Below are 55,037 nucleotides of genomic sequence, written 5' to 3'. Positions count from 1 at the left end.
CGCGGGACTCCTCGCGGTTCTCTTCGCCGTCGTCCTCCCCGCTCTCGGCGTCGGCGGGTTTCTCCTTGCGAAGGAGAAGGTCCCGAGTCTCCTCCGTCAGAAACTCGGGCCGACGGAGCCGCGACGGTTCGACGAAGCGCCCCCGTCCGCCGTCGAACGACGGCCCGCGGCGGGCGAGTGAGGGGCCTCGCGGGGCGGCGCTTCGTCCCGCCGAACCGTCCCCGCGGAGAGCGGGATTCGGAACGTTTTAGCGGCGCGGTTCCCCACGAGTACACGCGCGAGGGTGGCCGAGTCTGGAAAAGGCGGCGGACTCAAGATCCGCTCTCGTAGGAGTCCGTGGGTTCAAATCCCTCCCCTCGCATTCTACGTCTCCGAGCGACAGCGAGGAGCGTGTATCTGACGGAGGATTTGAATCAGGGAGCGAACGAAGTGAGTGACCGTGGTTCAAATCCCTCCCCTCGCACTTTTGCCGACGAGTAAAACGAGGAGTGCAAACTACGGACGGAGATTCTCCGCACCCGACCGAAGGAGACAGCGGTCGCTCAGCGAGTTCGAAAACGGGGACCAGAAGACGCCCGCACGACGGGGAATCCGGCGGCGAGCGTCGCAACTCCCGCGAGAGAGGCGGAGCCAATTCGCGGGAGCGTCTACGTAAACGAGGGCCGACGGTGATACACGTTACGGCCGAAGAAAGTACGCCGGGCGCGACGAAACTGCGGCGAGTCGGAGAGAGAAAGGTCGTTACCGATCCGATGCGTCCGCACCGTCGCCGCCGTCGGTGAGGGGGCGTCCGCCGCTCGTGAGGACGGAGTCGGCCACTACCTCCACCTGCTCCGGGGACGGACGGGAGTCCTCGGAGCACTCCTCGCACACCTGCTCGATGACGTTCATCACGTCGTGGAGGTCGCCGCGCTCCGTCACGTCGGCGAACGCCTCTTCGTACGCGCTCGCCCAGTGAGTGAGTTCGTAGTCGTACGTACCGGTGGTCGGTGCAACCGCGTACTCGAGTTGTCGGACTGCATCGGCGGGGCGCATACCCAAATGCAAGGTCGGGAACCACAAAAAGGTACTCGGACTCGTAATTGAGTTAATTGTCGGGCAGAGTATGGGAGAGACCACCAGGGACGGGCGGGTACGACCCCGGAGCGGCGAGCTCGAAAGCGAGACGGAGCGTCTCCGAGCGCGGTTGTCGGTCAGGTTGGGTCGGTGTCCCGCCCGCCGTCGGGACCGGCGTTCTCGTCGCCGTTCTCTCCTTCGCCTTCGTCGGTTCCTCCTTCGGCGTCGCGTTCGCTCCCGTCGGCCTCGTTTCCGTCTTCGCCTTCGCCGCCGTCGCCGCCGTCTTCGGTTCCGCCGTCGGCCCCCGGCCCGGCGTCGTCCTCGTCGACGAGTCGTCGCATCGCCTGTAGGTACTCGGCGGCGACCAGCGGTTCGTTCTCGACGGTCTTTCGGACCTGCGCGCATCCGTGCCGGAGTCGCTCCTTCCCGGCGCCGGGCGGCACTTCCTCGTCCGTGACCGCCTCGACGGTTTCGAGGCGCGTCCGAACCGACTCCCCCTCACGGGTGCGCGCGTCCTCCGCGGCCTCCTCGAACAGTCGAGCGAGCGTCGCGCGAACGTCTGGCGGCAACTCCTCGGACACGTCCGGGAGAGACGCGACAGCGAGGGTAAAATCTGCTGGGTTCGGTCGGCGGAGCGAGTGTGCGATTCGCAAACCAAAAGTCGCGGCTCCTCCACGCATTACTATGGAACTCGACGAGACGGATCGGGCGATCCTCCGCATCCTCCAGGCGGACGCGCGAACCCCGTTCAGCGAAATCGCGCGTCAAATCGACATGTCCAGCGCCACCGTCCACGACCGAGTCGGTCGGATGGAAGAAGCGGGCGTCATCGAGGGGTACCACGCGAAAGTAAACGCCCGAGAGGTGGATTTCGGCACCTCCGCGCTCGTCGGTCTCCGCGTCCAACAGGGCCGCGAGGAGGACGCGCTCGAACGCCTCCGCGAGATCAAGGGCGTCCAAGAGGTTCACCTCACGACGGGCGAATGGGACGTGATGCTCCGCGTGTTCGCCGAGGACACCGACGGCCTGCGGGAACTCATGTTCGACGAAATCGCCGAGATGGATGGATTCTCGCGCTCGCAGACGATGGTTATCCTCGGAACCGACTTCGAGGACCGCTCGCTCCCCATCTGAGGGGCGTCCCCGCGGAATCCGAGCGCTGGCCGGTCCGCCGACGCGTCAGAGACCGGAATCCTCAACACCACCGACGCCGGGAATTGGGGTATGGCAACGGTTGCAGAACGGGTCGGCGCCGACCCCGAACGTCTGTGGGGCGGTTCGGTGGCGGTCATCCTCGCGGTTCTCGTCGGCGGATGGCTCGCCTTCCCCGAACTCGTCTACGACCGCTTCATCTGGCACTACTTCTGGGGACCGGTGCAGGCCGACGCCAACTCGGCGGTCTGTGCGGTGCGGACGAACGGCGTCACGCAGTACCTCGACAGCGCGCAGGCGTGCGCCGCCGCGCCCGAACCCGTGGCCTACCCCGGCTACACGCTCGTCTCGGAAGTCGGGTACATGGTCACCCTGCTGGTCGCCCTCTCGGGTCTCGTCTTCCTCCTCCGCCGCCTCGACATCGGGACGGAGCGGCGCTTCTTCTACGCTCTCCTGCCGTTCATGTTCTTCGGCGGCGCCCTGCGCGTCGTCGAGGACGCCAACGACACGCCCGGCGCGACGGACGCACTCATCAGTTACCCGTGGAACACGCTCGTCATCAGCCCGATAATCTACTTCACCGTCTTCGGCATCACGCTCGCCGCCGTCGTCGCGAGCGTCACGGCGGACAGGGCCGGACTCGTAGACGGGTACGAGAAGCCGCTGTTCGGCCTCGGAACGGGCGCGCTCGTACTCACGCTCGGCTACCTCGTCTCGCTGGTCGTCACCGGCGCGCCGGGCGTGGAGTTCTACCCGCAGGTGCTGGTCGCGACGCTCGTCGGGGCGACGCTCTCGGCGGGCGCGACGTGGTGGCTCATCGAACGCTTCGCGCCGGAGATAAACGCCGGAACGGGCCTCATCGGCCTCGTCATCATCTGGGGCCACGCCGTAGACGGCGTCGCCAACGTCATCGGTCTCGACTGGATGCCGGCGCTGAACGCCGGGCGGAACCTCGTGCCGAAACACCCCGTCAACCAGTTCGTCGTGGACTTCACGTCGAGCGTCCTGCCCGCGAGCGTCCTCGCGGTGACGGGCGACACGTGGCCGTTCCTCCTCATCAAACTCGCGGCGGCGACGTTCGTCGTCTGGGTGTTCGAGGAGGGCATCTTCGAGGAGAGCCCCCGCTACTCGATGCTGCTCCTCGTCGCCGTCCTCGCCGTCGGACTCGGCCCGGGGACGCGCGACATGCTCCGCGCGACGTTCGGCGTCTGAAAGGGGCGAGACTTTTTCTCGGAAGGGGCGGCCACTCGCCGCATCCGCCGCGGAATTACCGCACGGCGACCCGCGAGCGTCCGACACGCCGCCGTGCGGGCGGGCATCGTGTCGGCTGTTCGCCTACGGATACGGGTGGTACGGGCCGTCGAGTCGGGACTCGAAGCCCATCTCCTCGGGCACCGACGCCGCCCTGTCGCCGAAGAAGGGGTCGCCCTGAAACAGCGGTTGGGCCTCCGGAACCGCGACGCGGACCGCCTCGAACCCGAGTCGCTCCACGTCCTCCGTCGTCGTCCGCGCGGCGTAGGCGTCTAACCCCGCGTCGGCGACGCGTTCGACCACGGCGTCGAGTTCCGCCTCGCCAGTCGGCACCTCGTCGGGGCCGACGCTCGACGCCGGAACCGCCGGGCCGGCGTCCACGAACTCGCGGGCGGCGTCGGGGAAGTCCGCGTACGCGCCGATAGCGCCGCCTTCCGAACTCGCCTGCTCCGGTCCCAACGCACGGAGTTCCATCCAGTTCTGCAACGCCTCCGCGAGTGCGGACCGCGCGGCGTCTGCGGGGTCCAGCGACGCGCCCGACCCGACGGCGAAGTTCGGCCACTCGCCGTCGCGGTGGACCGCCGCGGCGACGACCGGAACGTCCACGTCCTGCGTGACCAAAAGCGGCGTCGCGGTCAGATCCTCCGCGCGCGCCCGCTTCTCCAGTTCGGCGTAGCCCTCGTCGTCCACGTCGAGGGCGAGGGGGTCGAACGTCGAGTACCACGACAGCATCGCGGCGTCGCGTTCGACCACCTCGTAGAAGCCCGACAGAAGCGCCTCCGCGCCCGAGTTCCCGAGGCCCAACCCGGTCGTGATGGAGGGTTTGTGTCGCTCGTTCGGCGGCGGGTAGTGGACGAACTCGGCGGGGAGAGACACCTCCGCGCCCGTGTCGAGGCGTTCGCCCGCGACCCACGGAATCGGCTCCTCGGGGTCGGGCGCGCGGTACGAGTCGGGACGCACGAACCGCGACGGGGAGACGGGGTTCGCGCGCGTTCGCTCCGGCGCGACGGTGAACTCCGACGACCGGTAGACGCCCGCGCAGTAGCGTTCGAGGCCCTCGCCGAGGGCTTTCATGAACGCGGCGTCCCAGTCGGGGTCCACGCCCGCCGCGAACTCGGCGGCGCGAGCGTCGCTGAACCCCCGCGTCTCCGTCGTCTGCGCGAGGTAGTAGGGGACCGGGAACGACTCGCGTTCGCCCACCTGTGCGACGACGCCGGTTCGGTCGTCGAGTGTGCGTTCCGCCCGCGCCAGCGAGTCGTCCACGCTCGCCTCGCGGTACTCCCGTCGCACCCGCCGGTCGCGGGTCGCGGGGTCCGGCACCGGCAGAATCGGTCGCTCGGCGACGACGCCCGTTCCGGCGACTTCCGCGACCGTACCGACCACCGCCCCCTCGCCCGCGAGGAGGGCGACGGCCCGCCGACCGGCGAGTGCGCCCGCGAGTCGGACGGCGCTTCTGTCCCCCGACGGCGACCCCTCGTCGTCCGTCGTCGCGGCGACGCGGGCGCAGAGGTCGGAGAACCGCGCGCCGTCGGTTCCGAACGCGGAGACGGTGGCGTCCACGGCGGCGACGGGACGGCCGCCGACGCCGCCGATTTCGACGACCACGAGTCGGCCGCCGCGTTCGTCCACCGCGTGCGGGGCGTTCGCCCCCGCGGGCGCGACGACGACGCTCAGGTTCGCGTCTCCCGCCTCGTCCGGCGAGACGTCGGCGACGGCGGCGTCCACGTCCTCGAACGCCGCGCGAACCGCCTCGGCGGCCGGGCCACTCCCGACGAGAGCGATGTCGTTGGATATCACGGGCCGATAGACGCACGAATCGGGGAAAAAGCGCGGGGATGTACGGCGGGACGCGGTGGTGGGAGGCGGAGTGAGACGCCGGAATGGGGAGAACGCAGGAACCGAGAGCGAAGTGAGATTGGACGCCCGGCGACGCCTACGAGAGGAGATCCTGGGCGACGCCGGCGAGTTGCGTCGAGTCGGCGTCGACCAGTCGGTCGTCGCCGAGTTTGAGGCGGAGTCGGGGGCGGCCGACGTCGATGGGTACCTTCTCGGTGTCGATGAGGCCCGTGTCTTCGAGTTTCGTCTTCGTCCGGGAGAACGTCGCCTTGCTGGCGATGCCGACGTCCTCGCCCCACTTCGAGATGTCGTAGAGGAGGACGTCGTTCCGCGCGGCGACGAGGAGGCTGATGGTCACCTCGTCGAGTCCGTCGCCGTCGCCGCGGGCAGTCCGAAGCGACGAGAGGACGGCGTCGAAGTCGTCGCGCGCCTCCGGCCCGATGTCGGCCTCCAGGGTCGAGCGAACCTTCGATATCGGCGGCGTTCGGAGTTTGAACGTCGGGGACTCCTCCCACTGAGTGCGGTACGTCTCGCGCGCCTGCGAGACGAACTCCTCGTCTTCGGTGACGAGTCCGGCAACCCGGTCGCCCGCGGTGACGAGTGCGACGACCGAATCGCCGGTCACGAGGAGGGCGTTCTCCGCCCCCTCGGTCGTCGTCCGCATCGACAGCGTCTCCGACTCGACGAGGTCGGCCGCGTTGCTCGCGACGATGAAGTCGTCCATCACGTCTTTCAGAAGCGATTCGTCGGCCACCATCCGGACGGTCGGAGTGTCTCCGCCGAGTTCGGACGCGACGTTGACGAGAGTCTCGACCACGTCCGCCGTCGGGTCGACGACGAGAACCTCCTCGCCGCCCGCCGAGAGGGCGGAGCGGAGAATCTCCTCGACCCCCTCTGCGAGCATATTAGAACGGATAGCCATACCCACAATATGAGCGCGAGATTATTTAATATTAACGCAGAAAGGAGGTCGTAATCACCTTCCTACGGTGTTGTAACAAGCCCAACAAGAGGAAATTCTGTTTTCAATCCGGGAAGTATACTGTTCGGATACCCAATTAATAAACTCGGTGTGTGAACGTATTCAGTTGTTCGGCGCGTCGTAATTTGAATCTGTCGTCTGCCGGGATGGTGTCCTGCGACCCTCCTCCCGGGCGTCCGTTGCACCGACGTGTACAGAAGAAGGGGCAGTCGTCGCCAAAGTGAACACACTTATTGGCCGAACGCGTCCCGTCTCATACATGGATTACAGTCACGTCCGCGACGCCGACCCCGCCGTCGCAGATGCGCTGTCGGGCGAAGATGAACGGCAACGGAACACGCTGGCGATGATAGCGAGCGAGAACCACGTCAGTCGCGCGGTCCTCGAAGCCCAAGGGAGCACCCTCACGAACAAGTACGCCGAGGGGTACCCCGGCTCTCGGTACTACGCGGGTTGCGAGTACGCCGACGAGGTGGAGGAACTCGCCGTCGAACGCGCGAAGGAACTGTGGGGCGCGGAGTACGTCAACGTCCAACCGCACTCGGGGACGCAGGCGAACATGGGCGTCTACCTCGCCATGCTCGACGCCGGCGACAAGATTCTCTCCTTGGAACTGAGCCACGGCGGCCACCTCAGCCACGGCCACCCCGCGAACTTCACGGGCCAACTATACGAGGTAGAGCAGTATCAGGTGGACCCCGAGACGGGGTACATCGACTACGACGACTTGGAGGCGAAAGCCGAGGAGTTCGACCCCGACATCATCGTCTCCGGGTACTCCGCGTACCCGCGCACGGTGGAGTGGGAGCGCATTCAGGAGGTGGCCGACGACGCCGACGCCTACCACCTCGCGGACATCGCTCACATCACGGGTTTGGTCGCCGCGGGCGTCCACCCCTCGCCCGTCGGCGTCGCCGACTTCGTGACCGGTTCGACGCACAAGACCATCCGCGCGGGCCGCGGCGGCATCATCATGTCCTCCGAGGAGTACGCCGACGACATCGACAAGGCCGTCTTCCCCGGCGGGCAGGGCGGCCCCCTCATGCACAACATCGCGGGCAAGGCCGTCGGCTTCCAGGAGGCCCTGCAACCGGAGTTCGACGAGTACGCCGAGCAGACCGTCGCCAACGCGAGGGCCCTCGCGGAGACGTTCAAAGAGGAGGGCCTCGAAGCCGTCTCCGGCGGCACCGACAACCACCTCGTCCTCGTGGACCTGCGCCCCTCGAACCCCGACACTACCGGCAAGGACGTCGAGGCGGCGTTGGAGGACGCCGGCATCGTCCTCAACGCCAACACCGTCCCCGGCGAGACGCGTTCGGCGTTCAACCCCAGCGGTATCCGCGCCGGCACGGCGGCGCTTACGACCCGCGGGTTCGACGAGGAGGCCACCCGCGAGGTGGGTGAACTCATCGCCCGCGTCGTGGACAACTACGACGACGAGGCCGTCGTCGCCGAGGTGTCCGACCAGGTGCAGGAACTCTGCGACGAGTTCCCCCTGTACGAAGAGGAGTAACCGGGTCGTCCGCGCCCGGCGCGCCGGACGCGACTCCGCGCCGCCTCTGCTCTCGTCTCCGCCGTCGCTCTCGCGCGTTCTCTCTCGTTCGCAGGCGCTGACGTGTCGCCCCTGCTTTTTGCTTCGCCGGCGCCAAGCGGACGCATGGTGACTCGGAGACGCCTCCTCGCTCTGCTCGGCGCGGCGAGCGTTCCGTTCGCCGGGTGTTCCGACCGCGAACGTCGAACGCCGGGAACCGAGAACCCGCCGGGCGGGTTCGGCACGCCCCGCGGCGACACCGCCACCGGGGTGAGCGTCTCCGAGACCGAGACGGAGACGCCGACGGAGACGGAGACGCCCGCCGAGACGGCGACGAACGGGACGGCGACGAACGAGACGGCGACGAACGAGACGGCGACGAACGAGACGGACGGGACGACCACCGCGACTGCGACGCCGGAGGGGTTGGACCTCCGGGAGGCGAACGTCGTTGCCGTCGACTGGCGGGTGATGAACGGCGTCCACCGGTTCGATGTGACGCTCTACCACGACGACGACGGCGAGGAGGGGTACGCGGACTGGTGGCAGGTAGAGACGACAGACGGGACGGTCCTCGCCAGACGCGACCTACTGCACTCCCACGGGACGCGCGAGTTCACGCGGTCGGAGAGCGTCAGGTTGCCGGACGGCGTGACGTGCGTCGTCGTCCGGGGTCACGACCAGACGCACGGGTTCGGCGGGCAGGCGATGGTCGTGAATCTGGAGACGGGGGAGACGACGCCCGTCCGGCAGGGGCCCAACCTGAACCCCGGCGTCGCCGACGGCATCTGCTGAGCGACTATCCACGAACGTGTCTATCTTCTCCGATTCCGACCTGCAGATATGCACGAATCCGCGAGTTTGAAGTGCGAGGGGGACGCCGGTGTAGGTATGACCGACATCATCGACGGCAACGCGGTGGCCGAGGACGTGCGCGCGGGCCTGACCGACGCCATCGACGCCCTCGACGAGGCGGGCGTGACGCCCGGTCTGGCGACGGTGCTGATGAGCGAGGACCCGGCGAGTCAGACGTACGTCTCGATGAAACAGCGAGACTGCGAGGAGGTGGGCATCGACGCCTTCGACTACGAACTCGACCCAGACGCCCCCGCCGAGGAACTGTACGAACTCATCGACGACCTGAACGAGGACGACTCGGTCCACGGCGTCCTCGTCCAGATGCCCCTCCCCGACCACGTGGACGAACGCGAGGTGCTCCGCCGCATCGACCCCGCGAAGGACGTCGACGGCTTCCACCCCGAGAACGTGGGCCGCCTCGTCGCCGGCAACCCCCGATTCAAGCCCTGCACGCCCCACGGCGTCCAGAAACTCCTCGACGCCACCGAGGTGGACACCGAGGGCAAGGACGTGGTCGTCGTCGGCCGGTCGAACATCGTCGGCAAGCCGATGGCGAACCTCCTGATACAGAAGGCCGAGGGCGGCAACGCCACGGTGACGGTCTGTCACTCCCGGACCGACGACGTGGCGGCGAAGACGAAGCAGGCGGACGTGGTCATCGCGGCCTGCGGCGTCCCCGAACTCGTCACCGGCGAGATGCTCTCTGAGGGCGTCGTCGTCGTCGACGTGGGCATCAACCGCGTCGACGCGGACAACGAGAAGGGGTACGAACTCGTCGGCGACGTGGAGTACGACTCCGCCGAGGAGAAAGCGAGCGCCATCACTCCCGTCCCCGGCGGCGTCGGCCCGATGACGCGCGCGATGCTGCTTTGGAACACGGTCAAGTCCGCCGGCGACGCCGCGGACGTCGACGTGAACCTCCCCTGACCGGCGGACGGACGAGTTCGCCGGACTACCGGTGCATCGAGACGACCAACCGCCCTTCTTCGCGCCGGACGCAGAGCGTCCCGCCGTCGATATCGAAGCTGTGCGCGTCGCGTTCCGAAAGCAGGAGGCGGTCGAACGGGTCGCCGCAGGCCGGACAGGCGACGCCGTCTCTGTTCTCGTACAGCGTCGTCTCGCCGGTGTCTCGGAGCAGTTTCATCCGGTGACGAACCGCGTGCTGGTCGAATCGGTCGGCCATCGGTCCAGACGCGTCCCGACGGGGCAAAGAGGTTAGGAAAGCCGAGCGAGTCTGTCGCGGGCGGTGGCCAGCGCCGTTTCGTCTCCGTCTCGGGCGTACGCGGCGAGCTCCCGCGCGACGCGGACGAGCGTCTCGGACTCTCGGAGCGACACGTCGCCTTCGAGGGCTTCGACCCGCGTCACGTGGTCGCCGAGCGTTTCGAGCGTCCGCCGCGCGTCGGAGTCCGGGTTGTCGTCGAGCCAAAGGGAGAAGTCGCGGCGGAACGCGGAGACGGCCTGCGCGTAGGCCAGTCCGCGCGCGGCGGTCATCGAGGGCGGTACCTCCTCGGGAGACGGGCGTTCGCCGCGGTCTGCGCCCCGCAGGAGCGAGATGACGTACAGGTGTTCGTCCTCGCTCACGTCGCGCAGTCGGGCGTACGCGTCGCCGGCGTGGAGGAGTTCGTTCGCCGCGAGGTGGGCGTCGTCTACGTCGCGGAGCTCGCCGCCGTTGATGAACCCCCGTTCGCGAACGTACGCGCGGAGGTCGGACTTCAGGTCGTCGAGTACGTCTTCGGGAAGCGCGTGGCGGCCCGTCGAAGCGTCCTCGTCGAACTCCCCGACGGCGTTCCTGTGCGGCGAGAGGTCGAGTTCCGCCGCGGCGTCCGTGTGGCGCTCCCGGTCGCCGACGCCGACGCTCCGGAGGCTTCCGCAGTTCGGACACGTGATGCTCCCCGTGTCGTAGTACGACCACTCCCGTTCGCAGTCCTTACAACGTCTGCGGCCCCGGATGCGCATACGTATCGGTGGGGCTCCCCGGATGAAAAGCCCGACGCCACGGCCCGCCGACGCGCGCCACCTTCTTGGCTCGGAGACGCCTACGAACGGGTATGCGCTCCGAGGAGGACATCCGCGACCAGTACGAGTTTCTGGCAGAACAGTTGGAGTCCGAGGAGATGCGCCACCAAGGCGTTCGGGAGCTCTTCACCCACTACAAGCGCGCCCTCGGGTGGGTGTTGGAAGAAGAGCACATGTGAGTCGAACCCGACGGACCAACAGTTCGGCCCCGCTGAGACTGTGATTCTGTGACAAACATTGACATCGGTCGGTATCTTTAAGCCCGACCGGCCGATAGTTGATATCGACGCTTCGCTTTGGAGGGCCGAAGCGTCAGCGGGGACCAATTCAGGGCGGCAAGCAACACGCGGATTTTCCGCGTGTCTTGCTTCCTTTTCGACGATACGAACCTGCGAGCGTTCGCTCTGTTCTGTACCAACGTGACCCGAAAAGCGCCGTAGCGGCGACGCGAATCGCGGCGGCGGCGTGAATCGTAGCGACGGCGTTACTCGATGCTGAGTTCGCCGCGTCCCGCGCTGCTTGCGTCGGCGTCCTCGTCCCACTCCAGTTCGAACTCGATGCTGAGTTCGCCGGTGGACGCTCCGCTCGACGTCTCGCGTTCCGCTTTCACCTCGAACGTCAGGTTTCCGGGGACCTGCACGTCCAGCGATTCCTCGCCCGCGCGCAACGAGACGCTCCCGTCGTCGTCGAGGCGGTCGGCCACCGACCGCAGGTAGGCGGCGATTTCGGCGCGACTGTGCGACGATTCCGTCTCGAAGAGTACTTCTTCCGGCATACCGACACAGACGTACCGGAAGGGCATAAGTCGTACACCGACCGCCGGCCGCGAGCGCGGTTCGGCGAGTGTGGTTAGTGAGACGACATTTCCTCGCGCGCGTGGCTCGTTCGCGCGGGCCACAGACAGCAGTTGTCACGCCGATGACGACATCTATCTCGAACGATGCGGCGGTACCTCGTCGGATTGGGGACGTCTAGTTCGATATGTTTATTTCAACCACACAGTAACACATCATCTGAATTTACCGATGTACGACCTGACAGGGTTTCAGCGTGACCTGCTGTACGTGATTGCGGGACTGGACGAACCACACGGCCTCGCCATCAAGGAAGAGCTAGAGGAGTACTACGAGAAGGAGATCCACCACGGGCGTCTCTACCCCAACCTCGATACCCTCGTCGAGAAGGGACTCGTCGACAAGGGTCAGCGTGACCGCCGGACCAACTACTACACGCTCACCCGCCGCGGCCGCCGCGAGATAAAGGCCCGGAAGGACTGGGAAGCGGACTACATCGACATCAAGTACGACGGAATCAGCGCCTGAGCGGCCGGTTCGCGGTGAGACCGCCCCGCCCCCGTTCGAACGGTTCGTCCGAACGATAGCGCCCTCTGAGCGACGTCTACGCTGAGACGGCGTCCGCCGCCGGTCACGACGGCGTCGGGCCGTCGTCGTCCGTCGGGTCGATTCGTTCCGCGCTCTCGCCCGCCTCCGGTTCGACGCTCGACCGCGCGGACGCGCGCGTCTCCGCGCCCGCGCCGAGTCCGGGTTCGGGTCCACGCTCCGTTTCTGCGCCCCCGTCCGTCGTCGCCCCGTCGGTACCGACGGGTTCGTCGGCCGTCGGTTCGGCGTCCGCCGTCACCGCCGGTTCGGTGGGGTCTATCGCCGCGGGGTCCACCGCGTACGGTTGGACGGGCGTTCCGCTGAGAAGCTCTGGGAGCACGTACTTCGCGAAGTTCACGAGGAGGACGAGAGCCATCGGCAGGAGGAAGATGCCGTACCACCCGAACAGCAGGGGACCGAGCGTGTAGGCGATCATCACCGCACCGACGTGGAGCGACCGCCCGGAGACGTACGGTCGCAGAACGAGGTCGGGGATGGTATCGACGACGACGAACGAGACGGCGACGAAGGCGAAGACGAACCACAGCGTCCCCGGGTCCGAGAGGTAGGTGGTGACGCCGAGGTACGCCGCGACGGGGACGTAGACGAGCTTCATGCCGACGACGGGGACGAGGCTGGCCGCGCCCGCGAGCAAGCCGACGAGGGCGGCCGCGGGAATCGCGATTCCCGGCGGGGCGGCCATGTTCAACCCGACGTAGGCGATGACGCCGATCGTCCCGGTGAGGACGGCGTTGAGGATGTTCCCGAAGAAGATGTTGTGGAAGTCGCGGTCCACGGCCTTCGCGTACGCCTCGAAGACGCCGCGGTCGTCCGCGAAGCGGACGCAGGTCCACTTCGCGAGGCGGTGGTCGTCGCGGAGGAGGTAGAACGCCAGCGCGATCATGACGAACAGGTGCACCGCGCCGACGCCGAGGAAGGCGACGGTTCCGGCGGCGGAGTTCAGCGAGTCGAAGACCGAGCGGAGCTGCTCCGGGGAGAGGTCCGTCAGTTCGAGCGAGAGGAGGGCGTACGGGTCGGCGAATCGGTAGAACTGGTCGGCGGTGATGGGGTAGTTCGAGAGGTCGAACACGCCGCTGTCGGTGAGTTTCAGCGCCTCGCCCGCCGCGATCGCGAGCGCGTAGGAGACCAAGGAGAGGACGGGCAACGCGAGTGCGAACAGGGCGATGGCGGCGGCGAGACTCGCCGGGCGGACGCGCTGCCTGAGGCGGCGGTAGATGGGCCGCGTGGCGTAGTAGATGAACACGCCGAACACCACGGTTCCGACGAACGAGTAGAGGACGTAGAGGAAGGCGACGGCGAGGAGACTCCCGAGGGACCACCACGCCAAGCGGGAACGTTCCATCTCCAGGAGTGTCATATCCGTGTACGGACTCCCGCGGTGCAAAAGTCTATCGCGCAACTGACCAGTCACCGAACTAGCCAGCGGGTTCAAGTGCCGATTGGTTCAACGAAACCGCATGTCTCTCCTCGCTCTCTTCGGGTCGGTTCCGCTCGGCGACGCCCTCCAACTGGAGGGCGTCGGCGCGGCACCGCTGACGAATCCGGTGGTTCGCCTCGTTCTCGCGGCCCTGCTCGGGTTGTTTCTCGGACTGGAACGGGAGTGGTCCGAGAAGACGGCGGGGATTCGGACGTTCTCGCTGACGAGTCTCGTCGCCGCCGTCTTCACCCTCGTCGCGGTGGAGTACCCCTTCGGTATCGTCCTCCTCGGCGTCGGGGGCGTCCTCGTCATCGTGCAGGGTATCCTCCTCGCCGTGCAGGGACTCAGACGCGAGGGCGAGGACGCCCTCTCTCTGACGACGGCCGTCTCGCTCATGGCGGCGTACGGCGTCGGCGCTCTCGTCGCCTCCGGCGAGGTGCTCGCGGGGGTGACCGTCGCCGTCGTCTCGTCGATGCTGCTCGTGTTGAAGCGGGAACTCCACAGCCTCGCCGGACGTCTCGACCGGCAGGAACTCCGCTCGACGACGGAGTTCGCCATCCTCGCGTTCGTCGCGTACCCGTTGCTCCCCGCGGGGCCTGTGACGGTGCTCGGCGTCGATTTCGAACCCCGCGTCGCGTGGTTGATGGTCGTCACCGTCGCCGGCATCGGCATCGTCAACTACGCCGTCGTCCAGCAGTACGGGGGCCGCGGCGTCGCCGTCACCGGCTTCTTCGGCGGGCTCGCCTCCTCGTCGGCCGTCGTCGGGACGATGCTCGACCACGTCAAACAGCAACCCGACGCCCGGATGTACGGCGTCGCCGCCGTCCTCCTCGCGGACGCCGCGATGGCGCTTCGCAACCTCGCCATCGCGCTGGCCTTCACGTTCCCCGACCAGACGCTCGTCGGCGTCCTCGTCCCCCTCGGCGCACTCGTGGTCGGGAGCGTCGCCGCCGCGTGGTACGTCACGGACTGGCGACAGCAGGTCGATATCCCGCTGGAGAGCCCCTTCTCGCTCAGGAACGCCCTCGCGTTCGGTCTGGTGTTCCTGTTCATCCTCGTCGGCGGGACGGCCGCACAGAGCGAGTTCGGGACGTACGGTCTGTACGTCAGCGCCCTCCTCTCGGGGTTCGTCTCCTCGGCGGGCGCGACGACGACGGCGGTGCTACTCTACCGGGGCGGAACCATCGGCACCGCGCCAGCGGTGGTGTCCATCCTCCTGGCAACGGCGGCCAGCGTCGGCGTGAAGGTGTTTCTCGCCGCGACCGGTCCCAGAGCGTTCGCGCGGAGCGTCACCGGGTGGTCCGTCGGCCTCCTCGCGGGGGCGGGGGCACTCACCGGAGTCGTCGTCTGGGCGGGTGCGATATAGCGAAGAACGCCCGACAGTTCGGGGAACGAACCGTTTAACCCGGAAGTCACCGTACGCCGGGTCATGGACCGAGACACGGCCGTCCCGCGGGTCGATTCCCTCCCCGGCGAACGCGCGCGCGAGTGGGTCGATTACCACCACGAGACGGCGGCGCAGAGCACCTACGTCTACGATTTCGTCTGGGACGTCACCGCCGAGGCGGAAGGTCCCTTCTGCACCGACGCCGACGGCAACGTCCTCCTCGATTTCACCAGTCACGTCGCCGCCGCCCCCCTCGGATACAATAACCCGAAGATAATGGACCGGATGCGGGAGTTCGACCTCGTGGACCCGCTGAAAATCGCGGGGCAGGACTTCTACGTCTCCGGCGGCCAGGAACCGGGGTCGGAGGAACTTCCGGGCCCGGCCGGCCTGATGCAGCGACTCGTCGACATCACGGACCACTACGGCATGGACACCGTCTTCCTGTCGAACTCCGGCGCGGAGGCGGTGGAGAACGCCATCAAGATATCCTACGACCACTCCGACGGCGCGAAGTACGGCATCACGTTCGAGGGGGCGTTCCACGGCCGCACCCTCGGCGCGCTTTCGCTCAACCGGTCGAAGCCGGTGTACCGCCGGAAGTTCCCCGAAATCTCGGGCATCATCGATCTCCCCTTCTGCGACGAGCGAACCTGCTCGGCGGAGAGGTGTTCCTGCGGGTTCTTCGCCGACGGCACCTCCCGACTCCGGAAGAAACTGAACCCCGAGACGGGTCACGTGGACCCCGAGGACGTGGCATACATCATCTTGGAGCCGATTCAGGGCGAGGGCGGGTACAGAATCCCCTCGGAGGCGTTCATGGATGAACTCGCCGCCGTCGTCGAGGAGTACGACATCACCCTCGTCGCCGACGAGATCCAGTCAGGCATCGGCCGCACCGGCGAGATGTGGGCCTCCGACCACTTCGCCATCGAGCCGGACGTCATCACCTCCGCGAAGGCGCTTCGCGTCGGCGCGACCGTCTCCCGCGAGGAGGTGTTCCCCGAACAGAAGGCCCGCCTCTCCTCGACGTGGGGCGCGGGCGACATCATCTCCTCGCTACAGGGTGCGCTCACCATCGACGCCATCCACGAGTACGACCTGATGGAGAACGCCGTCGTCCGGGGCCGTCAGTTCAGAGAGACGGTCGAAGACGCCGCCCTCGAACCGGTCGAGGACGTGCGCGGGAAGGGCCTCATGCTCGGCGTCGAGTTCGACACCAAGGAGCGACGAAACGCCGTCCAGGAGGCGTGCCTGCAGAAGGGGCTTCTCATCCTCGCGTGCGGCTACAAGGTGCTCCGAATCCTCCCGCCCCTCGACGTGACCGAACGGGAGGTAGAACTCGGCGCGGACCTCCTCGTCGCGGCCATCGAGGAGTGCGCCTGAGCGTCCGACGTTTTTTCCTCGCCCTTCGCCCGTACACTTATGGACCTCAGCCGCGTGTGACTGTTGTGACCAGGGGTACTTGTGACAGTGATGGTTCGAGCGGGGAGGAGGCGACGCTGACGCTCGCGGCCGTTCTGGAGACGCTCGGTCACCGGTACAGGCGCGACCTGCTTCGCCTCTTTCGAGAACGGTCGGCGCGGACAGTCGACTCCGACGACGCCGTCGGGTACCTGTTGGAACGGGAGCGACGACGGTCCGGCGAGACGCCGAGTCGCGACCACCTCGAGATAACGCTCCTCCACGTTCACCTGCCGAAACTGGAGGAGGCCCGCCTCGTCACGTTAGACAGGGAGGCGGGGAAGTTCCGCTACCACCCGAGCGAGCGAATCGAGAACTGGCTCCGGTTCATCGAGGCGGAGCACGGATTCGAGGGGTGAGGGGAGGCCTCATTCCAGTACCGCCCCCGCGACGTCGCCGAGTTCGCGCATCCCTCCCTCGCCGACGAGGAAGGAGACGGACGCCTCGACGCGGGGCCGCCACGCCGGCCTGTCGCCGTCCCGGAACGCGGACTCGAGGCCGATGTCGCCCGCGCGGATTCGATTCGCCGACTCCTCCGCGAGGACGCTCTCGAACGGCGAGTTTCGGGTCCGCCGCACCCGCCGGAACGTCCGCATCGCGGCGCGCTTCGCCGTCAGGGCCCGTCCGGCGTCGTAGTCAGAGTCGTCCGGCGAGACGCCGAGTTCGCCGACCGCGTACTCGTGGGCGCGGCGGTCCAAAAGCGCCCGCGCGAGGCGGACGAGGCGTTCGACGGCGTGCTTCGCGCGGTACCCGTCGGCGTCGAACCGGAAGTCCTCGTCGAAACACGTCCTCGTCAGTCGCCACCGGACCACCCCGTACGGCGTCGCCTGTCCCACGTCGTCGGTCTCTAACCGTTCGCGCATCTCTCGGTGCGTCGGGAACTGCTCGACGTCGCTCCGAAGCGATTTCAGGGCGGCGTCGAGTTCGTCGGCGTACGACCGCGCGCCCTCGCCGAGAGTCTCGCGGTAGCGTTCGCGGTAGTGGCGGGCGTCTCGGAGGTACTGCTCGGCCTGCAACTGGGACCCCCACGTGGAGACGAGTCCGTGCTCGGAGTACTCCGAGACGTCGGCTTCCCCGCCCGTGTACGTCCCGCTCCAGTACGAGTTCGACTTCGCGAAGGAGAGGCTTCGCTCGACGGCGTACAGGCCCGCCAAGTCGCGTCCGGGGTCGGAGACGCGGTAGTCGCTCACGGAGTCGCGTACCTCCTCGGCGTCGCTCCGGAGGGTCCGCCCGCGTTCGACCAACGCCTCGGGGTCCGCCTCGCCGAGTGCGACGCGGGCGTAACCGATGGCCTCGCCGGCGAACTGGAGCCCGTACGTCGCGTTGAACAGGCGCGTCCAGTTGTCGGACTCCGTCCGTGCGCTCTCTACCCACCCGCCGGAGGGGCTGTGGTTGAGGTAGTGCCGGAGGTCGTCGGACACCTCCGAGAGGGTCACGCGCGAACGCGACTGCTTCGCGCGTTCGACGGCGGATTCGAGGGCGGCGACGGCCTCGTCGGCGTGTTCGTCGGTGACGGTCTGCCGCCAGAGGTGATTCGGCGGTTCGGCGGCGTGGACGACGAGGCGGTCGGTCAGAGCGTCCGGAAGCCACTCAGGGGCGACGGCGCCGGCGCCGAGGAGGGCGGCACCCGCAGTCGCGCCCGCGCCCGCGAGCAGTCGGCGGCGGGTGAGAGTCGGGTCGGGGACCATAGCACCGACTCTCCCCCGCGGTGACAAGTAGGTTTTCGTCCCCGTTCAGGTCCAGCGGTCGAGTCCCGTCTGGACCGCCGCCTCCTCGATTCGCTCGAAGCCGCGTTCGACCTCCGATTCGGCGACCTGCCACTCCTCGACGACGTACTCGCGCGCGGCCGCCACGTCCGGGTCGATGTCGGTGTCGAACTCGTACTCGTCGGTGACCGGCGGGTCAACGAACAGACTCCGCACCCTGTCCGCGTTCTCGATGTACGCCTCGCGGGCTTCGAGGACGCCCCAGAGGTCGCCGTGCTCTTTGACCGCCTTCAGCGCCGTCTTCGGCCCGACGCCCGAGAGGCCCTCGTTGAAGTCCGTCCCGCAGAGGATGGCCACGTCTACCAGTTGCTCTTGGGTCACGTCGAGGTTCGACAGCGTCGCGTCGAGGTCCATCAGTTCCGGGTCGCCCTTCGAGGTGATCTGCCGGAGGGTGTACGGCGCGCCGAACAGCAGGGTGTCGTAGTCCTCGCTGCCGACGTAGTCCGCGTCGCCCCGTTTCGCCATGTACGACGCCTGCGCTTCCCCCTCGGCGGGCGCTTCGACCATCGGCACGTCGAGGCGTTCGAGGAGGCCGCGGGTCGTCTCGTGAATCGTCGACGTGAGGCGTTGAGTGCGCGCTTCGAGTCGCGCCGCCGCCACGACGTCGCCGCGTTCCTCCGCCGCCTCCCGCAGTTCCTTCGCCTTCTCGCGTTGCTCGCGGCGCGACTCCACCTCGTCGTCTTTCAACTCGGTGACGCCGCCGTCGAAGACGAAGACGGGGACGATGTCGTGGTCCAGAAACTTCGGGAGGCCCTGCACGACGCCGATGAGGTTCGCCACCTCGACGCCGTCGTCGGTCGTGTACGCCTCCTCGCGCGTGAACTTGACCGTCGTCGTGAGGTAGCGGTACAGCCAGTTGTGCGCGTCCACGGCGACGACGCTCCCCGACACGTCGTCGAACGACACGTCCGAGAGCGACGCCAGACTCCGGAGGTCTGCGTTTCCCATTGCCCCCCGTTGGTGCCCGGTTCGCTTTAATATCCCGCGTCGGCGTCGTCGCCGAGGGTACCTCGGCGGCCCGACGGACACCGTCCGTCGGCGCCGCCGGCCGACCGCCCGTCGAGCGGTTCCGGCGGGTCGGCGTCGCGCCGATCGGCGAGGAACGCCACCTCGGCGTCGCTCAGGTCGCGCCGTCGGAACTCGTCGAGTCCGCGCCGGTAGCGCTCACCGCTTCGGTCGGCGGGCGCGTCCGCGGGGCGTTCGAGGACGAGTTCGGCGATGCCCGTCGTCTCGCCCGTCCACGCGAACCCCGCCTCGTGGAGGGCCTCGTAGGCGAACGGGTTGTTCACGGCGATGCGGAGGCGGTCGTACCCCCGTCCCGCGGCGCGGGCGACGACGAACGCGCAGAGTTTCGGGCCGAGATTCTCGCCCTTCCGGTCGTCGCGGACGGTGACGTACCGGAGCCACAGCACCCCCTCGTCTGTGCGGTCCTCGCTGAACGCGACGGCGGCGAGGACGGCCGCGTCCGCCTCGTACTCCTCGCTCGGGACGGGAGCCGTCGGGTCTCCGCGGTCGGAGACGACGGCCTTCCCCGTGTTCGACATCACGAACTTCCCGGCGTAGGCGAACCGACGGTAGTCGAGGCGGAGCGTCGGTCCGTCCGGGGGCCACCCGAGGAGGGCGAACTCCATGCTCGGACGGTACGGGCGGCGGCCGAAAGAGGGCGTCGGTCCCCCGAACGGGGGCGGCCGACGACCGACGGACGAAAGCGGGAGAGACATTAGGGTCCGGGAGCATCCCTCGGGTATGGCAACTTCGGTCGCGTCGTTCATCGACCGCCGTATCGACCCCGGGGCGCTTCCACTCGCGGTGGGCGACGTGGTAGCGCTGTCGGCGATTCTCACCGTCGGCGTCGTCAACCACAACGGTGTGGACTACCTCACCGCGTTCCCCGTCGCGTGGCTCCTGACGCTCGTCCCGTTCCTCATCGGGTGGGCCGTCGCGGGACCGCTCATCGGCGCGTACTCCGCGGGCGCCGCCGAGTCGGCGAAGGCCGCGATTCCGCTGGCGGTGCGCGGGTGGGTGCTCGCCGCCGTCATCGGCCTCGGACTCCGGTGGACGCCGCTCTTCGCGGGCGGCGTCGTCCTCGTGTTCGCACTCGTCACCCTCGTCACCGGCGCCGTCGCTCTCGGCGTCTGGCGGTGGGTGTACTTCAAAATCGCCGGCTGACCCCTCGAATCGACTCTTTTTCGGCCTCGTCGGAAGTCCGCAGCGTTCGTCCGCCTACCGACGGCGGCGCGCGCGAAGGAACGTCCACGCCTCGGTGACCGAGAACACGAGGAAGAACGCCGACATCATCCCCCGCGAGTAGACGGGGCGGTCCCGCGGGTCGAGGCGGTCGAACACGCCGTGGAACCAGAACACGTTGGCGACCGCCGTGTCGTGGACGACCGGTTTGTACCACGGTCTGATGCTCGGGAGGACGTGGTGCAGGTCGGGGAGCATCGCCCAGACGGCGCTGAGGAACACGAGGCCCCAGCGAACCGGTCGCCGGACGCCGGTGCGAGCGAGGAGAATCTCGGTCACCGACCCCGCGAACCCCGCGTGGACGCCGATGAGAGACATGGTAGGGGAACGTGGGGTTCGGAGGCAATAGCGGTGGCGGCGGGGGTCAGTCCGCCGTCGCGCCCGCCTCGGCCCGACTTCCGCGCTGACGGACCAGGTAGAGGCCGAGTCCCGCGCCGACGGTGGCGAACCCTGCGAGCGTCAGAAACAGCACCGCGGGCGTGCTGTACGTCAGAATCGTCCCCGCGACTGCGCCGCCGAGAGCGCCGACGCCGAACACGCCGAGGTACGTGAAGCCGTAGGAGAGACCGCGCGTCCCGGCGGGCGTGTACTCCGCGACGGTGGCTTGGTAGAACGGCTGGATGACGAAGAGGAAGCAGCCGAGCACTGCGCCGAGGGCCAACAGCGGAACCAGCCCGGCGTTCGCCACGGGGAGGAAGACGACGGCGAGGGCGGCGAGGACGCCGAAGGAGCCGACGATGCCCCACTCGACGGGGATGCGGTCGGTGAGTTTGCCGCCGACGTACTGGCCGACGACGCCGACGATGAGGAGCCCGGAGTAGAAGTACCGCTCCGGTTGGAGCGTCCGGCCGGACCCGGCTTCGACGCCGAGGGCCTCCGCGACGCCCGCCGGCAGGAACGCGGCCAGCGGAATCGGCCGGAACGTCGGGATGCCCTCCAACAGGTTCGGCAGGAACGTGAGGATACCGCGGTAGTACAGCCCCGAGCACATCACGACGAGGAAGACGACGACGAACCCGCCGGCGAACATGCGCTTCGATTCGCCGAGGAACTCCGCCAGCGAATCGACGCCGCTGTCGGCCTTCGAGTCGCCCGCGTCGCCTCCGTCCGCGGCGACGGCGGCCGTCTCGTCGAACTGCGCGCGCGTGGCGTACGCGCCGGCGACGAGGGCGGGGATGGCGAGTACGCCCGCGACGAGTTGCCACTCGAAGAAGAGAAGCAGTATCGCAGTCAGGAGCGGTCCGAGTCCGATGCCGACGTTGCCCGCGATGCCGTGGTAGGCGAAGCCCGTGCCGCGTTCTTCGACGCCCTTCGAGATGAGCGCCAGCCCGGCGGGGTGGTAGACGCTCGCGGCGGCACCCCAAAGGAGGAGCGCGAGGGTGATGACCACCACGCTGGGGGCGAGTCCCAGAAGCAGGAACGACGCCGACATCCCGAACAGGCAGAGGCCGATGAGTCGCCGGGAGCCGACCCTATCGACGAGGACGCCGCCGGGAAGCGCGCCGACGCCGAACAGGCCGTACCCGGCGGTGACGACCAGTCCGAGCGTCGCGGCGGTCACCTCCAACTGGGTCACCCCGAGGTTCACCACGTCGAACTCCGTCAGCCAGATGGAGACGAAGATGGGGATGGACAGTTCGTACGTGTGCACCATCCCGTGCGCGAGCATCACGAGAGCCACGATGGCGCGGTCGTTCCGGTTCACGTGCGTTGTACGCACGAGCGTCCAATTCAACCCACCGGTGGGGGCAGTCGGCGCGGGTGAGTCCGACGGAGAGAGCGAACGCGCGGACACCGGCGCGAACCGAGTGCGGGTCCGGCGCGAGTCGGGCGCGGGCCGCGCCGCGAAATCGAGGCGAGGCGCGGCGCGGAGAACCGGTCCGCCGATAGTATCGAAGTTCGTAGACGTTCCCGAGATGCGCGAAAGTCTCGAAATCGTGCGTTTAACCGGCTCGACTCGACAGTCCGCACCTCATAAGTTATAGGAATCCTTTGGAGCACGGATGCAGGGGATATCCATCCCCCACGGGAAAGAATTATATGACCCCCACTCGTATATATTCATGTATTATGACAGGGTATTACGACTACGTCCTCGGTCTCATTCCGCTCGCACTGTTCGGTCTCACTGGAACGCTGTACGTTGCAGGACTCGGCGTGACGCAAGCCGCCCCCATCGCCGCAGGCGTCGCGGCGAGCATCGTCGGCCACGCGTTGTTCGTGAACGGCCCCGTCTCCGAGACTCCCGTTCGCACCGTCGAATCGACCGCCACCGAACCGCGTTCGCGCGCCAGTTCCGGCGCGCCGGTCGACGCGGACTGAACGTCCGAACCCTGTCTCCGCGCGCCACGCGCGTCTCACTTCTCGACCCACTTCGACTCTCGACTCGACCGGTCCGGGCCGCCTTACGGGACGGCCGCGACCGAACTTCCCGCACGGTTTTCACGCTGGCCGACCACTTTCCGCACATGACGGAGACGCTGTTTCTGACGAGCGACGACGTTTCTGGCCTCGCGACGCCCGCGGAGTTCGTAGACGCGGTCCGCGACGCGTACCGTCAACGAGGCGAGGGCGCGCCGGCGGAACCCCGGACGAAACTGACGAACGCCGACCCGCCGGGCTTTCTGACGACGTACGCCGCCGTCCTTCCCGAGACGGGTGCCATGGGCGGGTACACCTACTCGGCGGGGTTCGGCGCGAAGGACGCGTGGTTTATGACGCCGCTTTTCGACGCCGAGTCGGGCGAACCGCTGGCGCTCATCGACGGGGCGAGCATGAACCCCTTCAAGACGGGCGCGGCGGGTGCCGTCGGCGTGGACGCACTCGCCCGCAAGGACGCCTCCTCGATAGCTCTCGTCGGTAGCGGGTCGCAGGCCCGCGGTCAACTCCGCGCCGCGGTCACCGTCAGGGACGTGGACACCGTCTGGGTGTACTCGCCGACGAAGGAGAGCAGAGAGGAGTTCGCCGGGGAGATGGACCGGACGCTCGACGCCAGCGTCGCCGCCGTCGCCTCCTCGGCCGCGGCCGTCGAGGGGGCCGATATCGTCATCACCGCGACGAACGCCTCGGAACCGGTGTTCGACGGCGACAACCTCGAACCCGGCGCGCACGTCACCGCGATGGGACAGTACAACCCGAAGAAGCGCGAACTCGACGCGAAGACCATCGAGAGGGCGACGTACGTCCCCGATTTGCGAGAACGCGTCGCGCAGGACGCGGGGTCGTTCCTGCACGCGATGGAGGAGGGCGTCGTGGACGAGGACCACGTCCACGCCGAACTGGGCGAAGTCGTCGCGGGGGTCGAACCGGGCCGCACCGACGACGACGAGATAACCGTCTTCGATAGCGGCGGCACCGGCATCGAGACGGTGGCCGGGGCGTACCTGCTCTACGAGAAGGCCGTCGAGGAGGGCCTCGGGACGACCATCGACTTCTCGCCCGCCAGCGAATCGCTCACCGGCGAGTAGCCGGCGCGACGCGGACAGCACTCTCCGATTTTGCTCTGTTGGAATCCTTGGGTGATGAGAGATTTCGGGAGCCGCGCTGAATAGCGGGCGCGTCGGTAGCAACTACTCAGATCCGTACTGTCGATACACCTTGAGAAGAAGTACCGCGCAAAGTAGGCTACCGAGGAGAAGGAGAAACCAGAGCCTCGAAAACGGTTCCCGCAGGTCGGCGGCTCTAAAGAGTATCCCCGTCAGGAACGCAAGGACGATCAGTTTCGTTCTTTCAGAGACCATCTCTTCGAGTAGAAGGCGCGAATCTTCCGTCGATCAACTCTCGTCGTCGGGGGCGACCCAGACGTAGAAAACCGCCGTCGAAACTCCCAGAGCGACCGCCTCGACGACCATCGATTCACGGAGCAACGCACCGACGAGGAGCATCGTGACGGCGGACAACGTTCCCGCGAGAACGCCGTATCTGGGGCGTGAGAGACTCCGCACCCACTCGTCGAGGCGACGGTACGGTCGACTCATCTCAGTTATCTCACCTCTCTCGGGAGCGTGCGTAAATAGTTCCTAAACGCCATCTGAAGGATCGAAAGCGGGTCCGCGGTCATCCGTGTAACGAGGCGTGACCGTCAGTATATGCCTTCTGCATCGGTAGATACCGCTTCCGTACCGGGGACGGCTTCCGCGCGTCGGGGCGGCTACGAGTTCCGGCGACGCCGCCGAGGACTACTGAAGCCGGTATCTGAGAAGCGCCGCGATACCCCCGAGGTTGCTGAGTTGGCGGCCGGGGTCGAACTCGCCGGAGAAGACGGTGACTTCGCCGCCTTGCCGTTCGACGCTCTGGATGACGTCGTTGACGTCCGCGTCCCAGTCGCCCTCGCCCTGCCGTTCCTCGCGGAGGCGTTCGTCCACGACGAGAAGCGTCTCGACGGCCCCGAACTCGGCGGCCTCCGCCACTTGGTCGATGCCGTAGGCGACTTTCTCGCCCTTGGAGATGCCCTCCATCAGGTCGTCTATCAGGTCCGCCTCCCTGGAGATGCGCGTCTGCGTCTGCACCTCGTCCACCGCGCCGCGTTTCAGCACCTCGTGGACGCCCCTGTCGCCGACGCCCGCGGTGTCCACGACGGTCATCTTCTCGGCCACGTCGGCGTGGTTCTCTTTGATGTAATCGCGGGCGTCCTGTTTCGTGAATCCGGGGCCGGCGAGGATGACGGCGTCCACGTCCATCCGGCCGAGGGCCTGCCCGAGTTCGGCGAACAGTTCCGACCGGGGGCGGGCGTACTCGCCTTTGCCCGTCGGCGCGGTGAAGGAGAATCGCTCCTCGGTGCCGTACTGCGCGACGGTGTGGATGTGCGCCTCGCCCTCCTCGACGGTGGCGATGGCTACGTCGGGGTTCTCCGCCGCCTCCTCGGCCTCCTCGATGCGGTCGAGTTGGTCCGGCTTGAAGTGCTTCTCGATGGTTATCTCGTCGTGTTCCTCGACGTTCAGCGTGTGGTGGTGGCCGAGTTGGTCCTCGCGGGAACAGGAGACGATGGTACCGCCGACCCGGAGACGGTTGGCGAACCGCGCGAACTCCACGTCCTCGACTTCGATGGTGAGAAAGAGGTGTTCGCGTTCCCCGCCGGTGTCGCGGAGGTTCTCCTCGTTCCGTTGGATGCGCCGGGTGGTGTCGCCGGAGACCGAATCGCCCGATTCGAGGACGTGCGAGAGGTGCCAGAGGTCGTCCACGTTCTCGGGGACGAGCGTGATGCGTTCGCGGCCCTCCTCGCCGCGTCCGCGACTCGAGATTCGCATACGTTCGGGTGCGACGCCCGCGGGTAAGTTTCCTGCTATCCGAGAGAGAAGAGCGTCGAGTCGCGCCCGCCGCTCAGAAGTTCGTCTCCGCGACGGCGCGACGTTTCTTGCTCAGTCCCTTCGCGAACCCGCGGCCGAACAGGTAGTAGGTGACCGCCTGCGTGTAGAACAGGACGAAGATGCCGACGACGACGAGGGAGAGAGCGCTCCCGACGAGGCCGCCGACGACGCCGACGACGAGGGCCAGAACCCACCCGACGAAGTACTCACTCGTCGTCGCGGCGGTCCAGATGGTGGAGAAGTCGAACGCCGCGCCGAGGGAGTCCTCGACGGCGAAGTTCGCCATCGCGGCCGGCAGCAAGTACGCGACGAGGAGGCCGAGGAGGAGGACGACGAGGACGCCGACGAGAGCGACGGTTCCGAACCCCGCGCCCGGTTGGGTAGGTGCCCCACCGGGACCGGTCTCGACGCTGGTCGGGACGAAGAGGGCCGAAACCAGTATCGTCGGAATCGCCACGACGAGACCGTAGGCGACGTTCACGACGAACAGTTTGACGCCGTCCACGATGAGGCCGCCCCAGTCGGTGAACGACGGGGCGGCCGCCTCCCCTTTGGCCGCCCCGCGGAGGACGCGGACGAAGTAGCCTTGCAGGATGAACGCGGGGACGATGAGGACCCCGAGGACGCTCAGGATGCCGCCGATGAGTATCGTGGGGATGCGGTCGTCGCTGTTCAGTGGGTACGAGAGGGCGTGGCGTAACATCAACAGAAATGACTCTTCAAACGGGGTTAACTCTTGCCCAAAATATACCGCATCGCTCCGCCTTCCGCCGTTCAGATGGCGGGGCGTTCCTCGGGCGTGCCGCCCGTCTCGCGCAGTTCGATTTCGCGCAGGTCGCCCCACGCGCGTCCGATGAGGTAGTACGCCGCGACGGAGGCGTAGAAGCCGACGAACCCGCCGACGACGACGCCGAGGAAGGGCACGACGTTCAGCGCGCCCGAGATGAGGCTTCCCGCGATGACGATGGCGACTCCGGTCACCCACGCGGTGAAGTACTTCCCGGAGGTCAACACGGGTCGGAGTTCGCCGAAGCGGAACCCGGCACCGACCTCACCCGTCTCCACGAAGTTGGCGATGGCTGCGGGAATCGCGTACATCGCGAGGAGTCCGAGAACGAACAGCGCAAGGATGCCGACGAACAGGGCGACGCCGCCGAGGGCCGCGAGGCCGCCCGAGGGGCCGTTTCCGCCGACGCTGAAGGTCAGGACGCTCCCGCCGATGAGGAGGCCCGCGACGGCGGTGGGGACGATGGCGTAGACGAGGGAGATAGCCGCCGCCTTCAGACCGTCCATCCCGAGTTCGCCCCAGTTGTCGAACGACGGGGCGGTTTCGTCGCCGTGCATCGTCGCGCGGATGACGCGAACGAAGTACCCGAGGATGAAGACGACCGGGACGACGAAGACGCCGAGGAGGGAGAGGATACCCCCGATGAGGACCGTCTTGACCCAGTCTTCGCTGGTGCGCAGGTAGTTGAGTGAATCGCTAATCATGGTGTGTCACCGAGCGCTCGCGTCGCCCCACGACGGCGTCGCTTCGGCTTCTCGGTCGGATCCGAACTGCCGCGTTCGACGCTGCGTACTGGGTTTCGTACGCGCTCTGTCAATCAGATACGCAGTCCGAGATGATAAATATAGAGCACGATACCGCGAAATAACGGACGATTACGCCGGAGAACGGCCAGCGGTTCGTCTCAGTCCTCGACTATCTGGCTCCCGCCGGGCGCGAGGAACTCCTGTATCTTGTCCGCGCTCGCTATCTTGCGGACGAACGAGGTGTCCGCGAAGCGTTCGCGGAACTTCCGGTAGCACATCATCGCGGCGTCGTTCTGCGCGTACTGGCCGGGCTGGAGGCGCACCGTCGTCTCCGCCTGCCCCTCGATGGCCGACGGCGGGCCGCCGATAACGCGCGTCTCGCCCTCACAGCGGATGCCGACGGCCACCTCGGCGGCCACGTCGCGGAAGTACGTCCGGTCGCCGCGAACCACGAACGACCCCTTCTCGATGTACTCGCCGGACTCGGGCGTCTTCGACACCTGGTCGGGCGACACCATGTACGCGTCGTCGGCGAAGCGCCCCTCCTTCCAGATGGAGGAGTACGAGACGGCGAACTGCGCGGCTTCCCGCTTCGTCGAGTCGGGGAACTCCACCTCCTTCGACGGTTCGGAGGGCCCCGTCGCCTTCACGACGGTGACGGGGCCGCCGTGGGCCTGCGTGTGGAAGAACAGGTCGTGCTTGTTCGTGTACTTCTTCACTATCTCCTCGTTCTGGTCGGCGTTGCGCCCGCCGATGACGAGGAAGCCGTCGGAGGTGTGGAACCAGCGGAACCGCTCGTACCAGTGTTCCTCCGTCCGGAGCGGTATTGACTCGCGGTTCAGCCAGTCGATGTCCTCGGGTTCCTCCTCCTCTTCGTCCTCGTCGTCGTCCTCTTCTTCCCACTCGTCGCGGCGACGCTTCACGTCGGCTAAGTCCTCGCGGGTGTCCTCGATGGCCGCGAGTGCGCCCTCCTTCTTCTCCTCGATCCGCTTCGCCTCCGTGTACAGTCGGTCGGCGTTCTTCTCGACGCCCGTCGAGACGTCGAGTTCGACCGTCGTGTCCTCTATCTCGACGGTGACTGTGCCCTCCGCGCCGTCCACGTCTCTGACCGCCTCCGCGGCGGGGATGCCTCGCTCCGCGCCGGATTCGAGCGTCTCGCGTATCTCGTCCCACGGGACGCCCTCCTCGCGCGCGCCGCGAACCGTCGAGAGCACCTCGTCTACGAGTTCGTAGTTCGCGTAGAGCAGTTCGGCGCGGCGACGTTCCCGTTGGGCCTGTTCTTCGAAGCCCTCTATCGCGCCCTCCTGCTGTTCGATGATGCGCTGTTTCTTCGCTATCTCCGCCTCGAAGTCGGGGCGGTTGTCGTTCTCCTCGGGTTCGTCGTCGGAGAGGTCCAGTCGGTGGAAGTACTCGTCCACCGCCTCGTTGAACGTGTCGAACGCCTCGCCGTTCAGGTCCTCGCGTTCGTGTTCTTCGAGGGGGAACGGCGTCACGTCCACCACGGAGTCGTCCTCGACGTAGAGTCGGGGGTCGAAGTCGCCGGATTTGACCGTCGCGCGCAGTTCCTCCATCGCGCCGTGGACGGCGCGGTACTCCTCGTCGCCCGCCTCCTCGATAGGGGTGGTCTTCTCGACGCCCGCGCGCGTGCACAGTTCCTCGGCGTACAGGCCGCCGAGGTTCAACTGCGTCGCCAGCGTCCGCACCACGTCGGTGTCGGACTCCTCCATCTGCCGCTTGAACGCGTCGTAACTCACCGTGAGCGGGTTGAGACGCGAGGAGGGGAACTCGTACTGCGCGCCGGGGGCGACGGTCCGCGACTTCAGGCGGACGGTTTCGAGACTCCGCACGACTTCGCCCGTCTCGTCTAAGACGGCGACGTTGCCCTGTCCGAACAGTTCGGCGACGATCTTCGTGTTCTCGTCGCCGCGTTCGAACTCGAAGGTGAGGATGCGGTCGAACTCGTACTGTTCGACGCCCGCGAAGTCCGCCCCCGAGAGGCGGTTCCGCAGCATCATCGCGAAGTTCGGCGGCCGACCCGGCGCGTCCGGGACGTTCTCGGGTTTCGCCGCGTGCGCGCGCTTTATCTCGCCGACTTCGACGAGGAGTTCGACGCGACCCCTGTCGAAGTCGCGCATGCGGAGACGAAGCAGGTCGTCGCCGTACAGGTAGGCCTTGTCGACCTTCGCGCCCTCGTACCGGTTCAACTCGGTGACGAGGGCCGCGAGGTCGATGCTCGTCAACTCCCGCTTCGGGTCCATGGACTGGCTTTTCGGCGGCGGGGGAAAAGGGGTGTCGCTTCGGTCGGTCGTCGCCCCTCGGTTCGTAACCGTCAGGTACTCCGACGGGGAACCGACGGACATGAACGAGACGGGCGTCCGCGTCGTCACCACCGACGCGGAACGCGAGGACGCCTTCGCCGTCCGGCGGGACGTCTTCGTGGACGAACAGGGCGTAGACGAGGAACTGGAGTACGACGAACACGACGAACCCGGAGCGGACGCCGTCCACTTCGTCGCGTACGACGGCGGCGAGGCGGTCGGCGCGGCGCGACTCCGCGAGGCCGACTCCGGCGTCGGGAAAGTCGAACGCGTCGTCGTCGCCGCCGAGAGGCGCGGCGAGGACTGGGGCAAGCGCGTGATGGAGGCCGTAGAGGAGACGGCGCGGGAGGAGGGGTACGAGAGGCTCAAACTCCACGCGCAGACGCGCGTGGAAGGCTTCTACGAGTCGCTCGGCTACGAGTCGGTGGGCGAGGAGTTCGTCGAGGCCGACATCCCGCACGTTGAGATGCGAAAGCGGCTCTGAGAGTCCGGATCAGTCGTCGGACGTCTTCGACAGTCGCTCCGGGTCGCGGTCGGTTCGCCCCTCGAACGACCGATCGCGTCGGATTCGAAATCCCTCGGTCTCCGCGCGGCCCTGCAGTTCTCGCTGCGGGTAGGGAATCTTGATCCCCTCGCGGTCGAACGCCGTCTTCACCGCGCGGACGACGGCGGCGCGGGCGCGCGCGCGCCGCGGCGCGGAGGGGTTCTGTATCCAGAACCGAACTTTGAGCCCCACGGCCGAGTCGTCGAACGTGGCGGGCAGGACTTTCGGCGCGGGAACCTCCGTGACCATGTCCGCGCCCTCGATCGCCGCCTCCGCGACTTCCTCGGCGCGTTCGAGGTCGGTCGCGTAGTCCACGCCGACGTCCACGGTCAGGCGGAGTTGTCCCCGCCGCGTCCGGTTCGTCACCGTCGCGTTCGTCACCCGGTCGTTCGGGAACACTATCTCCTCGCCGTCGAAGTTCCGCAGGCGCGTGTTGACGATGGTGATGTCCGAGACGATGCCCTCCTCGCCGTCTATCTCCACCCAGTCGCCTATCTCGAAGGGGCGAGAGAACATCAGGACGAACCCGGCGATGAGCGATCCGAGCGTCTGTCTTGCGGCCATCCCGACGACGATGCCGAGGAAGCCCGCCCCGACGAGCAACCCGCTGAGGTCGAGTCCCCACACCGTGAGCGTGCCGAGGCCGGCCGCCAGCAGGACGACCACCTGGAGGACGCGGAAGACGATACCCTCCTGGTGTTCGTTTATCTGCTCGGACTCCGAGGCGTAGCCGTCCAGCCACGATTCGAGGAGGTCGGTGGTGACGACGGCGGCCGCCAGAAGCACCAGCGTGACGGCCGCCCGCGCGACGTACGGTGCGAGCGTCGCGAGGAACACCGCGCCCTCGAGCGCAACCTCCTCGAACCCCCAGACGACGAGGAGAGCCAGTCCCGTCGCGGCGAGGACGGCGAACTGCAGGAGGCGAACGACGACGCTCGGCGGGAACATCCACGTCACGTCGTCGACGATGTCCGGAACCGTCGGGTGCGCGATTACCCGCTGGCGGAGCTCCCGCGAGAGCCGAGAGACTATCCGCGGCGCGACCAGCAGACTGGCCAAAATCGCCGCGCCGAGAAGCGCCACCGTCGCTCCGAGTCGTGCCTCCGTGGACGCGAACTGCGCCAGCGCCGACCGAGCGGACGTGAACCACGTCGGGAGGTTCACGCCTCACACCTCGTTTCCGCGTCGATACGTGCCGCATCCCCCTTCATCGTCACTACACCTATGGAGCGGTTACAAAACGTCTACGGTACTACCTTTTTCTGCGAAAGTGGATAGTCGGAGGAATCTACTTATCTCCGGATGTTCTCCGTCCCGGCGGGAGTCCGCCGTCTCGAAGGATTTTCTTCGTCGTAAACGGTCTTTTTCCTCCGGGTTTTGTCGGGGGCGCGTAGCGCCTCCGAGAAAACGTGGGTTTTAGAGGCGCTTCGAGACGGACGAACCCACTTTTTCCGGCCTCACTCCGTTCGGCCGGAAAACCTGGTGGAAAAACCGCTAACCGACTTAGAGGCGCTTCGAGACGTACGGGCCGTCCTGGTGGTAGCCGAGTTTGTTCTTGTAGTACTCGCGGACGCCGATGCCGCTGATGATGCTCAGTTTGTCGTAGCCGGCGTCCCTGGCCATCTCTTCGGCGCGTTCGACGAGTTTCCGACCGTACCCCTTGTGCTGCCAGTCTCCTTCGCCGCCGATGCCGACTTCGCTCCCGTAGACGTGGAGTTCGCGGACCAGGGCGGCGTTTTCGAGTTCGCGGCGCACCGGGTCACCGTCGGACGCGTCCGACGAGCCTCCGCTCGCACCGCTCGCGGAGACGTTCGGGAACCGGAGGCGACAGAAGCCGACCAGAAGGTCCTGCCGTCGGTCCTCGAAGGAGAGGAAGTGCTCGGTGCCGCCCGCCACCTCGTACGTCATCACGTCGAGTTCGACGTTCTCCGGGTCGGGGTCGGCCTCGTTCATCCCGACCTCGCGGGAGCGGATGTCGGTTATCTCGATGCCCTTCTCCTCGGCCTTCTGTTCGGCGAGTTGCCGGAGGTTCGACTTCCAGACGCCCGCGTCGATGAAGTCCGCCGGGATGTCGCGTTGGACGCGTTGCAAGCGCGTGTACTTCGGAATCATCCCCATCACCTCGGCGACTATCTCCGCGGCCTCCTCGTTGCCGAGGGGTTCGAACTCGTCGCGCCGCCACTGGTCGTAGATGCGCGTCCCGCGGACGACGAGCGTCGGGTATATCTTCAGGTAGTCGGGCCGGTAGTCCTCGTTCTCGAATATCTGCCGGAAGTCTTCGAGGATCATCTCCTTGGTCATCCCCGGTTGCCCCGGCATCATGTGGAAGCCCACCTTGAACGCGGCGTCGCGGAGGCGGCGGTTGGCGTCGATGGAGGCCTGCACGCCGTGGCCGCGGTGCATCTCGCGGTTGATTCGCTCGTAGGTGGTCTGGACGCCCACCTCGACTTTGGTCGCGCCCAAATCGAGCATCCGGTCTATCTGTTCGGGGTCGCACCAGTCGGGTTTCGTCTCGAACGTCGTCCCGATGTTGCGCACGTCCGCCGTCTCGTTCTCCGCGATGACGTCTTCGAGGTATTTGAACTCCACCTCCTCGGGGTCGGGCTTGAACGACCGGTCCTCGGCCGGGTTCGGCTCCGAGTCGAGGTCGTAGTCGTTCATCGCCTCCAACGCGCGCTTGACGAACCACTCCTGGTAGTCGTGACTCCGCGCGGTCATCGTCCCGCCCATCAGGATGAGTTCCACCTTGTCGACGGGATGGCCGATGTTCCGCAGCTGTTCGAGGCGGAGGGTGACCTGCCCGTAGGGGTCGTAGTCGTTCTGGACGCCGCGCGCGGCGGCGGGTTCGTGACCCGTGTACGACTGCGAGGAGGAGAACTCCGAGGCGGGGCCGCCGGGGCAGTAGAGGCACTTCCCGTGCGGGCACATGTGCGGGGAGGTCATGATGGCCACCGGCGAGACGCCCGACGCCGTGCGGACGGGCTTTCGCATGACCACCTCTTTGACCTCCTCGCGGCGCGCCTCGGGCGCGTGTTCGAGTACGTCCGAGTTCTTCGGCACCTTCGGCGAGGAGTGGTTCGAACAGGCGGTCAGTTTCGCCGATTCGAGGTCGTCGCGCTCTATCTCGCCGTCGAGGATGCGCTCGACGAGCTCCTCGCACGTCCGGCGGAACGCTTCCGTCTCCGTCGGGTCCTCCGCCTCGGCATCGGGTTCGGCGTCGGTGCTCACCGCCGACCCACCTCCGTCGAACTTCGTTCAACGCGATGCCATCGTCTCGGTGGCACCTCCGTCAGACTGCGTCTGACGCGCTGTCGACGTACCGTCGACACCTCCGAGGGGAGCGCTGGGAGAGAGACGTGTTTCATTACCGGGGAATCGACGCGTTTCGAGGTTAAGGGTGTCGCTCGCGCGGCCGAGAGAGGAGGTGAGAAGAATCGCGGAGGCGCCGCTAGCGAGGAGAGAGGACGAACGGACGAGGACGCGATGTCCGCGCGTTAGAACTGGTCGACGACGGCGTCGATGACGGCGTCGATGACGGCGTCGCGTGCGCCCGAGAGGAACTCGATGCGGTTCTCGCGGACGCCGACTGCGGTCACGCCGCCCTCGGGGACGGCGTCGCGGGCGGCCTCCGCGGCGGTGCGCACGTCGATGTCGTCCGTCGAACGGACGAACAGTTCGTCCATGGCGGCGGCGACGGTGACGTACCGGTCGCCCTCGCGGTTGCGACGGTGGAGTTCGTCCACGAGGAGCGACGTCGGCGGGAAGTCGTAGCGGTGCGTGTAGGAGTCGGCGTCGAGGACGGCGACGGTGACGCCCTCCACGTCGCGCGTCTCCAGGTTCGCCTGCGCCGTCTCGACTTCGTCGTCGAGTTTGATGCGGAACTGCTCGGCGATGTGGCCGGCGAGTCCGTCGCTGTCGACGGCCTCACCCTCGGTCCGTTGTGCGCCGGGCGCGACGCCGTCCTCGAACAGGAGGTCGGTGACGAGTTCGCGCTTGTCCTCGTAGGACTGGTAGTACGCTTCGAGGGCGACGGCCTCGCGGAGTTCGCGGACCCGTTCGGCGTCGAAGCCGGCCTCCTCGGCCAGTTCGACGTACGACTCGGGCGCGTCCTCCCAGTAACTCACCGCGGGCAGGTGCGCGAGGTCGTCGGCCACCTCGTCGTTGACGGTCGCCGCGAGGTTCGCGCCGAGTGCGCCCGTCGAGAGGTCGTGCGCGTCCGCGCCGGCCAGACCGGGGTTGACGAGGACTTCCGCCTCTTCCGCGACTTCCTCGTCGGCGTCGGCCGCCTCGACCACGACGCGTTCCGCGTCGTAGACGCCGAGAAGACCGAGGCCGTCGAGCGATTCGGTGGTGCCGCCGGTCCCGACGAGCAGAACGAGGGGGAGTTTCTCGTCGTGGCGGTCGCGGTCCTGCAGCATCCGGGTCACGTCGTTCGTCGCGGCGTCCATGCCGTAGACGGACTCGTCGAGGGGACGGCGGACGAAGTAGTGGTACTGCGCGTCGTCCCGCGCGTGTTCGTCCCGGATGAGGGGGAGGACGGCGCGTTCGACCGCGGCGCCGGCGACGTAGCCGTCGGCGGTGGCGGCGTGGCGGACGACGATGGGGCGCGACTGCAGGACGGCGCGGCGGACGGTCTCCGCGGCGTCGAGGAGTTGCTCGGAGACGGCGTCCACGGGGTCGTGCGCCGCGAGGGGGGTCACGTCGTCGGGGCGGGCCTTCGCGGAGAGGGCGTCGTCGAGACGCTGTTCGACCTCGTCGGCCTCCTCGCCCGAGAGGACGGTGAGGTCCTCGGTTTCGACCTGCAGTTCGCCGCGGCGGCGTTCGACTTCGCCGACGAGTCGGACGACGTCGCCCTCGCCCGCATCGGGGTAGGCGCGGACGCCCGCCTCGACGAAGGCGGCGCAGTCGACGGTGCCCGTCTCGTCGCGCACCTCGAAGATGGTCGGTCCGCCGGTCTGCCGAGCGCTCGCGATGGTGCCCTCGACGGTGACGGTGTCGCCGACGCGGTCAGAGAGGAAGTCGATGCCGACGCGTTCGGGGGGCTCCTCGGAGTCGGAGTCGGAGTCGGAGTCAGAGTCAGAGTCAGACCCGGAGTCCGAGACCTGCTCCGCGGACCGGCCGGGCGTCTCGGCGGGTTCGTCGGACGCCGCCGCGGACTCGGACGCCTCCACGGACGAGGAGTCGGAGTCGGACGCCGACTCGTCGTCCTCGGCGGAGGCGGACGCGGACGCGGAGACGGTTTCGTCGGCGTCCGTCGTCTCGTCTTCGCCGTTCTGCGTGCGTGAGGAGGAGGTGGACGAGGAGGACATCCCCTTCGGCTTCGTCTTCACCGGGCCGTCGTCGTCGTCGGTGGAGGTTATCTCCTCGCCGTCGGCGTCGCCGTTCGGGTCGTGAACGCGCGCGCCGCGGAACTCTCGTTCGCGCTGGCGGATGGACCATCCGAGGTCGATGTTACCGTTGTCTCGGATGTTCTTCACCTGAACGAACACCGTGTCGCCGGATTCCCAATCGAGGCTCTCGAGTCTGCGGTCGAGTTCGCTCCGGTGGAGGAGGCCGGTGACGCCGGGAGAGAGGTCGACGAACACACCGAATTCGGCGAAGCCGTCGACGGTACCCTTGTAGTACCGCCCGGGAGTGAGTTGCTGTGGGGAGTCGCCCCTGAAATCGAACCACACGTCTTCTTCGTGCGTTATCCAATCCATTGAGTGCTACAAAAGTCCGCGGCCTAAAACGATTGTCGAAACATCTGCGAAAACTACGCCCTCGTACCGAGGCGCGACCGATTTTCCCGAACCCCCCGTATTTTGCCGGTAAGAGCGTCATACGGGCGACATCTCCGTCCGCGAGCGTCGGCGTTTCGGCGCGAAATGGCTTCTTCGGCGTACTTTCAGCCGTCAGAGAACTCCGGCCGTCCGAAGGAGCGCTTCGAGTGCGCCGAACCCGCCGAACCCGTACCCGAAGACGAGTGCCGCGGGGAGGGCCGCGGCGGCGGCCGCCCGGGGGAGCGTCGTCCCGTGAACCTCGGCGATGCCGACGACGAGCAACGCCGCGCCGTAGGCGGTACAGGCGACTCGGAGTCCAGTGACGGGGAGTCCGGCGACGACGCACGGGGCGGCCGCGTAGGCGAGAACCTGCACCGTCTCGCTGACGCCGCCGCGGTCCCGCACGAGGGCGATGAGAAGCACCGTCTGTAGCGCGGCGGTCAGGTGGAGGACGGCGGGCGCGACGAGGAGGGCGACGAACGCGAGGCCGACGAACGCCGAGACGGCCGGGCCGCCGCCGAGGGCGGGGAGTCTGCCGGGGACGAACGCGAACAGGCCGGCGGCGTACGCGACGGCGACGGCGACGGCGAAGACGAGGCCGGGGGCTTGGTCGCCCGGCGCGACGCCGTTCCGGAAGAACCGCCGGGGCCGAACGAGCACTTCGACCCACGCCCGCGCGACACCGCGCGGTCCGCGTTCGCGCCCGCCCTCCGGGTTCTGAACCCACGTGGTCACGTCGTCGGACTATTCGCGTCGGAACGTATGACAGTTCCGACACCGCGCCTCGTAGGACTCCTCGGCGCCGACCATGTAGGTAGGTTCGTCGGCGTGGGCCGGTTCGCCGTCGATGAGTCGCTGATTCCGCGTCGCGGGTTCGCCGCAGACGGTACAGATGGCCTGTAACTTGTCCACGTACTCCGCCACCGCCATCAGTTGCGGCAGGGGTTCGAACGGTTCGCCGCGGTACGTCTGGTCGGTGCCGGAGACGAGGACGCGCCGGCCGTCGTCCGCGAGGTACTCGCAGAGTTCGACGAGTTCGTTCGAGAAGAAGTTCGCCTCGTCTATCGCCACGACTTCCTCGCCGTTGAGGGCGTCTAAGGCGTCCCAGACGCCGTCGCCCTCGGCGGGTACGACCGTCGCCTCCCACCGGCGGCCGACGTGCGACCCGACGATGGTCTCGCCGTACCGGTCGTCGAGTTCGGGCTTGAACGCCGCGACGTCCTGCCCCGCGATTTCGGCCCGCCGCAGACGGCGGAGCAGTTCCTCCGTCTTCCCCGAGAACATCGACCCCGAGATGACCTCTATCCACCCGCTGTTCGTGATGGCGTGCATATCTCTGTCGGGCGTGAAGGAAGGTCAAAACGATTGTCTCTTGGCGTCGGCGTTCGAGGATGCGTGCCGCGCGCCGCGTTCCCGCTTCTCGGCCGCGCTACTTCCCTTCGGCCCCCACGTTCTCCTCGCTCTCGAACGTCGCCGGGTCGGGTTCGATGTCGGCGAACCCGACCGTCCGCCGCCCGAGGACCGCGAGTCGTTCGTCGATGGAGTCGTTCGCGAGTTCGGTGTCGTCGAACTGCGAGGAGGCGTTCGGCACCGCCGCTTGGTGCGGGAGCACCCACGCGTTCAGCGACCGACACACCGACCGGAGGTGTTCGAGGGCCGTCACGGGGAACGACCCGCCCGCGACGGCGACGAGTCCGACCGTCTTGCCGTCGAACTCCTCGAATCCGCAGTAGTCGAGCGCGTTCTTCAGGACGCCCGAGTACGACCCGTGGTACATCGGCGTCCCGAGGACGACGGCGTCCGCCTCCCGGATCCGCCGCACCACCGCCGCGCTGTCGCCCTGTTCCTCCCTGTCGGCGTTCATCGGCGGCAGGTCGTACTCGCGCAAATCGAGCAGTTCGCCCGTCGCGTCCACCTCGCCGACCGCCTCCAAGACGCGTTCCAACGAGAGGCGGGTGTAACTTCGCTCGCGCAGGCTTCCGCAGACGGCGACGACGTGGGTGTCCGTCATGGGCGTGCCGACGGACGGGAGGGACATAACGTCTGGCGGGGGAGGCGGCGTCCGAACCGGGCGTCCCCGACAGTCCGGGGGTTGCGTCTCCGCTTCGACCCAGTCGGAGTCAGCCAGAGCGTCCCGTCGGGGATCTCATCGGAGGACGACGGCGGGACCGTGAACTTATCCGGTTCGATGTTCTTTACCGCCGATATGAGTAACCGGGCAGGTGACTCCGGGTCGGAGTTTTGGGGAGACCGAGACGACGGAGACGCCTGTAAACGCTATCAGACGCTCGTGAACGCGGTCGACGACGGAATCTACCAACTGAACACCGAGGGCGACGTCGTCGCGGTCAACGATTTCATCGTCGAACTGACGGGGTACGAACGCGAGGAACTACTCGGCGAACACGTCTCGGTCCTCTTCGACGGGTGGGACGAGTCGGGTATCGAAGACGAAATCGACCGGCTCCGAGCGAACTCCGCCGAACGAGGCCCCCTCCTCGAACTCGCCCTGCGGACCGCCGACGGCGGACGGGTCCCCTGCGAGGTGCGGATGAGCGCGCTCGAATCCGGCGGCGCTCTGGAGGGAACCGTCGGCATCGTCCGCGAACTCGCCGACCGCCGGGGGGACAAGACGGGCGAGACGGGCGAGTGTGAGATGAACCGCGAGCGCATGGTCGAAGCGCTCGGGGCCGCGCGCGAGGGGATCAGCCTGCTCGACGGCGACGGCGAGTTCGTCTACGTGAACGCCGCCTACGCCGAGACGTTCGGATACGACTCCGAGGAGATGATCGGCGAACACTGGAACGAACTCGGCATTGAGGCCGACCCGGCGCGGTTCGAGAGGGAGATTCTGCCGACCATCTTGGAGGAAGACCAGTGGACCGGGACGACGACCTGCGTCCGGAGCGACGGGAGTACGTTCCGCAGTCAGCATTCGCTCGTCTCGACGGGGGACGGCGAACTCATCTGTCTCATCCGAGACGTCACCGAACGGAAGGAGCGCGAGCGTCAACTCGAGAGGTCGGAGCATCGGTACCGAACGCTCGCGAGGCACTTCCCGAACGGTTTCGTGACGCTGTTCGACCACGACTTGACGTACACGCTGGCGGCGGGCCGGGGGTTCGACAGGGTTCCCGTCGAACCCGGAGCGGTCGAAGGGCACCGGTTCGGCGAACTGTGGGACGATGCCGCCGCCGACGTGCTCGAACCCCTGTTCCGAGGGGCCCTCGACGGCGAGGAGGGGTCGGCCGAGGTCAGCTACGCGGGCCGCGAGTGGGTCGTCCACGCCGTCCCCATCACCGACGAACGCGGCGACGTCTTCGCGGGCATGACGATGACCCAGGACATCACCGAACGCAAGGAGCGCGAACGCGAACTCGACGAGACGGTACACGAGTTACGCGAGAGCGAGGAGCGGTTGAAACTCGCCCTCGAAGCCGGGGAGATGGGGATGTGGGAGCTCGACCTTCGGACCGGCACCGCGCCCGTCCGGTCGCCGCAGCACGACCGTATCTTCGGCTACGAGGAACCGCTCGACGACTGGGACTTCGAGACGTTCCTCGACCACGTCCACGCGGACGACCGGGAGCGAGTGGTGCGGACCTTCGAGGAGGCCCACGAGACGGGCGAGTGGGTGTTCGAGTGCCGAATCGTCCGCGCCGACGGCGAGCGACGGTGGATCTCCGTCCACGGGGAGTTCTACTACGGCGGCGACGAAGCGGTCCGCGTCGTGGGGGTCGTTCAGGACGTCACCGAACGGAAGCGACGCGAGCAGTACCTGCGCGACGCGAAGTCGCAACTGGAAGCCGCCGCGGAGGCCGGTGCGGTCGGCACGTGGGAGTGGCACGTCCCCGAGGACAAGTTCGTAACCAACGCGTCCCTCGCGCGGACGTTCGGCATCGACCCCGAGGCGGCGCGGGAGGGCGTGTCGCTCGACCGCCTCCTCTCGTCCGTCTACGAGGCCGACCGAGAGCGCGTCGAACGGGAGATAGAGAGCGCCGTCGAGGCCTGCGGCGAGTACGAGGCGGAGTACCGCGTCCGGAACGCCGACGACGAGCTTCGGTGGGTCGTCGCGCGCGGCCACGTCGAGTGCGACGAGGACGGCAACCCGGTCATGTTCCCCGGCGCACTCACCGACATCACCGAGCGCAAAGCGGCCCAGCGCAGGACCGAGGAGTCCGAACGGCGCTACCGGGCGCTCGTGGAGAACTTCCCGAACGGCGCGGTGGGGCTGTTCGACGAGGACTTCCGGTACACCGCCGTCGGCGGGCAACTCATGGAGGAGGTCGGAGTTCCGAAGGAGGAGCGAATCGGGCGCAGCGTCTACGAGATATACCCGGACGAACTCCTCGACGAGATCAGACCGCACTTCCGAGCCGCGCTCGACGGCGAGATGAACTCGTTCGAGACCGAGTTCCACGGCCGACACCTCTTCGCGCACACCCTGCCCGTCAGAAACGTCGACGACGAGGTGAACGCGGGGATGCTCGTCGTCCAGGACGTCACCGAACGCCGGGAGGCCGAACGGGGACTCCGCGAGAGCGAGGCGAAGTTCAGGATGCTGGCCGAGAACCTGGACGAGATCGTCTGGATGGCGACCGCAGACGCCGAGGAGTTCGTCTACCTCAACCCCGCGTTCGAGGAGGTGTGGGGAATCGACAGGCAGACCCTGTACGACGAACCGCTGTCGTTCCTCGACGCCGTCCACCCCGACGACCGCGACCGCGTCCGAGAGGGGTTCGCCGCCCTCCCGGAGACCGACTTCGACGAGGAGTACCGGGTCGTCCGACCCGACGGCGAGGTCAGGTGGGTCCACGCCCGGGGAGCCAGCGTGCACGACGAGAGCGGGGAGCTGTCCCGCATCGTGGGCATCGGCGAGGACGTCACGGAGCGAGTCGAACGCGAACGCGAACTCGAACGGAGCGAGCGTCGCTACCGGACGGTCGTCGAGAACTTCCCGAACGGCGCCGTGGGCCTCGTCGACGAGGAGATGCGGTACGTGACCATCGGCGGGAGCCCCCTCACCGAGTCCGACCTGACGGCCGAGGACCTCGAAGGGCGGCCGGTTCGGGAGGTGCTATCGCCGGCGTTGGCCGAGCATCTCACGCCGCGGTACCGGGCGGCGCTCGACGGCGAGGCGAACACCTTCGAGTACGCGCACCGGGACGGCGACAGGCACACCGAGTTCCGCACGTTCCCCGTCCGGGACGACGACGGCACCGTCTTCGGCGCGATGGGGATGTCTCAGGACATCACCGAACAGGTCGAACGCGAGGCGGAACTCGAACGGGCGCTCGATCTGCTCGGGCGGACCGAGCAGATAGCGGACGTCGGCGGCTGGGAGATAGACCCCAAGACGGAGGACGTGTTCTGGACCGACCACATCTTCTCGCTGTTGGAGGTGGACGCCGACGAGGAACCGCCGCTGGGGGAGGCCCTCGACATGTACCACGAGGAGGACCAGCCCGCAGTCGAGGACGCCGTCGAGGAGGCGTTAGCCACCGGCGAACCGTTCGATCTCGAAGTTCGGCTCCGGACGGCGGCCAGCGGCGAGGTGCGCTGGCTACGGCTTCAGGGCGTCCCGCAGACGGCCGACGGCGACGTCGTCTCCCTCCGCGGGGCGGCCCAGGACGTCACCGAGCGCAAACAGCGCGAGCAGCGACTCGAAGAGCTGATCGAACGGCTGGAGGAGTCCAACGAGCGCTTAGAGCAGTTCGCCTACGCCGCCTCCCACGACCTCCAAGAGCCCCTCCGGATGGTGTCGAGCTACCTCCGACTCGTAGAGCGACGGTACGGCGACGAACTCGACGAGGACGGCCGGGAATTCGTCGAGTTCGCCGTCGACGGCGCCGACCGGATGCGCGAGATGGTCGACGGGTTGCTCCAGTACTCGCGCGTCGACTCCCGCGGAAACCCCTTCGAGTCGGTCGAACTGGAGCGCGTTCTCGCGGACGTTCGCGACGACCTGCAGGTCCGAATCGAGGAGACCGACGCCGAGATTACCGCCGAGGAGTTACCCCGCGTCGAGGGTGACCGCGGGCAGTTACGCCAGGTGTTTCAGAACCTGCTGGACAACGCCGTCGAGTACAGCGGCGACGAACCGCCGCGGGTGCACGTCTCGGCCGAACGGAACGGTGACCGGTGGGAAGTCTCGGTCACGGACGAGGGCATCGGCATCGCCCCCGAGGACGCCGACCGGGTGTTCGAGGTGTTCCAGAGCCTCCACGCCCCCGACGAGCACTCCGGGACGGGCATCGGTCTCGCCCTCTCGGAGCGCATCGTCGAGCGACACGGCGGCGAGATATGGGTGGACTCGGAACCCGGCGAGGGAGCGACGTTCACGTTCACGCTGCCCGCCGACGGTGAGCGCGAACGCTGATTCGACCCGAGCGTCTCGCTCCGTCCCTCACCGACGGAGGCGTACGACCGCCTCGCCATCGCGTTCCTCGACTTCGACCAGTCCGTCGTCGGCTAAATCCGCCGCGAGTTCGCGGAGCCACTCCCGACCGTACTCCCCGCCGTAGTCGACCCGAATCCGCGGCCCCAGCGCGTCTAACGTCAGTTCGTCGTACTCGCCGAGCGTTCGGACGACGCGCCCCCGGAACTGCCGCCGACTCCCCTCGAAACTCGGCTGTTCGGGCACGTCCGGCGCGGTGAAGTCGCCCGTCTCGTAGGCGTGGCACCACCGCCGCCACGGACACCCCGACTCGTCGCACGTCGGCGTCTTCCCGCAGGCGACGCCGCCGAGTTCCATTATCGCGTTGTTCCAGACGCGGGACTCGCCCGCGGGCATGAGGAACGACGCGACTCGCTCGAACGCCGCGTCGTCGTCCGGAACGTCGAACGCGCGGTGGAGGACGCGCTTCACGTTCGTGTCCACCACCGCGTCGCCGTTGTTGAACGCGAACGAGGCGACGGCGTTGGCGGTGTAGGGGCCGACGCCCATGAGTTCGGAGAGCTCCTCGGGCGTCTCGGGGAACTCGCCGCCGTAGTCGTCGCGGACCTGTCGGGCGGCCTCGTGGAGGTACTTCGCGCGGTTGTTGTAGCCCAGCGAGTGGTTCGTCCAGAAGGCGACCACATCGCTCCGGTCGGCGGCCGCCAGGTCCGAGACGGTCGGCCACCGGTCGAGGAAGTCCTCCCACGCGGAGACGACGCGGCCCAACTGCGTCTGTTGGCTCATCACCTCGGAGACGAGAATCTCGTAGGGGTCCTCCGTCCGCCGCCACGGGAACTCGCGGTGGTCCGCCTCGTACCACTCGACGAGCGCCTCGCGGACGGCGTCCGCGTCCTCGGGGAGGGCGGGGGCGTCGGCTTCGACCGCCTCGGAGACGTCGTCGGGCGAGGCCTGACTGCTCGACGAGGAACCCTCGTCAACGTCGTCGGTCATCGTCGGTTCGTGGGTGCGAGGCGGTTTATCCCCCTCGATTCGCCCGTCGGCGCGGCGTCCGACCGCCGGGTCGTCGGACGCGAGGCGAAAACGGTATCCGCCGACCGGCCCTCGGGCCGCGACATGGGACTCGACGAACTCACCGCCGACGTGGAGACGGCGTTCAAGGAGATAGACGACGAGGAGGCCGTCGGACTCGACCGGGAGACGCGGCACGAACTGGCGATGCTCGCGGCCGTCTTCGACACCGACGACACCGACGAACTCGTCCGCCGGGCGGTCCACCTCCTGTTTCAGACCACCGTGGACCGCGGCACCCTCGATTTCCACCTCCGGCAGGGGTACGACGTGACGTACGACGAGTACCTCTCGGGCATGACGTACGACGAGATGACCGGCCAGAACCAGTACCCGCAACGCGACGACGAACGCCGCTACCAGATGTAGACGCCGACTCCGCGGACTCCGGAGGGTTTTATCCGAGAGCGACGTACGGTACGGACATGGACACCGCGGAAGTCGAACGTCTCATCGAGGAGGGTATCGAGGACGCCGAGGCGACGGTGACGTTGCCCCGCGCGCCCGACGAGGAACACGAGGACGCCCACTTCGCCGCCGTCGTCGTCTCGCCGGCGTTCGAGGGAAAGAGCCTCGTGCAACAGCACCAGATGGTGTACGACGCCGTCGGCGACGCGATGACGACGGATATCCACGCCTTGGAGATGAAGACGTTCACGCCCGAAGAGTACGAGGGGCGCGAACGCTAGCTCAGAGTCGCGGTTCGGTCTCTTCGAGCTCGTCGAGCGACCGGTTCTTCAGCGTGCGGCCGCTTTCGGTGTCGAAGAGGTGAATCGCCGACTCGGGGAAGCGCGCGACGACGGACTGGCCGCCCTCCATCGAGCGCATCCCGGTTATCGTCGCGACGAAATCGGTCACGTTGCCGGACTGCGTCTGGTCGCCCACCGAGGTTCCCTCGGTGACGCCGCCGGACGCGAACGAAAGGTAGACGTTGTTCTCGTTGCCCATCGGTTCGACCACGTCCACGAGCGTCTCGAAGTCGTGGTCGCCCGAGGCCGACCCCGAATCGAGGAGTTCGACGTCCTCGGGTCGGACTCCGAGGGTGACGCGCGTCGAGTCGCCGACGGCGTCCAGCGTCCCCTGCGAGAGGGGGTACTCGAACTCGTCCGCGACGAGGCTGTCGCCCCGCAGTTCCGTCTCGAAGAAGTTCATCGACGGTTCGCCGATGAACCCCGCGACGAACAGGTTCGCGGGTTGGTGGTACGCCTCCAACGGCGTCGCCACCTGCTGGAGCACCCCGTCGTTGAGGATGGCGATTCGGTCGCCCATCGTCATCGCCTCCGTCTGGTCGTGCGTGACGTAGACGGTGGTGACGTCCAGATCCTCCTGCAGACGCTGGAGCTCCGTCCGCATCTGCGAGCGGAGTTTCGCGTCGAGGTTCGAGAGCGGTTCGTCCATCAGGAACACCTTCGGGTCGCGGACGATGGCGCGCCCGAGGGCGACTCGCTGCTGTTGCCCGCCGGACAGTTCGCCGGGCTTGCGGTCCAAGAGCGGCGAGATACCGAGCATCTCGCCCGTCTCCGTGACGAGCGACTCGATTTCGTCGTCCGACTTCTCCGTGGACTCTTCGAGCCCGAAGCTCATGTTCTGGCGGACGGTCATGTGCGGGTACAGCGCGTACGACTGGAACACCATCGCGATGTCCCGTTCCCGCGGCGGCCGCCCGTTGATGACCTGGCCGTCGAGGCGAATCTCGCCGCTCGACACCGTCTCTAACCCCGCGATCATGCGGAGAGTAGTCGATTTACCACACCCCGATGGGCCGACGAGGACGAGGAACTCACCGTCGTCGATGTCGACGGAGACGCCGTCAACCGCGACGATGTCCTCCCCGCCGTCGTCGAACACCTTCGTTACGTTGTCTAATACGAGTTCTGACATTATGTGTTACCTGCGACACCTTCTGCGAACTGTTCTCCGAACAGGACGTACACCAGAAGCGTCGGAAGCGCCGCGACGAACGCGGCGGCCATCTGGACGTTGTACTGTTGGACCATCGACCCCTGCAGTTTGTTCAGGGCGATGGTCGCGACTTCGTTGCTCGGCGACGATACGAGGACGAGTGCGAACAGGAAGTCGTTCCACACCTGCGTGAACTGGTAGATGAGGACCACCGCGAACATCGGCTTCGACAGCGGGAGGATGATGCGGCGGTAGATGCGCGTGAACGTCGCGCCGTCTATCCGCGCCGCCTCCAGCATCGAGTCGTCGAAGCCGGAGTAGTAGGACCGGAACAGGATGGTGCAGATGGGAATCCCGTAGGCGGTGTGGGTGACGACGAGTTGGATGAGACCGACACGCGTGCTGAGGAACGGCACCCCCGCGAGGATGTCCCTGAGGCCCACGATGCTCCAGAACCGGGTCAGCGGAACCAACACGGACTGGTAGGGGACGAACATCCCCGCGACGAACAGCATCAGCACGCCGGCCTGTCCGCGCCACTTGAGGTTGGTGAGGCCGTACGCCGCGACGGACCCGATGAACCCCGACAGCACCGTCGCCGGGACGGCGACGAACATGCTGTTGTACATCGCGCCGGAGAAGTTCGTCAGCGGTCCCTGCAGGCGCGCCCACGCTTGGAACCACGGGTCGAGGGTGAACCCCTCACCGAGGGGCGGGGCGAACGGCGTCGTCGAGAAGAACGCGTCCTGCGTCTTGATGGCGGTCATGAGACCGCTCTCCAACGGCGCGAGGTAGAACGCCGCCATCGCGAGGAGGACGGCGTACAGCACCGCCTTCGACGCGGCGACGGACCGGACGCTGTCGCGGACGCTCATAGGTCACCCCGCTTGTACTGCACGTACAGGTACGGTCCGATGACGACCAGCGCCAACCCGAACAGGACGGTGGCTATCGCCGCGCCGTACGCCCAGTTCGAGTTGCTGAACGCCTGTCTGAACATCATCGTCGCGAGGATGTCGGCCGCCGGGCCGGGCGTGTCGCCGAACATGACGTACAGGAAGTCGAACGCCTTGAGCGCGAACACCATCAGCACGACGGCGGCGCTCATCGTCGAGGCCCGCAGTTGCGGGATGATGACGCGCCAGTACATCCGCACAGTCGATGCACCGTCGATGCGGGCCGCCTCGAACTGGTCGGTCGGGATGGCGCGCAGACCGGCGAGGTAGACGACCATGCAGTAGCCGCTGAACTGCCACATCAGCGCGAAGATGACCGCCCCGAGTTTGGTCTGCGGGTTGCTTATCCACGCCGTCGTGAGGAAGTCGAGTCCGATTCCCCTGAGGACGACGTTGACGAGGCCTATCTCGGGGTTGTACATCCACGCCCAGAAGATGGCCGTCACGACGAACGAGAGGCTCATCGGGAGGAGATAGATGGTTCGGAGCGTGTTCTCGAACCGTATCCCCCGGTCGATGAGGATGGCGATGAGCAGGCCGACGACGAGCGAGACGACCGTAAACACCACGAGCAACACGACGGTGTTCCGCGCGGCCGCCACGAACGACGGGTCGCTGAGCATCCGCGCGTACATCGAAACGTCGAGGTTGCCGTAGTCGGGCGACCCGAAGCCCTCCCACTCCGTGAGTGAGATGATGGCGTTCCAGCCGATGGCTCCGTAGACGAACAGGCCCATCAGAAGCGCGGGCGGCAGCCAGAACGGAAGCGACCGGACGAACTCGCTATCGCGCCACGACCGGTCGGACTGGGTGGCTGTCGCACCCGCCGCGGACGATTCGGTCACGGTTCCGCCGTCGGTTCGCACGCTGCTCTCGTCGCTGTCGTCCCCCCACCGGTTGCTCACGAGTCGTCGAAATAGTGAGTTGGACATTTTGTTGTGAGCCGTCCTCTACTTAGAGAACGCGTTCACGAGGCCGTTGTACGCGGAGTCAACCTTCCACTGCCCGTTGAAGCTGGCGAACACCTCGTCGATGTTGCCGTGGACTTCGGGCGTGACGGCCGTGCCGTGAGCGATGGTCGGCGGTTGCGATTCGGAGTTCTTGAAGTCCTTAATCTGCGACTGCAGGAACGGACCGAACGGGTCCGTCGGCACGTCGGTCCGCGGCGGGATGGAGCCCTTGACGGGGTTGAAGCGCTTCTGGGCGTCCACGGACCCGCAGTACTGGAGGAACTTCCGCGTCGTCTCCGGCGACGGGTTGTTCTTCGGGAAGACGAACGAGTCCGTCACGACGGAGTACATCCCCTTCGTGCCGGGGAACGGAACCATGTTCCAGCCGGACTCGTACTCGAAGCCCTCCGCGGACTGGTACTGGCCCGCGGCCCAGTCGCCCTGGTGGATGAACGCCGCGTTGCCGTTGACGACCTTACTGTTCGCCTGGTCCCACGCAATGGACCCGGCGTCGTCGTTGAAGTATTGGCTGTAGTCCTTCAGCGTCTGCAGGGATTCCCTGACGGCGTCTTCGTGCTGGGAGACCTTGCCCTGCGTGAGCGAGTTGTAGGCCTCTACGCCGTTGTAGCCGAGGAAGATGTTCTCCCACAGCTGGACGGACGACCACGGGGACTGCGTCTGGTGGGCCATCGGCACCGCGTCCGTGTTCTCGGAGACCTTCTTGAGGGCGTTCGTGAGCGCTCCGGGGTCGGAGATGCTCGACGGGTCCACGCCCGCCTCTTTGAGGACGGAGACGTTGTAGAACAGGTTGTTCAGGCGGTGGATGTTGATGGGAACCGCGACGTAGTTGCCGCCGGGTTTCGAGAGGTTCTGCACGCCCTGTCGGTAGGCGCTGCGCATGTCCTCGGACCACACCGAGTCGCTGATGTCGCGGAGTACGTCGCCGTCGACGTACTCGGTCAGCGCCTTCCCGGGCCAAATCTGGAAGGTGCTCGGGGGGTTCTGGTTGAGGACGCGGTTCTTGATGACCGTGTCCAGCGCCGAACCCGCACCGCCGGGCGCGGGGTTGTTGTTGACGGTCGCGTCGGGGTGCTTCTCTTTGAAGCCTTCGAGGAGGGCGTTGAGGGCGTCCTGTTCGCCCCCCGCCGTCCACCAGTGGACGATTTCGAGGGCGTTACCGCTGCCGCCCTGCGTGCTCTCGCCCCCGGTCGTCTGTTCGCCGCCGTCGGTGCTCCCGCCCGAGTCGGTCTGAGTGGAGCCTTCGTTGCCGCCGCCCGCACACCCGGCAACGATCCCTGTCGCGCCTGCGACACCGCTTAACTTGAGGTACGTCCGACGGGAGACGCCGCCGTCCGTATCGTGATTTTCCTTCATAATCGTTCCTCTGTATGAGTTTCACTCTACCATTCTGCACGATTAACTTAAAGATTTCTACTAGTTTACTTATTTGTGAGTCAGTTTTTAGTTCCGCATCGAAGAAGGGAATATTGCGGGCGTAGAGCCGGTTTTACGGCACATTTAGGTTCGTTCGCCCAGCGAGGTCACAGCCGAGTAATGCTTCGTCCCATTATAAATCCTCGTACAGTTTTAACAGCCGGGCGTCGGATCCGTGAGGAGACAGTTCACCGCATCTCGGATTCCGCGTCGCCGGGGCGACTCGGACGCGGTCCGTACCCTGACGATAGATTCGTATCAATGGGTTTTACGCGCCCGCCCGTCGTGCCCCCGGACATGAGCGACGACGACTATCGCATCGAGCGGGACAGTCTCGGCGAGATGGAAGTGCCTGCGGACGCCTACTGGGGCGCGCAGACCCAGCGTGCGGTGGAGAACTTCCCCATATCCGGAATCACGTTCGGGCGGCGGTTCGTCCGCGCACTCGGCGTGGTGAAGAAGGCCGCCGCGCAGGCGAACCGCGACTTGGGACTCGTCGAGGACGACGTCGCCGACGCTATCGTGGAGGCGGCCGACGAGGTCATCGCCGGGAAACACGACGACGAGTTCCCGGTGGACGTGTTCCAGACGGGGTCGGGCACCTCCTCGAACATGAACGCGAACGAGGTCATCGCCAACCGCGCCGCCGAAATCATGGGCGAGGGCATCGGCGACCGGGTCGTCCACCCGAACGACCACGTCAACTACGGGCAGTCCTCGAACGACGTGATTCCGACGGCGATGCACGTCGCCGCCCTCGAAGCGGTCGTGAAGGACCTCGTGCCCGCGTTGGAGACCCTCCGCGACGCCCTCGCGGAGAAGGAAGCGGAGTTCGACGGGGTCGTCAAGACCGGCCGGACTCACCTGCAGGACGCCACCCCCGTCCGCCTCGGGCAGGAGTTCGGCGGCTACCGGACGCAGGTCGAGAAGGGCATCGAACGCGCCGAGAACGTCCAACCGCACCTCTCGGAGTTGGCACTCGGCGGCACCGCCGTCGGGACGGGCCTCAACACCCACCCCGAGTTCCCCGAGAAGGCCGCCGAGTACATGTCCGAGGAGACGGGCGTCGAGTTCCGCGAGGCCGACGACCACTTCGAGGCGCAGGCGGCCCACGACGCCATGAGCGAGGCCCACGGCGCGCTTCGGACCATCGCGGGCTCTCTGAACAAGATAGCGAACGACCTCCGACTGCTCGCCTCGGGGCCGCGCAACGGCCTCGGCGAGATAGAACAGCCCGAGAACCAGCCCGGGTCGTCCATCATGCCGGGTAAGATAAACCCCGTCGTCGCCGAGGCGGTCAACCAGGTCCACAAGCAGGTGGTCGGCAACGACGCCGCCGTCGCCGCCGGGGCCGCCGAGGGACAGATCGACCTCAACCTCTACAAGCCTGTCCTCGCGCACAACTTCCTGCAGTCGGCGGAACTGCTCTCGAACTCCGCGGAGGTGTTCGCCGAACGGTTCGTCGCCAAACTGGAGGCGAACGAGGAGCACTGCGAGACGCAGGTCGAACAGAGCATGGCGCTGGCGACGGCGCTCAACCCCGCCATCGGCTACGACAAGGCGTCGAAGGTGGCCAAGAAGGCGCTCGCGGAGGACAAGACGGTCCGGGAAGTCGCCGTCGAGGAGGGCTACCTCACCGAGGAGGAGGCCGACGAAGTGCTCGACCCCGAGAGGATGACCCACCGCGGCATCCTCGGCGACGACTGAACGACGGACCGCGCCTCGTCGCACCCGTCCGTTCGACCGGGTGTCGCCCCTCGGTCACCAGGCGATCGCCGGCCGGCGGTACGACGACCCTCCTTTCTCGAACCGAATCCGAGAGTTCGTCGGCGAGCGAATGTCCGGGAGAGAGAATCAGTCACACATCCGGCGAAGAACCGATATTTTCAAGATACGATCACTCAAAATTGGAATCATGCCGAGCCTTCAATACCGGCGGGAGAGCGGCCGAGACATGCTCGAATGTCGAAGCTGCGGAGCCACGTTCCCCGAGGGGCGAGCGACGAACGACGGATGGCACTTCGAGTGCCCCGAGTGCGACGAGGGCCGAGGTATCGGCCAAGGGTTGCGGCGCGTCTGAGGCGTCGGCCGGCGACCCGGAACCGAACGACACGGCTCGCACGATTTCGCCCCTCCCCCCACGGTGCGACGGTCCGTCGGAACTCCCGTCGGAACCGTCCCGCCGACCCTCCCGCGCGGCCCGCGTCGCGGACTGAATCCTTTTTTACTCCCCGCACTCGCAGTTGGCACCAATGAGCGAGTACGACTACGAGAGTTTGGGGCTCGTCGCGGGGTTGGAGATACACCAGCAGCTCGACACCGAGACGAAGTTGTTCTGCGAGTGTCCGACGGAGATTCGCGAACCCTCGGAGTCCGAGCGACGGTTCACGCGCTTTCTCCACCCGACGAAGAGCGAACTGGGCGAACTCGACGAGGCCGCCCTCGAAGAGAGCCGCGTCGAACGCGAGTTCGAGTACCTCGCGTACGACACGACCTGTCTGGTCGAGGAGGACGAGGAACCGCCGCACCGCCTCGACGAGGAGGCGCGCGAGGTGGTCCTCCAGATAGCCTCGCTCCTGGACATGGAGACGGTGGACCAAGCCCACGTCATGCGGAAGCTCGTCATCGACGGGTCGAACACCTCCGGCTTCCAGCGAACGTCGCTCGTCGCGCAGGACGGCCAGATATCCACGAGCGACGGCCCCGTCGGCGTCGAGGACCTGATGCTCGAAGAGGAGTCCGCCCAGCGAGTCGAGGAGACCGACGAGGGCGTCGTCTACTCGCTCGACCGCCTCGGCATCCCCCTCGTCGAAATCGGCACGCGACCCGACATCTCCTCGCCCGAACAGGCGCGCGAGGCGGCCGAGACCATCGGGATGCTCCTCCGTTCGACCGGGACGGTCAAGCGCGGACTCGGCACCATCCGGCAGGACGTGAACGTCTCCATCGAAGACGGCGCGCGCGTCGAAATCAAGGGCGTGCAGGCGCTGGACCAGATAGACGAGATAGTCCGCCTCGAAGTCGGCCGGCAGGTCGAACTGCTGGACATCCGCGACGAACTCCGGTCGCGGGACGCCTCCGTCGGCGAGACGACGGACGTGACCGACGTCTTCGAGGACACTGAAAGCGGCGTCGTCGGCGGCGCGGTGAACTCCGGCGGGAAGGTCACGGCGGTGCCCCTCTACGGCTTCGACGGACTCGTCGGCCGCGAGATTCAGCCGGACCGCCGCCTCGGCACCGAGTTCTCCGACCACGCCAAGCGCCACGGCGCGGGCGGCATCTTCCACACGGACGAACTCCCCGCCTACGGCGTCACCGAGGAGGAAGTCGCGGCCCTGAAGGACGCGGTGGGCGCGGGCGACGACGACGCGGTGGCCATCGTCGCCGCCGACGCCGAGACGGCCGAACTCGCCATCGAGGCCGTGGCCGAACGCGCGGAGACGGCGCTCGACGGCGTGCCCGAGGAGACGCGCGGCGCGAACGAGGACGGCACGACGCGCTACCTCCGTCCCCTCCCGGGCGCAGCGCGGATGTACCCCGAGACGGACGTGCCGCCGGTCGAACTCGACGAGAGCGAGGTGGAGACGCCGGAACTGCTCACCGAGAAGGTCGAACGCTACCAGTCCGAGTTCGGTCTCGGGCCGGGACTCGCGGAACAGGTCGCCTACGGCCGGCGGATGCCCCTGTTCGAGCGGGCGGTTTCGGAGGGCATCGACGCGACGTTCGCGGCCGGACTGCTGGAGTCCACGATGACGGAACTGCGGCGCGACGACGTCCCCGTCGAGAACGTCACCGAGGACCACCTGCTGGACGTGATGCGCCTCGTCGAGGACGACGAACTCGCGAAGGAGGGCGTCAACGACGTGCTCGAAACGATCGCCGAGGACCCGACGCTCACCGCCGAGGAAGCCGTCGAGGAGGCCGGGCTCTCCGGCGTCTCCGAGGACGAGGTCCGCGAGGCCGTCTCCGGCGTCGTCGAGCGAAACGAGGGACAGGTGAAAGAGGAGGGAATGGGCGCGTTCTCCGCCCTCATGGGCGAGGCGATGGGCGCGCTTCGCGGCCGCGCCGACGGTGAAATCGTCAGCGACGTGCTCCGCGAGGAGATTCAAAAGCGCGCCTGACCCGCGCTACTTCTTCGGAATCGTCGCCACGAACTCGTTCGGACCGACCCGCTCTACCTCGTACGCGTCCGGGTCGGACTCCGGCACCTCGGCCTCCATCTGGTAGTACAGCGGTTTCGGGTCATGGTCGTTGACGAGGGTGAGACGCTCGCCGCCGTCGAGGCCCTCGAACGTCTCGAAAATCTTCGGGTGTCGCTCCGGCGGGGGAACGTCGCGCAAGTCGAGTTTTCGCTCAGTCATGCGGTCGGACGTTCCGCGCCGGCCGGGGTGTCGATTACCCCGAATATGTTCACGCGGGCGTGATTTCGACGTGCCACTCGTCGGGCGCGACTTCCGTCGTCTCGGAGTGGAAGCCGCGGCGTTCTAAGACGGCGTACAGCGGTTCGGGTTCGAAACTGTTCACCAACAGGAGCGTCTCCCGTTCGCCGAGTTCGTCGAGGGCGGCCGCAACGTGAGAGAACGGTTCGCCGTCTATCTCTCTGGCGTCGAGGTTCGGACGGCGGCGTCTGCGGCGTCTGCCGCGTCGGTGGCGTCGGACATGGCCGGACGTCGGACGACGACGGTATTGGGTGTTCTCCCGATGGTGTTCGCTACCGCACCTCCACCTCGACGCGGCCGGAGTCGGCGCGCGAGCGCAACCGTTCGACCCGGTCCTCCGTTCGGGGGTGCGTCGAGAACAGGTCGCGCAGGGTGCGTTCCTCCTCGGACTCGACTTCGCCGTACACCCACAGGGGCGACAGCAGGCCGAACCGCGGTTCGGCGGTGCGCTCTATCTTTCGGAGGGCGCGGGCGAGCGCCAACGGCCGTCCGGTCACCTCCGCGGCCCTGTCGTCGGCGGCGAACTCCCGCCGCCGCGAGTGCGCGCGCGCGAGAAGCGTGATGCCGACCATGAGCACGGACACCGCCTCCTCGATGCGCGCCTTGAGGCGGCCCGGGAGCGTCCGCGGCCACGACCGGGGGTCGCCCCGAACCCACGCCGCCGCGAGGGCGAGTCCCGTCACGAGGAAGACGGGCGGCGCGACGAGGAGCGAGACGAGTCCGACCGCCGTCTGGAGCGTCGTGAACGTCAACGTCTGCACGAGGCTGTCTTTGCTCTCCAGGTGCGCGAGTTCGTGCGCCAGCAGTCCCTCGAACTCCTCGCGGTCCAGCAGTCGGAACAGGGCGGCGTCGAGGACGACGGTGTCGCGGCCCGCGGTGTCGAGTGCGAACGCGTTGGGGACGGGGAGTCGCGTCACCAGAATCCGGGGCGTATCGACGGACATCTCGGCCGCGAGGCGGTCTGAGATGCCGTAGACGCCCGGATACCGACTCCGCGGGAGTTCGCGCGCGTCGAGGCGCGAGAGGAGGCGGCGCGTGCCGAAGCGGAGGCTCGCGTACCCGAAGAGGACGGCCGTCGCGCCGACGACGAGTCCGGCCGTCACCGGGTCGGGGCGCAACCGCCAGAGGGTGACGAGGAGGACGTAACTCCCGTACGAGAGCAGCGAGTAGAACGCCAAAATGGAGACGCCCACCAACAGCATCAGCGGGCGGAGTCGCCGGGGTGGACGGTGGCTCATACTCGCTCGGTAGGGTCGGGACGCGCAAAACGGTTACCGAGAGATACCGCAGTCGGTCGATTTTCTCCGTATCCGGCGTCGTCGTCCGTCACCCGCACGTACTTGCCGGCGGCGGACGACGTGCCTGGCATGACGACGTTCTTCGAGGACTTCTCCGTCGGCGACGAGGAGGAGTTCGGCGAGTACGACGTGACGGAGGACGAGATTCTGGCGTTCGCGGAGAAGTATGACCCGCAGTGGTTCCACACCGACCCCGAACGGGCGGCGGAGGAGTCGATGTACGGCGGCCTCATCGCCAGCGGGTGGCACACCACCGCGATGACGATGCGGATGCTCGTCGAGGAGTTCCTCTCGGAGTCGGCGTCGCTGGGCGCGAAGGGCGTGGACGAACTCCGCTGGCGGCGGCCCGTCAGACCGGGCGATACGCTCTCGGTTCGGACGGAAGTGCTGGAGAAAGTCGAGGAGACGCCGAGTCGCGGACTCGTCCGCGTGCGGATTACGACCTCGAACGGGGACGGCGAGGACGTCTGTTCGATGGTGGCGCTGACGATGTTCGCCCGGCGCGACGGGAGCGGAGAGGGCGACGAGAACGGAGAAAACGGAGCGGACGGCGAGGAGTGACGCGCGGGCGGTTCGGGAACGCGGATCCGACGCTCAGTCGTCGTCCGGGCGCGGTTCGGCGTTCGCTCCGGCGTCCGCCGTCGCGTCGGCGGCGTCCGAGTCGTCCGGGGAGGCGCGTTCGCCGAGATGGCGGTTCGCCCGGCGGAAGATGCCGATGAGGGTGTGTACCTCCCGTTCGGTCGGGTGGGCGCGGCCGAGGAGGCGGC

At 67.2% G+C, this 55,037-nt stretch carries 55 protein-coding genes and 1 tRNA gene (2 of these 56 cut by a window edge); 23 read left to right on the top strand and 33 right to left on the bottom strand.

Annotated features, from left to right (window positions below; translation table 11 throughout):
• Both ACZ522_RS05430 and ACZ522_RS05425 read left to right on the top strand, forming a co-directional pair.
• Positions 1–181, top strand: the 3' portion of a protein-coding gene (locus tag ACZ522_RS05430; RefSeq protein ID WP_379694261.1) for a hypothetical protein. The gene continues 146 nt to the left of window position 1, outside the view; only the last 181 of its 327 coding nucleotides appear in the window; its start codon lies beyond the left edge, outside the window; it ends in the stop codon at positions 179–181.
• Between the two features lie 96 nt (positions 182–277).
• Positions 278–361 (top strand) — tRNA-Leu (locus tag ACZ522_RS05425).
• Positions 362–741: 380 nt separating this feature from the next.
• On the opposite strand, the gene ACZ522_RS05420 is transcribed toward ACZ522_RS05425, so the two are convergent.
• Entirely contained in the window at positions 742–1,035 is a 294-nt protein-coding gene (locus ACZ522_RS05420) for a hypothetical protein (protein ID WP_379694263.1), read from the bottom strand.
• 158 nt (positions 1,036–1,193) lie between these two features.
• Complete coding sequence (locus tag ACZ522_RS05415) at positions 1,194–1,637, bottom strand: DUF8101 family protein (RefSeq protein WP_379694265.1); 444 nt, start codon at positions 1,635–1,637, stop codon at positions 1,194–1,196.
• A gap of 103 nt (positions 1,638–1,740) precedes the next feature.
• Between ACZ522_RS05415 and ACZ522_RS05410 the strand changes: the two genes are divergently transcribed.
• Together ACZ522_RS05410 and ACZ522_RS05405 are read left to right on the top strand one after the other, a co-directional pair.
• On the top strand, positions 1,741–2,190 hold the full coding sequence (locus ACZ522_RS05410) for an Lrp/AsnC family transcriptional regulator (protein ID WP_379694268.1): 450 nt from the start codon (positions 1,741–1,743) through the stop codon (positions 2,188–2,190).
• A 90-nt stretch (positions 2,191–2,280) separates the two neighbouring features.
• Positions 2,281–3,420 (top strand): DUF63 family protein, encoded by a 1,140-nt coding sequence (locus ACZ522_RS05405; protein WP_379694270.1) that lies wholly within the window; start codon positions 2,281–2,283, stop codon positions 3,418–3,420.
• Positions 3,421–3,543: 123 nt separating this feature from the next.
• Here ACZ522_RS05405 and ACZ522_RS05400 read toward each other — a convergent pair whose 3' ends face one another.
• A complete protein-coding gene (locus tag ACZ522_RS05400) occupies positions 3,544–5,256 on the bottom strand; it encodes a YcaO-like family protein (RefSeq protein WP_379694273.1) in 1,713 nt (570 codons plus the stop codon).
• 136 nt (positions 5,257–5,392) lie between these two features.
• Positions 5,393–6,217 carry a transcriptional regulator TbsP gene (gene tbsP, locus ACZ522_RS05395; protein ID WP_464391796.1) on the bottom strand — a complete coding sequence of 275 codons (825 nt, stop codon included), beginning with the start codon at positions 6,215–6,217 and terminating at the stop codon, positions 5,393–5,395.
• Positions 6,218–6,536: 319 nt separating this feature from the next.
• Between tbsP and glyA the strand changes: the two genes are divergently transcribed.
• The 3 genes from glyA to folD all read left to right on the top strand — a co-directional run bounded on the left by glyA (position 6,537) and on the right by folD (position 9,593).
• Positions 6,537–7,790 carry a serine hydroxymethyltransferase gene (glyA, locus tag ACZ522_RS05390; protein WP_379694278.1) on the top strand — a complete coding sequence of 418 codons (1,254 nt, stop codon included), beginning with the start codon at positions 6,537–6,539 and terminating at the stop codon, positions 7,788–7,790.
• Positions 7,791–7,934: 144 nt separating this feature from the next.
• Positions 7,935–8,603 (top strand): hypothetical protein, encoded by a 669-nt coding sequence (locus ACZ522_RS05385; protein WP_379694281.1) that lies wholly within the window; start codon positions 7,935–7,937, stop codon positions 8,601–8,603.
• Positions 8,604–8,699: 96 nt separating this feature from the next.
• Entirely contained in the window at positions 8,700–9,593 is an 894-nt protein-coding gene (folD, locus tag ACZ522_RS05380) for a bifunctional methylenetetrahydrofolate dehydrogenase/methenyltetrahydrofolate cyclohydrolase FolD (protein ID WP_379694284.1), read from the top strand.
• A gap of 25 nt (positions 9,594–9,618) precedes the next feature.
• Here folD and ACZ522_RS05375 read toward each other — a convergent pair whose 3' ends face one another.
• Positions 9,619–9,849, bottom strand: coding sequence for a DUF7385 family protein (locus tag ACZ522_RS05375; protein ID WP_379694286.1), 231 nt, complete (start codon positions 9,847–9,849; stop codon positions 9,619–9,621).
• A 32-nt stretch (positions 9,850–9,881) separates the two neighbouring features.
• Positions 9,882–10,622 (bottom strand): DUF7117 family protein, encoded by a 741-nt coding sequence (locus tag ACZ522_RS05370; protein WP_379694289.1) that lies wholly within the window; start codon positions 10,620–10,622, stop codon positions 9,882–9,884.
• A gap of 92 nt (positions 10,623–10,714) precedes the next feature.
• On the opposite strand from ACZ522_RS05370, the gene ACZ522_RS05365 reads away from it, so the two are divergent.
• Positions 10,715–10,861 (top strand): hypothetical protein, encoded by a 147-nt coding sequence (locus tag ACZ522_RS05365; protein WP_379694291.1) that lies wholly within the window; start codon positions 10,715–10,717, stop codon positions 10,859–10,861.
• A 305-nt stretch (positions 10,862–11,166) separates the two neighbouring features.
• Here ACZ522_RS05365 and ACZ522_RS05360 read toward each other — a convergent pair whose 3' ends face one another.
• Entirely contained in the window at positions 11,167–11,457 is a 291-nt protein-coding gene (locus tag ACZ522_RS05360; RefSeq protein ID WP_379694293.1) for an amphi-Trp domain-containing protein, read from the bottom strand.
• Between the two features lie 250 nt (positions 11,458–11,707).
• Here ACZ522_RS05360 and ACZ522_RS05355 point away from each other — a divergent pair, with 250 nt between their 5' ends.
• Positions 11,708–12,004, top strand: coding sequence for a PadR family transcriptional regulator (locus tag ACZ522_RS05355; RefSeq protein WP_379694295.1), 297 nt, complete (start codon positions 11,708–11,710; stop codon positions 12,002–12,004).
• A gap of 103 nt (positions 12,005–12,107) precedes the next feature.
• On the opposite strand, the gene ACZ522_RS05350 is transcribed toward ACZ522_RS05355, so the two are convergent.
• Positions 12,108–13,439 carry an AI-2E family transporter gene (locus ACZ522_RS05350; RefSeq protein WP_379694297.1) on the bottom strand — a complete coding sequence of 444 codons (1,332 nt, stop codon included), beginning with the start codon at positions 13,437–13,439 and terminating at the stop codon, positions 12,108–12,110.
• Between the two features lie 100 nt (positions 13,440–13,539).
• Here ACZ522_RS05350 and ACZ522_RS05345 point away from each other — a divergent pair, with 100 nt between their 5' ends.
• From ACZ522_RS05345 to ACZ522_RS05335, 3 genes are all read left to right on the top strand, one after another.
• The gene (locus ACZ522_RS05345; RefSeq protein WP_379694300.1) at positions 13,540–14,865 is read left to right on the top strand and encodes an MgtC/SapB family protein; all 1,326 of its coding nucleotides are present in this window, start codon (positions 13,540–13,542) and stop codon (positions 14,863–14,865) included.
• A gap of 63 nt (positions 14,866–14,928) precedes the next feature.
• Positions 14,929–16,272, top strand: coding sequence for an aminotransferase class III-fold pyridoxal phosphate-dependent enzyme (locus ACZ522_RS05340; RefSeq protein ID WP_379694303.1), 1,344 nt, complete (start codon positions 14,929–14,931; stop codon positions 16,270–16,272).
• Between the two features lie 65 nt (positions 16,273–16,337).
• Positions 16,338–16,709 carry a DUF7344 domain-containing protein gene (locus ACZ522_RS05335; RefSeq protein WP_379694306.1) on the top strand — a complete coding sequence of 124 codons (372 nt, stop codon included), beginning with the start codon at positions 16,338–16,340 and terminating at the stop codon, positions 16,707–16,709.
• A gap of 9 nt (positions 16,710–16,718) precedes the next feature.
• Here ACZ522_RS05335 and ACZ522_RS05330 read toward each other — a convergent pair whose 3' ends face one another.
• Genes ACZ522_RS05330 through ACZ522_RS05320 form a run of 3 tightly spaced genes read right to left on the bottom strand, consistent with a single transcriptional unit; the run spans position 16,719 to position 19,747 of the window.
• Entirely contained in the window at positions 16,719–18,038 is a 1,320-nt protein-coding gene (locus tag ACZ522_RS05330) for a transcriptional initiation protein Tat (protein ID WP_379694309.1), read from the bottom strand.
• A gap of 45 nt (positions 18,039–18,083) precedes the next feature.
• Positions 18,084–19,064: a flap endonuclease-1 gene (gene fen / locus ACZ522_RS05325; RefSeq protein ID WP_379694312.1), complete on the bottom strand. Its 981-nt coding sequence runs from the start codon at positions 19,062–19,064 to the stop codon at positions 18,084–18,086.
• A gap of 26 nt (positions 19,065–19,090) precedes the next feature.
• Complete coding sequence (locus tag ACZ522_RS05320) at positions 19,091–19,747, bottom strand: GNAT family N-acetyltransferase (protein ID WP_379694315.1); 657 nt, start codon at positions 19,745–19,747, stop codon at positions 19,091–19,093.
• A 115-nt stretch (positions 19,748–19,862) separates the two neighbouring features.
• Here ACZ522_RS05320 and ACZ522_RS05315 point away from each other — a divergent pair, with 115 nt between their 5' ends.
• Positions 19,863–20,285 (top strand): DUF3054 domain-containing protein, encoded by a 423-nt coding sequence (locus ACZ522_RS05315; protein WP_379694317.1) that lies wholly within the window; start codon positions 19,863–19,865, stop codon positions 20,283–20,285.
• 54 nt (positions 20,286–20,339) lie between these two features.
• On the opposite strand, the gene ACZ522_RS05310 is transcribed toward ACZ522_RS05315, so the two are convergent.
• Positions 20,340–20,681, bottom strand: a complete 342-nt coding sequence (locus ACZ522_RS05310; protein WP_379694320.1) for a hypothetical protein — start codon at positions 20,679–20,681, stop codon at positions 20,340–20,342.
• A gap of 46 nt (positions 20,682–20,727) precedes the next feature.
• The gene (locus ACZ522_RS05305; RefSeq protein ID WP_379694323.1) at positions 20,728–22,068 is read right to left on the bottom strand and encodes an MFS transporter; all 1,341 of its coding nucleotides are present in this window, start codon (positions 22,066–22,068) and stop codon (positions 20,728–20,730) included.
• Between the two features lie 365 nt (positions 22,069–22,433).
• On the opposite strand from ACZ522_RS05305, the gene ACZ522_RS05300 reads away from it, so the two are divergent.
• Together ACZ522_RS05300 and ACZ522_RS05295 are read left to right on the top strand one after the other, a co-directional pair.
• Positions 22,434–22,685, top strand: a complete 252-nt coding sequence (locus tag ACZ522_RS05300; RefSeq protein ID WP_379694326.1) for a DUF8015 family protein — start codon at positions 22,434–22,436, stop codon at positions 22,683–22,685.
• A gap of 146 nt (positions 22,686–22,831) precedes the next feature.
• Entirely contained in the window at positions 22,832–23,830 is a 999-nt protein-coding gene (locus ACZ522_RS05295) for an ornithine cyclodeaminase family protein (protein ID WP_379694329.1), read from the top strand.
• A 306-nt stretch (positions 23,831–24,136) separates the two neighbouring features.
• Here ACZ522_RS05295 and ACZ522_RS05290 read toward each other — a convergent pair whose 3' ends face one another.
• The 5 genes from ACZ522_RS05290 to rqcH form a co-directional block, all read right to left on the bottom strand.
• Positions 24,137–24,340, bottom strand: coding sequence for a hypothetical protein (locus ACZ522_RS05290; protein ID WP_379694331.1), 204 nt, complete (start codon positions 24,338–24,340; stop codon positions 24,137–24,139).
• A gap of 201 nt (positions 24,341–24,541) precedes the next feature.
• Positions 24,542–25,609 carry an mRNA surveillance protein pelota gene (locus ACZ522_RS05285; protein WP_379694334.1) on the bottom strand — a complete coding sequence of 356 codons (1,068 nt, stop codon included), beginning with the start codon at positions 25,607–25,609 and terminating at the stop codon, positions 24,542–24,544.
• A gap of 73 nt (positions 25,610–25,682) precedes the next feature.
• Positions 25,683–26,372 carry a DUF4013 domain-containing protein gene (locus ACZ522_RS05280; RefSeq protein WP_379694337.1) on the bottom strand — a complete coding sequence of 230 codons (690 nt, stop codon included), beginning with the start codon at positions 26,370–26,372 and terminating at the stop codon, positions 25,683–25,685.
• A gap of 71 nt (positions 26,373–26,443) precedes the next feature.
• Positions 26,444–27,160 carry a DUF4013 domain-containing protein gene (locus ACZ522_RS05275; protein ID WP_379694340.1) on the bottom strand — a complete coding sequence of 239 codons (717 nt, stop codon included), beginning with the start codon at positions 27,158–27,160 and terminating at the stop codon, positions 26,444–26,446.
• Between the two features lie 200 nt (positions 27,161–27,360).
• Complete coding sequence (gene rqcH, locus ACZ522_RS05270) at positions 27,361–29,460, bottom strand: ribosome rescue protein RqcH (RefSeq protein WP_379694342.1); 2,100 nt, start codon at positions 29,458–29,460, stop codon at positions 27,361–27,363.
• A 100-nt stretch (positions 29,461–29,560) separates the two neighbouring features.
• Here rqcH and ACZ522_RS05265 point away from each other — a divergent pair, with 100 nt between their 5' ends.
• Positions 29,561–30,004, top strand: a complete 444-nt coding sequence (locus ACZ522_RS05265) for a GNAT family N-acetyltransferase (protein ID WP_379694580.1) — start codon at positions 29,561–29,563, stop codon at positions 30,002–30,004.
• 9 nt (positions 30,005–30,013) lie between these two features.
• Here ACZ522_RS05265 and ACZ522_RS05260 read toward each other — a convergent pair whose 3' ends face one another.
• From ACZ522_RS05260 to ACZ522_RS05235, 6 genes are all read right to left on the bottom strand, one after another.
• Positions 30,014–31,228 carry a mechanosensitive ion channel family protein gene (locus tag ACZ522_RS05260; RefSeq protein ID WP_379694344.1) on the bottom strand — a complete coding sequence of 405 codons (1,215 nt, stop codon included), beginning with the start codon at positions 31,226–31,228 and terminating at the stop codon, positions 30,014–30,016.
• A 339-nt stretch (positions 31,229–31,567) separates the two neighbouring features.
• Positions 31,568–33,292, bottom strand: a complete 1,725-nt coding sequence (locus tag ACZ522_RS05255; RefSeq protein ID WP_379694347.1) for a tRNA uridine(34) 5-carboxymethylaminomethyl modification radical SAM/GNAT enzyme Elp3 — start codon at positions 33,290–33,292, stop codon at positions 31,568–31,570.
• 266 nt (positions 33,293–33,558) lie between these two features.
• Positions 33,559–35,766, bottom strand: a complete 2,208-nt coding sequence (locus ACZ522_RS05250; RefSeq protein WP_379694350.1) for a DHH family phosphoesterase — start codon at positions 35,764–35,766, stop codon at positions 33,559–33,561.
• A 192-nt stretch (positions 35,767–35,958) separates the two neighbouring features.
• Positions 35,959–36,561 (bottom strand): YIP1 family protein, encoded by a 603-nt coding sequence (locus ACZ522_RS05245; RefSeq protein WP_379694353.1) that lies wholly within the window; start codon positions 36,559–36,561, stop codon positions 35,959–35,961.
• A 9-nt stretch (positions 36,562–36,570) separates the two neighbouring features.
• On the bottom strand, positions 36,571–37,158 hold the full coding sequence (locus tag ACZ522_RS05240) for a thymidine kinase (RefSeq protein ID WP_379694356.1): 588 nt from the start codon (positions 37,156–37,158) through the stop codon (positions 36,571–36,573).
• Between the two features lie 97 nt (positions 37,159–37,255).
• Entirely contained in the window at positions 37,256–37,837 is a 582-nt protein-coding gene (locus ACZ522_RS05235; protein WP_379694358.1) for an NADPH-dependent FMN reductase, read from the bottom strand.
• A 195-nt stretch (positions 37,838–38,032) separates the two neighbouring features.
• Here ACZ522_RS05235 and ACZ522_RS05230 point away from each other — a divergent pair, with 195 nt between their 5' ends.
• Positions 38,033–42,205: a PAS domain-containing sensor histidine kinase gene (locus tag ACZ522_RS05230; protein ID WP_379694361.1), complete on the top strand. Its 4,173-nt coding sequence runs from the start codon at positions 38,033–38,035 to the stop codon at positions 42,203–42,205.
• 27 nt (positions 42,206–42,232) lie between these two features.
• Here the strand turns inward: ACZ522_RS05230 and ACZ522_RS05225 are convergent, their stop codons facing one another.
• Positions 42,233–43,213: an HhH-GPD family protein gene (locus ACZ522_RS05225; protein ID WP_379694364.1), complete on the bottom strand. Its 981-nt coding sequence runs from the start codon at positions 43,211–43,213 to the stop codon at positions 42,233–42,235.
• A 123-nt stretch (positions 43,214–43,336) separates the two neighbouring features.
• Between ACZ522_RS05225 and ACZ522_RS05220 the strand changes: the two genes are divergently transcribed.
• Positions 43,337–43,660: a hypothetical protein gene (locus tag ACZ522_RS05220; protein ID WP_379694583.1), complete on the top strand. Its 324-nt coding sequence runs from the start codon at positions 43,337–43,339 to the stop codon at positions 43,658–43,660.
• A 56-nt stretch (positions 43,661–43,716) separates the two neighbouring features.
• The gene (locus ACZ522_RS05215) at positions 43,717–43,980 is read left to right on the top strand and encodes a BolA family protein (protein ID WP_379694367.1); all 264 of its coding nucleotides are present in this window, start codon (positions 43,717–43,719) and stop codon (positions 43,978–43,980) included.
• Position 43,981: 1 nt separating this feature from the next.
• On the opposite strand, the gene ACZ522_RS05210 is transcribed toward ACZ522_RS05215, so the two are convergent.
• From ACZ522_RS05210 to ACZ522_RS05195, 4 genes are read right to left on the bottom strand one after another with little or no spacing between them, the layout of a single operon-like run.
• Complete coding sequence (locus ACZ522_RS05210) at positions 43,982–45,172, bottom strand: ABC transporter ATP-binding protein (protein WP_379694369.1); 1,191 nt, start codon at positions 45,170–45,172, stop codon at positions 43,982–43,984.
• Positions 45,172–46,068, bottom strand: coding sequence for a carbohydrate ABC transporter permease (locus ACZ522_RS05205; protein WP_379694371.1), 897 nt, complete (start codon positions 46,066–46,068; stop codon positions 45,172–45,174). Before ACZ522_RS05205 ends, ACZ522_RS05210 begins: the two co-directional genes overlap by 1 nt.
• Positions 46,065–47,081 (bottom strand): carbohydrate ABC transporter permease, encoded by a 1,017-nt coding sequence (locus ACZ522_RS05200; RefSeq protein ID WP_379694373.1) that lies wholly within the window; start codon positions 47,079–47,081, stop codon positions 46,065–46,067. Before ACZ522_RS05200 ends, ACZ522_RS05205 begins: the two co-directional genes overlap by 4 nt.
• Before the next feature lie 18 nt (positions 47,082–47,099).
• The gene (locus ACZ522_RS05195; RefSeq protein ID WP_379694375.1) at positions 47,100–48,473 is read right to left on the bottom strand and encodes an extracellular solute-binding protein; all 1,374 of its coding nucleotides are present in this window, start codon (positions 48,471–48,473) and stop codon (positions 47,100–47,102) included.
• A gap of 357 nt (positions 48,474–48,830) precedes the next feature.
• Between ACZ522_RS05195 and ACZ522_RS05190 the strand changes: the two genes are divergently transcribed.
• From ACZ522_RS05190 to gatE, 3 genes are all read left to right on the top strand, one after another.
• Positions 48,831–50,240 carry a class II fumarate hydratase gene (locus ACZ522_RS05190; protein WP_379694378.1) on the top strand — a complete coding sequence of 470 codons (1,410 nt, stop codon included), beginning with the start codon at positions 48,831–48,833 and terminating at the stop codon, positions 50,238–50,240.
• Between the two features lie 208 nt (positions 50,241–50,448).
• Positions 50,449–50,613 carry an HVO_2901 family zinc finger protein gene (locus tag ACZ522_RS05185; protein ID WP_309473054.1) on the top strand — a complete coding sequence of 55 codons (165 nt, stop codon included), beginning with the start codon at positions 50,449–50,451 and terminating at the stop codon, positions 50,611–50,613.
• Between the two features lie 172 nt (positions 50,614–50,785).
• Positions 50,786–52,654: a Glu-tRNA(Gln) amidotransferase subunit GatE gene (gene gatE / locus ACZ522_RS05180; protein ID WP_379694381.1), complete on the top strand. Its 1,869-nt coding sequence runs from the start codon at positions 50,786–50,788 to the stop codon at positions 52,652–52,654.
• Between the two features lie 6 nt (positions 52,655–52,660).
• On the opposite strand, the gene ACZ522_RS05175 is transcribed toward gatE, so the two are convergent.
• From ACZ522_RS05175 to ACZ522_RS05165, 3 genes are all read right to left on the bottom strand, one after another.
• Positions 52,661–52,894 (bottom strand): DUF2249 domain-containing protein, encoded by a 234-nt coding sequence (locus ACZ522_RS05175; protein WP_379694384.1) that lies wholly within the window; start codon positions 52,892–52,894, stop codon positions 52,661–52,663.
• Between the two features lie 49 nt (positions 52,895–52,943).
• Positions 52,944–53,129, bottom strand: a complete 186-nt coding sequence (locus ACZ522_RS05170; RefSeq protein WP_464391814.1) for a DUF2249 domain-containing protein — start codon at positions 53,127–53,129, stop codon at positions 52,944–52,946.
• Positions 53,130–53,244: 115 nt separating this feature from the next.
• Positions 53,245–54,174 carry a M48 family metallopeptidase gene (locus ACZ522_RS05165; RefSeq protein WP_379694585.1) on the bottom strand — a complete coding sequence of 310 codons (930 nt, stop codon included), beginning with the start codon at positions 54,172–54,174 and terminating at the stop codon, positions 53,245–53,247.
• Between the two features lie 165 nt (positions 54,175–54,339).
• Here ACZ522_RS05165 and ACZ522_RS05160 point away from each other — a divergent pair, with 165 nt between their 5' ends.
• Positions 54,340–54,831 (top strand): MaoC family dehydratase, encoded by a 492-nt coding sequence (locus ACZ522_RS05160; protein WP_379694386.1) that lies wholly within the window; start codon positions 54,340–54,342, stop codon positions 54,829–54,831.
• 33 nt (positions 54,832–54,864) lie between these two features.
• Here the strand turns inward: ACZ522_RS05160 and ACZ522_RS05155 are convergent, their stop codons facing one another.
• Positions 54,865–55,037: the 3' portion of an RNA methyltransferase gene (locus tag ACZ522_RS05155; RefSeq protein WP_379694389.1), read on the bottom strand. 640 nt of this gene lie beyond the right edge of the window; 173 of the gene's 813 nt are visible here — the last part of the coding sequence; its start codon lies beyond the right edge, outside the window; its stop codon occupies positions 54,865–54,867.

This window comes from Halopelagius fulvigenes, from assembly GCF_055398025.1.
This window is presented reverse-complemented; position numbering and strand designations above follow the sequence as displayed.

Bases quoted from the DNA above. Each gene is read 5' to 3' on its own strand.
- ACZ522_RS05420 (WP_379694263.1), bottom strand. From the start codon at position 1,035: ATGCGCCCCGCCGATGCAGTCCGACAACTCGAGTACGCGGTTGCACCG.
- ACZ522_RS05410 (WP_379694268.1), top strand. From the start codon at position 1,741: ATGGAACTCGACGAGACGGATCGGGCGATCCTCCGCATCCTCCAGGCG.
- ACZ522_RS05405 (WP_379694270.1), top strand. From the start codon at position 2,281: ATGGCAACGGTTGCAGAACGGGTCGGCGCCGACCCCGAACGTCTGTGG.
- tbsP (WP_464391796.1), bottom strand. From the start codon at position 6,217: ATGGCTATCCGTTCTAATATGCTCGCAGAGGGGGTCGAGGAGATTCTC.
- glyA (WP_379694278.1), top strand. From the start codon at position 6,537: ATGGATTACAGTCACGTCCGCGACGCCGACCCCGCCGTCGCAGATGCG.
- ACZ522_RS05385 (WP_379694281.1), top strand. From the start codon at position 7,935: ATGGTGACTCGGAGACGCCTCCTCGCTCTGCTCGGCGCGGCGAGCGTT.
- folD (WP_379694284.1), top strand. From the start codon at position 8,700: ATGACCGACATCATCGACGGCAACGCGGTGGCCGAGGACGTGCGCGCG.
- ACZ522_RS05375 (WP_379694286.1), bottom strand. From the start codon at position 9,849: ATGGCCGACCGATTCGACCAGCACGCGGTTCGTCACCGGATGAAACTG.
- ACZ522_RS05370 (WP_379694289.1), bottom strand. From the start codon at position 10,622: ATGCGCATCCGGGGCCGCAGACGTTGTAAGGACTGCGAACGGGAGTGG.
- ACZ522_RS05365 (WP_379694291.1), top strand. From the start codon at position 10,715: ATGCGCTCCGAGGAGGACATCCGCGACCAGTACGAGTTTCTGGCAGAA.
- ACZ522_RS05360 (WP_379694293.1), bottom strand. From the start codon at position 11,457: ATGCCGGAAGAAGTACTCTTCGAGACGGAATCGTCGCACAGTCGCGCC.
- ACZ522_RS05355 (WP_379694295.1), top strand. From the start codon at position 11,708: ATGTACGACCTGACAGGGTTTCAGCGTGACCTGCTGTACGTGATTGCG.
- ACZ522_RS05350 (WP_379694297.1), bottom strand. From the start codon at position 13,439: ATGACACTCCTGGAGATGGAACGTTCCCGCTTGGCGTGGTGGTCCCTC.
- ACZ522_RS05345 (WP_379694300.1), top strand. From the start codon at position 13,540: ATGTCTCTCCTCGCTCTCTTCGGGTCGGTTCCGCTCGGCGACGCCCTC.
- ACZ522_RS05340 (WP_379694303.1), top strand. From the start codon at position 14,929: ATGGACCGAGACACGGCCGTCCCGCGGGTCGATTCCCTCCCCGGCGAA.
- ACZ522_RS05330 (WP_379694309.1), bottom strand. From the start codon at position 18,038: ATGGTCCCCGACCCGACTCTCACCCGCCGCCGACTGCTCGCGGGCGCG.
- fen (WP_379694312.1), bottom strand. From the start codon at position 19,064: ATGGGAAACGCAGACCTCCGGAGTCTGGCGTCGCTCTCGGACGTGTCG.
- ACZ522_RS05320 (WP_379694315.1), bottom strand. From the start codon at position 19,747: ATGGAGTTCGCCCTCCTCGGGTGGCCCCCGGACGGACCGACGCTCCGC.
- ACZ522_RS05315 (WP_379694317.1), top strand. From the start codon at position 19,863: ATGGCAACTTCGGTCGCGTCGTTCATCGACCGCCGTATCGACCCCGGG.
- ACZ522_RS05310 (WP_379694320.1), bottom strand. From the start codon at position 20,681: ATGTCTCTCATCGGCGTCCACGCGGGGTTCGCGGGGTCGGTGACCGAG.
- ACZ522_RS05300 (WP_379694326.1), top strand. From the start codon at position 22,434: ATGACAGGGTATTACGACTACGTCCTCGGTCTCATTCCGCTCGCACTG.
- ACZ522_RS05295 (WP_379694329.1), top strand. From the start codon at position 22,832: ATGACGGAGACGCTGTTTCTGACGAGCGACGACGTTTCTGGCCTCGCG.
- ACZ522_RS05290 (WP_379694331.1), bottom strand. From the start codon at position 24,340: ATGAGTCGACCGTACCGTCGCCTCGACGAGTGGGTGCGGAGTCTCTCA.
- ACZ522_RS05285 (WP_379694334.1), bottom strand. From the start codon at position 25,609: ATGCGAATCTCGAGTCGCGGACGCGGCGAGGAGGGCCGCGAACGCATC.
- ACZ522_RS05280 (WP_379694337.1), bottom strand. From the start codon at position 26,372: ATGTTACGCCACGCCCTCTCGTACCCACTGAACAGCGACGACCGCATC.
- ACZ522_RS05275 (WP_379694340.1), bottom strand. From the start codon at position 27,160: ATGATTAGCGATTCACTCAACTACCTGCGCACCAGCGAAGACTGGGTC.
- rqcH (WP_379694342.1), bottom strand. From the start codon at position 29,460: ATGGACCCGAAGCGGGAGTTGACGAGCATCGACCTCGCGGCCCTCGTC.
- ACZ522_RS05265 (WP_379694580.1), top strand. From the start codon at position 29,561: ATGAACGAGACGGGCGTCCGCGTCGTCACCACCGACGCGGAACGCGAG.
- ACZ522_RS05250 (WP_379694350.1), bottom strand. From the start codon at position 35,766: ATGGATTGGATAACGCACGAAGAAGACGTGTGGTTCGATTTCAGGGGC.
- ACZ522_RS05240 (WP_379694356.1), bottom strand. From the start codon at position 37,158: ATGCACGCCATCACGAACAGCGGGTGGATAGAGGTCATCTCGGGGTCG.
- ACZ522_RS05235 (WP_379694358.1), bottom strand. From the start codon at position 37,837: ATGACGGACACCCACGTCGTCGCCGTCTGCGGAAGCCTGCGCGAGCGA.
- ACZ522_RS05230 (WP_379694361.1), top strand. From the start codon at position 38,033: ATGAGTAACCGGGCAGGTGACTCCGGGTCGGAGTTTTGGGGAGACCGA.
- ACZ522_RS05225 (WP_379694364.1), bottom strand. From the start codon at position 43,213: ATGACCGACGACGTTGACGAGGGTTCCTCGTCGAGCAGTCAGGCCTCG.
- ACZ522_RS05220 (WP_379694583.1), top strand. From the start codon at position 43,337: ATGGGACTCGACGAACTCACCGCCGACGTGGAGACGGCGTTCAAGGAG.
- ACZ522_RS05215 (WP_379694367.1), top strand. From the start codon at position 43,717: ATGGACACCGCGGAAGTCGAACGTCTCATCGAGGAGGGTATCGAGGAC.
- ACZ522_RS05210 (WP_379694369.1), bottom strand. From the start codon at position 45,172: ATGTCAGAACTCGTATTAGACAACGTAACGAAGGTGTTCGACGACGGC.
- ACZ522_RS05205 (WP_379694371.1), bottom strand. From the start codon at position 46,068: ATGAGCGTCCGCGACAGCGTCCGGTCCGTCGCCGCGTCGAAGGCGGTG.
- ACZ522_RS05200 (WP_379694373.1), bottom strand. From the start codon at position 47,081: ATGTCCAACTCACTATTTCGACGACTCGTGAGCAACCGGTGGGGGGAC.
- ACZ522_RS05195 (WP_379694375.1), bottom strand. From the start codon at position 48,473: ATGAAGGAAAATCACGATACGGACGGCGGCGTCTCCCGTCGGACGTAC.
- ACZ522_RS05190 (WP_379694378.1), top strand. From the start codon at position 48,831: ATGAGCGACGACGACTATCGCATCGAGCGGGACAGTCTCGGCGAGATG.
- ACZ522_RS05185 (WP_309473054.1), top strand. From the start codon at position 50,449: ATGCCGAGCCTTCAATACCGGCGGGAGAGCGGCCGAGACATGCTCGAA.
- gatE (WP_379694381.1), top strand. From the start codon at position 50,786: ATGAGCGAGTACGACTACGAGAGTTTGGGGCTCGTCGCGGGGTTGGAG.
- ACZ522_RS05175 (WP_379694384.1), bottom strand. From the start codon at position 52,894: ATGACTGAGCGAAAACTCGACTTGCGCGACGTTCCCCCGCCGGAGCGA.
- ACZ522_RS05165 (WP_379694585.1), bottom strand. From the start codon at position 54,174: ATGCTGTTGGTGGGCGTCTCCATTTTGGCGTTCTACTCGCTGCTCTCG.
- ACZ522_RS05160 (WP_379694386.1), top strand. From the start codon at position 54,340: ATGACGACGTTCTTCGAGGACTTCTCCGTCGGCGACGAGGAGGAGTTC.